Here is a 57,671-nt window from a genome sequence, read left to right on the forward strand (position 1 = left end):
GGCTGCTCGGTCTCGTTGTGGTGGCCGTGGAAATTCCAGCCCGGGGTGAGCAGGAAGTCGCCGCGACGCATAGCGACCGGGTCGCCGTTGACCACGGTCCACACGCCCTCGCCCTCGACGACGAAGCGGAAGGCGTTCTGCGAGTGCCGGTGCTCGGGAGCCGTCTCCTTCGGGCCGAGGTACTGGATTGCCGCCCACAGCGTGGGGGTGACGTACGGGACGCCGCCGAGGCCCGGGTTCGCGAGCGCGATGGCGCGACGCTCTCCGCCGCGGCCGACCGGGACGAGGTCGCCGGCGCGCTGCGCCAACGGATAGAGCGTCGACCACTTCCAGACGAAGGGGACGGCCTTGGACGTCGGGACCATCGGCATCAGGTCGCCGATCTGGGTCCACAACGGGTTGAGGTGTTCGGTCTCGAAGTCGTCGTACAGCTTCTGGAGCTCGGGATCGACAGGCTCGGTGGCAGTCATGAAATCTCCTTGTCCGGCGTTACCTCCAAACTAGGGGCGCCTGAACCGGCGAAGCCATCTATTTCTGCACCGTGGAATTCAAGGCGTCCGGTCCGGCAATATCGGCGACGTCGACCTCGATGCCACGCACCGCCGCCTGCATCTGGGAGACCAGCTTGCCGCGCAGGTGCTGGCGGTAACGGGTGACCGGCACGGCCACCGTGAGGGCACCGATCGCGGTGCCCCGACCGTTGCGGATCGCCACCCCGAGCGCCGCGACGCCCTCCTCCGTCTGTTCGACGTTGACCGCGAAACCCAGCTTGCGTGCCGCTTCGAGTTCGTGCGCGAACTCCTCGAACTCCCCGATCGCCATGCGGCGGTCGGTCTCGTAGGCGGGGCTGGGTCCGTGGCTGATGTGGGGCTCGTCCGCCGGCCGCAGATAGAGCTGTTCGAGCACCGCGCGGGGCAGCTCGGCCAGGAGGATGCGGCCACCCGCCGTGAGCTCGGCGGGTAGCACCTGACCTCGGCGATCACCCACACGCAGGATCGATGCCGTCTCCGCCGTCCACAGGAATCGCGCCTGCGATCCGACCCGGATCACGAGGTTGACGGTCTCGTCGGCGAGCGTCGCGAGCGCTTCCATGTGAGGACGGCAGATGTCGGTGAAGTCTCGCGTCCAGCCCTGCCGGGCCGGGCCGACGCCGAGCGCCGGCCCCGGATGGTACATCCGTTTCTCGTCCTGCACGGCGAAGCCCCGGTAGACGAGCATCGCCAGCAGACGGTGCGCGGTGGACGGCGCGGTCCCGAGTTCTGCAGCCGCATCCTTGAGCCGGAGCGCACCGGCATCGCGGAGCAGCTGGAGCAACCGCAACGCGTTGTCGACCGACTCGAGCATGTACGTCGGCTTACGAATCGTGCCCATCGGCTTGTTCTGCATAGCAGAACTTTATTGCATCGGAGGGTGGCACGCGCCCACCGTTGAGGAATGCATCCCCCCAACGAGACTTCACCGACGCGGGCCGGAGGCAGCATCACCCTCCCCCGGGCCCACGTCATCGCGGTGATCGTCTGCTGGCTCTTCGTCGTGTTCGACGGCTACGACCTCATCGTCTACGGCAACGTGATCTCGAGCCTGCAGGACGAATGGGGCATCAGTTCCTCCACTGCAGGCACACTGGGAAGCCTCGCGTTCGTGGGCATGATGATCGGCGCGGTGCTCGCGGGTCGGCTCTCCGACGCGATCGGCCGCAAGAACGCCGTCATCGGTTGCGTCGTCGTCCTCTCCGTCTTCACGGCGCTGTGCGCGGTGGCTCCCGGACCAGCGATCTTCGGAGCGCTACGTCTCGTCGCCGGCATCGGCCTCGGCGGACTCGTGCCGACTTCGAACGCCCTGGCCGCAGAACTCGTGCCCGACAAGTGGCGCGCCGCGGTCGCGACGATGATGATGTCGGGCGTCCCGATCGGCGGCTCGATCGCCGCGCTCGTGGGAATCCCCGTGATCCCCAACTGGGGCTGGCGGCCCATGTTCGCGTTCGCTCTGATTCCCTTGTTCGTTCTGGTACCGCTCGCGATCAAGGTCCTGCCGAAACACGCCGTACCCAGCACTCATCCGGACAGCTCCGAGGGTGGGTTCAAGGAACTGCTCGGCTCCCGCTTCCGCGCCATCAGCATCATGTTCGCGGCCGTCACCGTCGTGACACTGCTCGCCTGGTACGGCCTCGGCACCTGGTTGCCCAAGCTCATGCAGGGCGAGGGCACCGACCTCGGCAACGCCCTCACGTTCTCCCTCGCCCTGAATCTCGGCGCGGTCGCCGGTTCCTTCATCACCGCTTGGGGCGGCGTGCGATGGGGCTCGGTGCCGACCAGCATCATCGCCGCGCTCATCGCCGGTGTCGCACTGCTGACCCTGCTGCTCGACCCGCCGGTCGCCGCGGTGTATCTGATCTTCGTGCTCGCCGGTGTGGGCACCCACGGCACGCAGGCCCTGATCATCGCCGCGGTCGCGTCCTACTATCCCGATCACCTGCGCGGTACCGCGCTCGGGTGGGCACTCGGCGTCGGACGCATCGGTGCCGTCGCCGCCCCGCAGATCGGTGGCTGGTTGCTCGCCGCCGGCCTCGGTGCCAACTCCAACTTCGTGCTCTTCGGTGTCAGCGCCCTGATCTCGTCGCTGCTGCTGACGGTGATCTGGAAGAAGTTCCCCGCACGTCACGATTCGCTTCGCCCGATCTCCATGCACTGATCGCGGACCCCGTCTCCCCTGCTTCACACCACCCGAAGGAGTGTCATGTCCGACCTGAAGGACGCACGAGTTCTCATTGCCGGCGGCGGCATCGGCGGCGTCGCCAACGCCCTCGCTCTCGCGCAGAAGGGCGCCCAGGTCACGCTGTTCGAGCGCGCTCCCGAGTTCGGCGAGGTGGGCGCGGGCCTTCAGATCGGCCCGCACGGTTCGCGCATCCTGCAGTCACTCGGTGTGTACGACGAGGTCATCGCGAAGGGCGTGCTGCCCAAGAACCTCGTCTTCCGTGATGCCGTGACCGCGGAGATCCTCACCAAGATCGACCTCGGACACGACTACCAGCAGCACTACGGCGGCGTGTACTTCGTAGTACACCGCTCCGATCTGCACTCCGTGCTCGTCGAGGCGGCCCGCAAGGCCGGCGCCGATCTGCGGACGAACTCCACGGTCACCGACGTGGTCACCGAGGGTGACACCGTGCGGGTCGTGCTCGAGAACGGCGAGGAGCACGTCGGCGACGTCGCGCTCGGCATGGACGGGCTGCACTCGCGTCTGCGCCCGAAGCTCTCCGACGACAAGCCCGTCGGCTCGGGTTACGTCGCATTCCGCGGCACCTTCCCGATGAACGAGGTTCCGCTCGAGGAGGAGATCGAGGACGTCGTCGGTTACATCGGCCCTCGCTGCCACTTCATCCAGTACCCGCTGCGTCAGGGCGAGATGCTCAACCAGGTCGCGGTGTTCCAGTCCCCTGCTTTCCTCCGCGGTGAGGAGATGTGGGGCAGCCCCGAGGAACTCGCCCACGCTTACGATCACTGCCACGAGAGCGTGCAGGCCGCACTGAAGTATCTGTGGACCGATCGCTGGTGGCCGATGTTCGACCGCAATCCCATCGACAACTGGGTCGACGGCCGGATGATCCTGCTCGGCGACGCCGCGCATCCGCCGCTGCAGTATCTCGCCTCCGGTGCCGTCATGGCACTCGAGGACGCACGATGCCTCGCCGACTACGCCGCCGAGGATCTGCAGGGCGACACGAAGAACTGGCCGAAGATCCTCCAGGACGTCAACGCCGAACGCGCACCGCGCTGCAACCGCATCCTCACCACCGGACGCATGTGGGGCGATCTGTGGCATCTCGACGGTGCCGGTCGCGAGGCCCGCAACGAGCTGTTCCGCATCCGCGACACCTCGAGCTACAAGTACACCGACTGGCTCTGGGGATACAGTTCGGCCCGCACCCGCTGAGCAGTTCGTCCCGTTCCCTCCGAATGCCGTCTCCGATCCCACCGATCGGGGACGGCATTCGCCGTATATGCGGAGTTCCTACCGCGTCGAGGGGTATCGAGAGAGCCGTGACCAGCACATACTGAGAATATGGCCGCGGCACGGCAGGCAGGGGCGCTTCGTGACGAGGTGCGGGACGTCGCGCTCGGAACCGCTGAACCCACCGAGTTCCGGCGCGCCGCCCTCGACGCCATCCGCCGGCGCATCCCCTTCGACATCGGCTGCATCGCCCTCGTCGATCCGGCGAGCATGATGTTCACGGGCGTAACCATGCTCGATGCCGACGACCCCTCCGGTCGCGCTGCCGAGACGGTGGCGCACATCGAATACGGCACGTCGTGTTTCGCGAACACCTACGGCAGGCTCGCCCGGACACGAACCGGTGTCCAGACGATCCGCGAGGCCCTCGACTGCGACATCCGCGATGCCCTGCCCTACAACGAAATCCTCGAACCTCAGGGAATGGACGACGAAGTGCGACTCGTCTTCCGGGGTCGCGACGGCCGCGTCTGGGGCGGAGGCACTCTCATGCGCGGTCCCGGCCGTCGCTTCGACGCCGAGGAGGTGGCGACGCTCGCGGGATGCGTGAGCGAGATCGGTGACGGACTCCGGTTGTCGCTGTTGCGCGGATCCCCTCTACTCGCATCCGACGAATCACTTGCCGGTTCCGGACCGGCGGTCGTGGTCGTGGGAGCGGACAACGAGATCGAATCGGCCACTCCCCAGGCGACGGAGTATCTCGAGCGTCTCGGCTACGAAGGTTCCTTCATGCTCCCCGCCGTGGTGATCGCTGTTCGATTCCGATACGAGGGCACCGCAGCGCGTGCTGTACGTGCCCGCACGCAGGACGGTCAGTGGCTCGTCCTCCGGGCCGGGTCGCTGGACGGCCGAGGAGAATCGGCCCGGATCGTCGTCGCCATCGAACCCGCACAACCTGCTCAGCTCGTGGCCCTCACGGCCGCGCTCCACGGCCTCACCGAGCGGGAGACCGATGTCCTCGCGCGCGTTCTCGCGGGAGAGTCACGCACCGAGATCGCACGTGGACTGTTCATCAGTCCGTACACCGTGCAGGACCATCTGAAGAGCATCTATGCGAAGACCGGTGTGGGCAGCCGTCAGGAACTCGTCGCACGGTTGTTCTTCACCCACTGCCTGCCCCGGATCGGTACGACGGTCGGACCGGATGGGTGGTTCGTCGAGAAGCCGGCCCCCGAGGACGTCCGGGTCGGTGCGCAGCGGAAGAGGTGAAAACGTGGCACGCATCCTGATCGTCACGTTGGAGGGTGGCGGGAACTACCCGCCCGAAGCAGCGCTCGGACGCGAGTTGCATCGCCGCGGCCACCACGTGCGGGTTCTCGGCCACGAGTCGCAGCGGAAAGTCGCGGAGGACGCCGGTCTCGTCTTCTGCAGCTATCGTCACTCACCGCCCTGGACCCCGCACGTCGAGCTGAGCACTGCGAAGGTGCTGACCATGGCCCTCGCCATGACGACGGACGCCGCGGTCGCCCGGGACGTGCACGACGAGATCACCAGGGAACCGACCGATCTGGTGATCGTCGACTGCATGTTGTTCAACGCCCAGGACGCGGCGGCGCGCACCGGAGTGCCGCACGTAGTGCTGTTCCACACCTTCTTCTCCGCATTCGACGGTTCGTTCCGTCACGGGCCGTTCGGGATCGGCGCGCGTCTGCGCGGCCTGGGTCCGAAGCGGCTGTGGGAGCAGGCCGACATGCGGTTGGTGTGCTCGGATCGGGTGCTCGACCCGGCCGGGCGACGGCACACGAACGGTTCGCTGATCTGGACGGGTGCGATCCACGACGCGAAGGCCGCCGCGGTCGGACGAACACCGCCGCGAGTACTCGTCAGCCTGAGCACGGCGGGTTTCCCGGGCCAGCGCCGTACCTACCAGAGCATCTTCGATGCGGCGGCCGAGATGGACGCCGAGTTCGTCGTCACCACCGGACCTGCGATCGATCCCACCGGATTGCGCGTACCGCCCAATGCGGCCGTCCGCCGGTACGTTCCGCACCACGAGTTGATGCCGACCTGCTCGGTGGTCGTGGGGCACGGCGGGCATGCGACGGCCTTCCGGGCACTGGCCCACGGTCTTCCGATGCTGATCATGCCCATGTCCGCAGTGACGGATCAGGCGATGATCGGTCGCGAGGTGGCGAAGGCCGGTGCGGGCATCCGCCTCCGGAAGACCGCGTCGCCCGAGCAGGTGCGCGCTGCCTTGAACAGTCTGCTGACCGAGGACGGGTATCGCACGGCGGCAGGGGAACTCGGTGTTCGGCTCCGGGGTGTCGACGGGGCATCGGCAGCGGCCGATCGAGTTCTGACGCTCGTCGACCACCGACGAACAGACCACTGACGAGTGCACGCGAAGCGACCGGCACCCCCCCTGACAGGTGCCGGTCGGGACTTCACGTCACCCTTCGTCCGCATCCCCCTCCTCCAGGAGCTGTTTCGCGTGTTCGAGGTTGTTCCGCACATCGCGTGCGTACAGTTTCTCCACCACGGGCTGAGTGAATTTGCCGAAGAAGCTCCCGACGTCCTCGGTGTCCTGGTGGAAGGTGACGCGGGTTCCCGTCTCCACCGGATCGAAGCGATAGACGGTCTCGTACCGGATCGGACTCTTCACGCTGCGGCGGTGCTGGGCTCTGCCGGGCTCGACCCGAGCCAGTTCCTCGGTGAGTTCGATTTTCCGTCCGGCGACCTTGACGATGGCACGCGCGAGCGATCCCTCCTTGCCGCCTTCACCCGAGACCAGCTCGTAGTCCATCACATTCGCCATGTACACCGGAGCGCTCTCCGGGTCGGCGAAGAAGGCGAAGACCTCGTCGACAGGTTTGTCGATGACGACGGATTCCTCGGTTACGGGCATGACATTCCTCCGTTCGGATTGATTTCGCACTGAACGATTCCTGTGTCTCCGCAGGATTTCTCACGGGCATCGCGATCAGGACGCCTGACGCGGAACCATCCCTTCGAGGGCGATGTCGTATTCCTGTGCCTGCTCGTCGAATCCGACGCTGTAGACGGTGGGATAGTAGGCCGAGTGCTGATAGGCGGCCGGCAACTTGATCTGTTCGCGGATCGCCGGACGTGTGAGCAGCCACTCCCGTGTCATCATCGGTTCCATGAATGTGTAGTCGCCGTCCCACGATCCGTTGATGAAGGTCTCGGTGAAGTTGTAGACGCCGGGGACCATTCCCTCCGTGACGTCGAGCCAGTGCACACCCATGAGCGGCACCGCCAACTGGGAGGCAAGCATGCCCGGCGGGGTCACGTAATCGACAGGCATGTACTTCGGGTCCGGAAGCCGTGCCGCGCGGTCGGCGTAATCGGGTGCGGCAGGGTCGATCCGTTCGATCGACGCCATGTCGGTCATGTAGAAGTGCACGTCGAAATGCGGCTTGCCGAACAGCACGGTCGGGTCGTGTCCACGCGGATTCCAGTTCAACATGACGTGGTCGAACACCGTGTCGGACGCCTGAACGGGCAGGTGCAGCATGTACATCCCGTCGGCATCGGGCAGTCCGTCGAGGACAGTCGGCGAGAGACGGATGCCGACGGCAGTCGGAGCGCCGTTCGCGTCGAGGGTGGCATACGCACGCGCAGTTCCGTCGCCGACACTCACGGCCCGACCGAAATGCAGGTGGGCAGGAGCTGGCACCGCCGAGGCCACGCCCGCCATCGCCACGGCGAGGCAGGTCGCCACGAGCAGAGCAATGGAACGACGTGATCGATATTTCTTCATGGTGATATCCGATCGACGAGGGTTCTCGATGAACCCCTCTCTTCCGTGAATTCAGTGTCGGCCGGGGTCGGGTGCCTCGACCATCCCTCACTCGGGGGATTTCGCGAGTGTTCCGGTCAGAACTGCTTCGAACAGTGCCGGTTCCCCTACCCGGATCGTGCTTGTCGGCGAGCCGTCGCGGCATATACTCGCCGAACTGCAGACGGACACCACGATCCGCGGAGAACGGGGAGCGGCCCTTGAGTATTCGCAACCTTCGCGTCGCGGTGGTCGGTGGGGGCATCATCGGTGCCGCGACCGCTCGGCAACTCGCCCTCTCGGACGCCGACGTCACTCTGTTCGAGAAGGAGGACCGGCTCGCCGCGCATCAGACGGGGCACAACAGCGGCGTCGTGCACGCCGGCCTCTACTACACGCCCGGAAGCCTCAAGGCCCGGTTGTGCAGGCGCGGAGTGGAGTTGTTACAGACGTTCACCACGGACAAGGGTCTGCCCTACGACGAGTGCGGCAAACTCGTCGTCGCCCTCGACGAATCGGAACTCGGCCGACTCGACGCGATCTTCTCGCGGGCCACGGCGAACGGGGTCCCCGGCATCAGACGTATCGGCGACGACGAGATCACGGCGATCGAACCGCACGCCGTCGGGATCGCAGCCCTGCACTCCCCACACACGGCGATCATCGATTTCGTCGCCGTCACCCGCGCGCTCGCGGACGACGTCGCGGCCGCAGGGGGCACGGTGCGGACCGGCACCACCGTGACGGCGATCCGCGAGACGGGTGAGCAGGTCGTCGTCGACATCCCGGACGATCAACTGGCCTTCGACCTGGTGATCACGTGCGCGGGACTGCAGTCCGACCGCCTCGCCCACACCTCCGGTGACACCCGCGACCCGCGGATCGTCCCATTCCTCGGCGACTATCTGTTGCTCGAGCCCGACGCGGCGGCGAAGGTGCGCGGGTTGATCTATCCGGTGCCCGATCCTCGCTATCCGTTCCTCGGAGTACACCTCACCCGCCGGATCGACGGCGAGGTGATGGTGGGGCCGAACGCCTTCCTCTCCCCCGGTCGCGAGGCCTATCGCGGCGAGCGCGGATCGTGGCGGGATCTGCGCGATGCCGTCGCTTGGCCCGGTTTCTGGCGGTTCGCTGCTCACAATCTCCCCGCAGCGGGTCGTGAACTACGCACGGCGAGCAGCACTCGGCGGTTCGTCGCCGACGCGGCCGCATACATGCCCGGGTTGACCGTCGACGACGTGCGGCCGGGACCGCGCGGCATCCGCGCCCAAGCGATGAACTCCGACGGCGGCCTCGAGGACGACTTCGTCGTCACCGGCCACGGCCGGGTCGTGCACCTGCGCAACGCTCCGTCGCCCGGTGCCACCTCGTCGATGGCGATCGCCGAGTATCTCGTCGACCGCGCGCTCGAACGTATCGGCTGATCACGCGGTTCACGGAGTACGTCACGGTTCGCGGTGGCCGGTTCGGGGCATGCTGCACGGGAACCACGTCATCGTCAGGAGGTCTCCATGGCACGAATCGCACTCTTCGGAGGACACGGCAAGGTCGCACTCCATCTCGAGCGACTGCTGGCCGATGCCGGTCACGAGACCAGTGCGTTCATCCGCAATCCCGATCACGCCGACGATGTGCGGGCTGCCGGTGGCACACCGGTCGTGGCCGACGTCGAGAAGATGGACATCGCCGAGATCACCGAACTGCTGCGCGGTCACGACGCAGTGGTCTGGTCTGCGGGCGCGGGCGGCGGGAATCCCGAACGCACCTACGCGGTGGACCGGGACGCAGCGATCGCATCGATGACCGCCGCGCAGGAGGCCGGGGTGCGCCGGTACGTGATGGTGTCGTATTTCGGAGCCCGCCCGGACCACGGCGTCCCCGAGGACAACAGCTTCTACGCCTATGCCGAGGCCAAGTCGGCCGCGGACACGCATCTGCGGGGCACCGACCTCGACTGGACGATTCTCGGCCCGAGCGCGCTGACCCTCGATCCGCCTACGGGACGCATCGAGATCGAAGGGCACGGGGCGAGCGACAAGGGGCAGGTCTCGCGCGCCGACGTCGCGGCCGTCGCCGCAGCCGTGCTCGAACGGCCGGAGACGGCGGGCCGCACCATCGAGTTCAACAACGGTGACGTCCCGATCGACGAGGCACTCGACGCGCTGCGGTAGTCCCCCCGTGACAGCAGTCCGCCCCCGGTAGCAGGGGACAACCGGGGGCGGACGCTCGAGCGAGATAACCGCTCAGACCTGCGGAGCCAGTTCTTCCACGCGCAGCGGCGAGGTGTCCGCGGCGGCCGCGATGGCCTCCTCGAACTGCCGGCGGTCGACCTGCGAGCCGAGGACCAGCGCGAGTCGCACCAGGAAGCCCTCGCGGTCGTCCTCGGCGGCCTGGTCCAGAGCCGTCGACAGACCGAGCCACACGTTCTCACGACGCTGGTCGTCCTCGGTGACCTGCTCGGCGGGGCGGGCCGGGAGTTCGGCGCCGGCCGGCGCGACTCCGGAGCTCAGGGACGCCGCGACACCGCCCAGGTCCGCGACCTGCACGCGGCACAGCAGCAGTCCGTCGGGACGGATCACGAAGGCCTCGCCGACCGTCGCACCGAGTGCGTCGACGAGCTCGGGTGCGTCGAGGAGCGTCACGCCGTCCACCGCAGCGCTCTCGATGGCCAGGGCACGGACGCTCTCGGGTGCGAGCGCGTGCGCCAGTTCGCTCGTGGCGGTGGCGAGAGCGGCCGCGCCTGCTTCGTCGAGGCCCACACCGAGCACGGCGAATCCGGTTCCGCGCGCCTTGTTCAGCGACGTCTCCTCGCCCGCGATGCGGATCCGGCGGTCCTCGACGGGATCGCCCGGCAGCACGCCCTCGGTTCCGGGAGCGACCGACCAGGTCAGCGGCGACAGACGGGCGTGGGTGGCGCTGGACTGACGGGGGTTGATCAGGTGCCCGAACTCGGGGCGCCCCACCGCGAGCGCGAGGATCGCGTCGCGTGTGGTGCGGTAGCCGTGACTGCCGGGGCTCATGATGAGCGTGGACTTGCCGGCATTGGCGACGTTCTGCTCCCACGCGTTGTGACGTTCGAACGAGTAGGCCTGCAGCAGTGCGGGTTCGGCGTTGCCGTTCACGACTGCGGCGAGCTGCCACGCGAGGGTCTCGGCGTCCTCCATGCCCGAGTTGAGGCCGCGCACACCGAAGATCGGCACGAGATGCGCTGCGTCACCGGCGAAGAGCAGGCGGTCGTGGGTGAACTCGTCGAGGGCGAGCGCGCGGGCGCTGTAGAAGCCCTTCCACTCCAGGGTCCACGGCAGGTCGTTCTGCAGCCAGTCGAGATGCTTGGCGATCCGGGCGCGGATCGCGTCCTCCTGCGTCTCGATCTCGGCGTCCTCGGAGGGATCGAGCTGGTAGTCGATGCGCCAGATGTTGCCGGGCTGCTTGTGCATGATGATCGTCGAGCCGGGGTTGCTCGGCGGGTCGAACCAGACCATGCGCTCCGCGGGGAGATCGGACTCCCAGTGGATGTCGGCGATGACGTAGCGACCCTCGTAGCTGGTGCCCTGCAACCGCAGTCCCGCGAGTTCGCGCATGCGGCTACGGCCGCCGTCGGCGGCGACGACCCACCGCGCCCGCAGGTGGCGCTTGCCGGCAACGGTGTCGACCTCCAGGGTGACCTCGTCCTCGCCGCGCAGGATCCCGGCGATCGGCGCCTTCCAGTGCAGCGTGATGAGGGGGTTCTGCTCGATGGTGTCGACCATGATCTGCTCGAACTCCGACTGGGAGACGTTGATCATGGGTGGGCGGACGTCGAAATCACGCTGCGGCATCTGGAAGTGCAGAACCTGCCGGTCGCGGTAGAAGCTGCGGCCACCGACCCACGGCAGCACGATCTTCTCGAGTTCCTCACCGAAGCCGAGTCGTGCGGCGGCCTCGAGGCTGTGTCGGGAGATGCAGATGGCACGCGAGCCGAAGGACACCTGGTCGGCGGCTTCGAGGATCGTGACGGGCACACCGCGCTGGGCCAGGCCGAGGGCGACGGCCATGCCGACCGGACCAGCACCGACCACGACGACGGGCAGCGTCTCGTCGGCCGGGGTCATCGAGTCGAACTCCGACGCGGAGTACTTGGGCGGCTGGTAGTAGGTCGACATGGTCAGACACCTTCCTCGGAAGAACGACGGGAGTCGGTGAAGTCCGCGTGCCCGGCGGAGGGCACTCGGAGCAGCAGGATGCTCATGAGGCTGATGAGCGCGATCAGCACGAAGTAGCCGGTGATGGACAGAGAGGTGCCGGTCGCGGCGAACAGGGAGGTCGCGACCATCGGTGCGAGACCGCCGCCGAGGATCGCGCCGACCTGGTAGCCCAGGGACGCACCGCTGTAGCGGATCTTGGCCGGGAACAGTTCGGCGAACAGGGCCGACTGCGGGCCGGCACAGCAGCCGAGGGTGAACCCGAGGCCGACCATCGCGACGAGCATGACCGGCAGGATCGCGGTGTCCATCAGGGGGAAGAACAGGGCGGCCGCAACGACCAGTGCCGCAGACGACTTGATGTAGATGTTGCGGCGTCCTACGAGATCGGAACGCCACGCGGCAAAGGCCATGCCGGCCATCCAGAACGGGCACGAGGCGATCAGCAGCGTGAGCATCGTGGTCTTGCTGAAACCGAGCGTGGCCTCGCCGTACTTGAGGACGTAGACCATGTAGGCGTAGGCGATGCCGTTGGTGGCGATGAAGGTGCCGCCGGCGAGCAGCACGGTCTTCCAGTGCTGGGTCAGCACCTCGAGGATCGGCAGTTTCTCCTCGGTCGCGGGTGCGTCCTTGGCGGCCTTGAACTCCGCGCTCTCCTCGAGACCCAGGCGGATCCACATGGCGACGAAGACGAGTACCGCCGAGGCGAGGAACGGGACGCGCCAGCCCCAGGCGTTGAACGTCTCCTCGCTGAGGAAGGCGGTCAGCGGCAGGTAGACGAGGTTCGCGAGCAGCACACCGGCCGGCACACCGATCTGCGGCGCCGCACCGTAGAGGCCGCGCTTTCCGGCCGGGGCGTTCTCGGTGGCGACGAGCACCGCTCCGCCCCACTCACCGCCGACACCGAGACCCTGGATGAAACGCAGGGCGACGAGCAGGATCGGTGCCGCCACGCCGATAGCCGCGTAGTTCGGGAGCAGACCGATCGCCACGGTCGCGAAGCCCATCAGCAGCAGCGAGACGACGAGCATGGACTTACGGCCGATGCGGTCACCGAAGTGACCCATCACGACGCCGCCGATGGGGCGTGCGATGAACCCGACCGCGAGCGTGGCGAAGGCCGCCAGCGTTCCGGCCACGTCGGACGAACCGGGGAAGAACTGCGGGCCGAGCACGAGTGCCGCTGCCGTGCCGTAGATGAAGAAGTCGTACCACTCGATGGCAGTGCCGACGAAACTGCCGAGCGCGGCTTTGCGTGCGGCTCTTGTCGACGACTGCGGCGTCGAGTCAAGGACGGTCATGTTCGTGCCCTCTCCGGCGGTCGATCCGAGGCATCCGATTAACGAGCGTTCGGATGTAATGGACCAATGATGAGAGCGGTCACATCGTTTGCAAAGCGCACAAAGTCGGTGAATATTCACGGAAATTCCGCGAATGCGGACGTTCGACCATGTCAGAGGGCTTACGCAGTCCTCGCGGCATCGACGACGAAGTCGGTGAAAGTTTGGGCAACACGGCTCGGGAGGGCGTCCTTGCGCCAGGCGAGCACGACCGGAACGGGTTCCGGAGTCGGGTCGACTATGGGCAGCAGGACGAGTGCCCGGCCCTCGTAGGTGACGTCGACGGCAGGCCGCTGCACGAGCAGAGTCCACCCCAGTCCGCGGCCGACGAACGATCGCGCCGTCTCGAAGGTCTGGGTCCGGTACGCGATGGACGGGGTGAAGCCCGCCTCGGCGCACACCCGCAGGGCGTGCCCCGAACTCGGCGGAGCGTCGAGGAGCACCATCGGTTCGTCGGCGAGGTCGCGCAGGCGTACCCGCGAGGCGCCGGCGAGGGGGTGATCGGCCGAGACGAGCACCATGGGCTCACGCACGTCGAGGGTGACCGTCTCGAGTCCCGGTTCGAGATCCAGGTCGTAGAGGAAGGCCACGTCGAGTTCGTGTGAGTCGAGCAGCATCCGCAGACGAGTCTGGGTGTCCTCGCGGAAATCGACGTCGGCCCGGGGATGGGCGCGGGTGAACTCGGCGATGAGAGCGGGCAACAACGTCGGGGCGAGTGAGAGGTAGCACCCCACCGCCACAGGCCCGACGACGTCGCCCGCCTCCGAACGCGCATCGCTCTCGAGTTCGCTCGCGTGGTGCAGCAGCATCTTCGCCCGTTCGAGCACCGCGTGACCGGTCGGCGTCAGCTTGACTCCGCGCGCGCGTTGCCGGACGAGGAGCTTCACCGCGAGGGCCTTCTCCAGATCGGTGATCGCGGAGGACACCGCCGAGTGCGACATGTGCATCGCGTCGGCGGCCGCGGTGATGGTGCCCCACTCGGCAACGGCGACGAAGGCCGCGAGTTGCCTGATCGTGTAGTTGGGCACCGCGTCCGTCCTGGGCATGCTCCTACCGTAGCCCCGGGCCGGGGACGCTCAGACGAACCGGAACAGCGGTGGAATCACGACGACCGCCAGCGCCGCCCACCCGAAGTAGACGGGCAGATACCGCATCTGCCACCGCTCGACGGCTGCGAAACCGGCGCGTCCCCGCAGAAACGACACACCGAGCCGGGCCGCCCACACCAGATTCACCATGAGGACGAGGTTCAGGCCGAGCGCGGTGACCTTGTTCGCGGTGAAGCCGAACTCGGCGATGCGCGAGGCCATCGCGGTGAGCATCAGCAGATCGACAGCGAGCGCCGCGGCGATCAGCACGACCTGCAACAGATCGAAGACGTCCGGTGCGGCATGCGGGTCGCGGGCCGAGATGGAATACAGCAGGAGCCCGAGTACGAGCACGAGGATCAGGTCCATGAGGATCAGCAGGCCCCGGTCGACGTCGACGACGCTGTGGGAGGCGACCACCGCGACGAACAGCGCGACCAGCATGAGGATCGTGACGGGTGTGAACACCCGGGTGAGTACGGGTGCGATGTTCTCCACGACCTGCTGTTTCGCTTCGACGAGCCACGCCGCGACGACGATCGCTCCGGCCGGTGCGAACGGGACGATCCACTGTTCGAAGAACGGTTCGAGGTCGATCCCCAGGGCGCTGAAGGCACCGGCGGTCAGCCCCATGAGCACGCCGCCTCCCAGCGCGAGCAGCGCCAGGTACACAGCCCATTCCCCGGTGAAGCGCACGAAGTCCATGCGTCGGCGATGGGAACGCCATTGCCCTGCGACGTAGGCCGCGCCCACCACGAACCACAGGACGACCGGGGCGTGGATCGCCGCGATGACCTCGGTGGCACCACCCGGCTCGAAGGGGAACACGTTGAGCACGACCGCCGAGAGGACGAACGGAACGGCAAGAAGCGCACTGCTCTTCGGGCTCATCTCCCGTTTCCACGCGAAGTACAACGCGAGGAACGGCAGGACGAGCACGGCGGCGTTGCGCAGGAGCGCGGTCTCCGGGAGCCACTCGAGCCCGGCCCGCACGGCCAGTCCGGCGCCGAGCGCGCAGGCGAGGACGACCGCGAGTTCTCTGCGGCGACGCGGGGTTCCGGCTTCCTCTCCGCCGTGGCGGGTGAGGACGAGTTGCTTCCACAGGCGGTCGGAGTGCTCCTGGGCGAACTCGTGGGAGATCTCGTCGAGACCTCCCATCCTGCCGACCGCGACCAGGAACGCCTCGTCGGCCGTCAATCCGACCGACACGAACTCCGAGATCTGTTCGCGGAGATGGTCTTCCATTTCGTCGATGTCGGAGGGCGAGATCACCCGGCGGTCGGCGACGTAACTGCGCCAGCCGGCGATCCGGGATTCGAGGTGCGCATCGAGTGTCATCACGACCACCCCGGTGCGGCCGCGGGAGGCAATTGGGCCGACTGCCACACCTGGTGCAGCGCGTCGGCGACGACCGTCCACTGCGCCGCCCGTTCGGCGAGGACCTCACGACCCGCGTCGGTGATGGCGTAATGCTTGCGGCGGCGCCCGTTGTCGGCGACGCGCCAGGTGGCGGACACGTGCCCCGCCCGCTCGAGGCGGTGCAGGAGGGGATAGAGCATCCCGTCGGTCCATTGCATCCGGCCTTGCGACAGCTCGTTGACGCGTTTGATGATCGCGTACCCGTACGACTCGCCCTCGGCGAGGATGCCGAGCACGAGCGGGGTGGCGGAGGCGGCCACCAGATCCTTCTCGATGAACATGTCGCCCTCATACCTAGAAGTTCTATGGATAGCGGTGACCCTAGCAGAGCTAGGTATGCGAACCGTGCGTTCTCACATCTTCGGTACCGGAACTCCTATTGCTCGTCGCCGGTCTCGGCAGCGGGCGCGGACTCGTCGGAGCGATTCCACGTCTCCGTCACCCGAGCCCGGCCGCGTTCGAACACGTCGCCGAGGACTCCCCCGACCGCCTTGAGCGGACTGCTCATCGAGTCGAGAGCCTCGGCCACCACAGGGTCCTCGTCGTCGAGCCAGCCGGCCTCGTCGGCACGGCACGCCCACCGGAAGTCGTCGAAGTCCTGACGCAGACCCGCGAGCACCTTCGTGGTCCGTCCCGACGACAGACGACGGACGACCTCGATCGGAGTTCCCTCCGCGAATCGGGCCAGTGCGGCGCGGGCGCGGCGGAGCAACGCCGCATCCTGCGTGAAGTGGTCGGACAGAACCTGCCGTGCGGACGCCAGCGCGTCGCGCAACTCCTCGTCACGCGTGCGCGCCAGGTGCACGCGATGCCACAGGAACAGGCAGTCCTCGACGATCACGAGCAGCTGGAGCGTCTCCCCCAGCGCTCCTTCCGCCGCCACCTTCTGCAGCAGTTCGATGTGCTCGCCCACCGTCGCGTCGAGCCCGAGATCGTCGAGCGACGACGAGACGTGACCGCGCAGACGGATCACGGTCTCGGCGAAGACGGGGCCCACCTCGGCGATGGCCGACCAGTCCCTGTCGGACAGACCGCCGGTGTGGTCGACGATCGATGCCGCTCTGGTCAGGGTGTTGTGAGTGGCGACGATGTCGCCGGCCGGGGGTGCCCCGGCCAGGTCGAGCACACGGTCGACGGTTCCGGGTGCCGCATCCTCGCCTTCGAGCCGCACGACGGCGGCCTCCACCGACGCGATGGCTCCGCGCAACGCCTCGAGGACCGCGTCGGGAGCGGTGGGGACTGCGGCGGCAGGTTTCGACGTGTCGGCCATTCCTCAATCGTGCTACGTCCGAGGTCCGGATGCATCACGTCTCCCGATCAGTTCGCGACGCGCACCCAGGCCTGCTCGAGCAGCGCGACCACCTCCGTCTCCCGGCGGGCGCGGTAGGCCGACAGGATCCGCCGCGGACGCGACTCCCCGTCGAGGCCGAGGGCCGAGGCAAGTGCCGCCGCGATCCGCTCCTCGGGGACGGTCTCCGGTTCGGTGTGGCCGATGAGCGAGAGCGCCTTGCGCAACGGTTCGGCGTTGTCGGCGACGGTGCGCAGCGGCAGGACGTCGAACCGGCCGTCGGTACGGATCTCGAGCAGCAGCTCGTTGTCCTCCTCCACGCCGACGTCCTCGAGGAACCGGCGGATCGAGGACAGGAGCGGCGCCGGTCCCGTCCAGCGCAGGGTCTGCCCTCCCAGGCGGGACGGCAGCACCACATGCCCACCCGGCGCACAGCCGGCGATCGTCGCGACGGCGGACGGAACCGTGAACTCGGCTCCCCGCAGGTGGTCGCGCGTCGCGGGGATCCGCAGCCGCCAGGCGTCGCCCAGCCGGTACAGGCGACGCGTGCGCTCGGGCACGGCGATCGGGACGTGCGAACGGTGACGACGCCGGACGCGACCGTCGACGACCTCGAAATCTCCTCCGCCTGTAAATGTTCGGGCGGAGTCCTCGGAGATACCGAACCGGTCGACGAGCGCGGCGACCACCATGTCGCGATCAGCGCTTCCCCCGCGGGCGTCCACCAGTCGCGCGATGCGGTTGCGGATGGCGATGACCACGTCGACGTCCCACTCGGCCAGCGCCCAGCGTTCGCCGTCGGACGCGAAGCGCTCGTCGTCGGCGAGTTCGGAGACGAGCGTGTGGACGTCGGCGTTGACACCCATACGCGCGACGAGCGTGTCGGCGGTCAGCGGATCGCCGAGCACCTCGAGGACCTGGGCGGCACGACCCGCGAGTCCGGCGGGCGGAGACAGCAGTCGGCCTTCGAAGGTCGTCGTGCCGCAGTACTGCGTCCACGCCTCGAACTCACCGTCGGGAAGTGACCACACCGCCTTCACCGCGGCCGGCTCGACCACACCGTTCGGCGATTCGAACTCCGAGAGCAGTCCCCGTGTCTGCTTCTCGGCGTCCGGCAGATCCGGCACGGCGATCCACCCGTCCGCGACCTCGAAACGATCGTCGAGCCGGTGCAGCACTCGCCACAGGGGCACGTCGAAACCCGGCACGGTCCGGTTCAGCACCGGGTGGGCCCGCACCATGCGGTCGAACGACGCCACCGGTCGCACGTCGACGCGCAACGCCGCCAGCAGGTCGCCCACCGCCGTGCCGAACGGGAAGGTGGACGGCCCCGCCGGATCGTCGACGTCGTCGTGGACGCGGCGCCGCAACGCGGCACGCTCCGCGTCGGGCAGTCCCTGCAGGTACTCGGTGAGCTCGGCGATCGGATCGGACGGCGCCGTCACCGGAAGGTCTCGGGCGGTGAGCGCCCGCAGACGGGCCGCGGCGTCCTGGATCTCCTCCGGCGCTCCGTCGTCGATCACGGCCTGCAGGAGGGGTGAGTCGTCCCGACCGCACACCCGGCGCCACCGTGCCAGCGCGGCCAGGTCGTCGAGGAGCAACACCGCAGCGGGCACCCGCGCGGCACGCGGATCGGTCTCGAGGGTGGACGGCTCGCCGAGCACCGTCGCGACGAGCGCGGCACAGACGATCTCCTCCACTGCCTCGCGGTCGGCGCCGCGGACCCCGAGCAGATCGGCCGGACTGCGGCTGAACAACTCGGCCGTGGTGGGTGCGTGCGGAAGGCGCGCCACGAGCGTCGCGGCGGCCGGACCGAGATCGAGTGCGGCCACGGGAACTTCGTCCTCACGCAGCAGAGCGTCCGCGAACCGCAGCTCAGGATGGTCGGTGACGTAGATGTGGGCGAGTTCGGCGCACAGTTCGGGGATCTCGGTGTGCTCGGAGGTCGTGGCGGGCGACTCGTTCTCCCACCATCGGGAGGACGACACGAGCGCGCCGAGCGCAGCGGTGCGGGCCGAACCGTAGCGGTCGAGCCACGGCATCAGATCCACCCAGCGACGGCTGTCGAGTTCGCCCACCGACATCGCACGAGACCACAGCGACACTGACCGTTGCTCCTCTTCCACGCCCGGCGGAGGCCGCGGGCCCCCTCTCCGGCGTCGACGCCGCACTCGTGCAGCGCGTCTGCGCGAGGCGCCCTCGACCCGGGCGCCGTTCCTCACCCTACATTCCGACAGTCCCGTTTCCCGTCAGGCGACGCCAGTGTCGGAGACCTCGCGCGAGGGGATGCCGGAGGCTGTCAGGTGACGGCGATATCGGAGTCCGAGTCGTCGCGCGCCTCCGGGCGGAGGCGCAGCAGGACGAGTCCCGTCACCGAGGCCACGATGAGAGAGGCCACGAGTCCGTTGACGTGGAGCGCCCGGACGGCGACCACCGCCCCGGCCAGTCCCCCCACCAGAGCGATCCAGAGCAACACTTTTCCCAGGACCGAAGCCATGTCCCCGCACCTTCCGGCAAGTCACGATCAGAACGGTGAGGATAGTGTCATCTGTCACAGACCTTGCGAAAGTCCTCCGGTGTGTCGACGAAGCGTGCCCGCGCGGTGACCGGGGCATACTGGCGGTTCGACACGGTGGGGTCGGGCAGGAACACGACGGGGAGGCGGAGCAGTGGCGGGACCGACGAGTGACCGAGCACGCACGGACGTGATCCTGCGCGACGTGACCCTGCGCGACGGCCTCCAGCTGACCGGCAAGCTGCTGCCCACCGAACGCAAGGTGGAGATCGTGCGGGCGTTGCTCGCGGCGGGAGTCCCCGAACTCGAGATCGGCTCCCTGGCCCGCGCCGACCTCGTGCCGCCGATGGCGAACACCCTCGATCTCGTCGCGGCACTGACCGAGGAGGAACTCGACCGCTGCTGGATCTGGGTCGCCACGCCGCGTCACGTCGAGAAGGCGATCGCGGCGGGGGCCCGCCGGTTCCAGTACTGCTTCTCGGTATCCGACGCCCACAACCGCGCCAACATCGGCCGCGACACCGAGGACAGCATCGCCGCGATGCCGGCGGCGATCGAGCGGGCCCACGCCGCCGGCGGCAGCATCCAGTTGTGCCTGGCCACCTCGTTCACGTGCCCGTTCGACGGGCCGGTCGACCCCGACCGGGTCGTCGAGATCGCGTGCGACCCACGCACCGACGGAGCCGCCGACATCGTCGTCGCCGACACCCTGGGGCAGGCCGTGCCCGGGCAGGTGTCGTCGCTGGTCGCGCGACTGGCCGCCGAATCCCCCGACCGACGGATCGTCTACCACGGACACGACACCTGGGGCCTGGGTGTCGCCGACAGCCTCGCCGCGATCGACGCCGGCGCGACCGTCGTCGACGGTGCGCTCGCCGGCCTCGGGGGGTGTCCGTTCGCGCCGGGTGCGAGCGGCAACACCGCGAGCGAGGACCTGCTGTTCGCGACGCGTCCGTCGTGGCTGGACCCGGAGGTCTTCGGCGCCCTGGTCCGCCTCGGTGAGGACATCGTCGCCGAACTGGACGAACCGAACCGGTCGCGTGCCCGGCAGGGCGCCCGCTCGGAGGCCGAGGCATTCGACTGGGTGCTGCGGTGACGCGCATCCTGATCGCCCCCGACAGTTTCAAGGGCACCTACACCGCCGTCGAGGTCGCCGATGCGATCGCGGCCGGAGTGGAGAGTGCCGGGCACACTGCGATCCGGATGCCTGTCGCGGACGGCGGCGAGGGCACACTCGACGCGCTCGCCGAACCACTCGGTCTCACCCGGACGGACGTCGAGGCCGTGAACCCGTGGCACGCACCGTGCCGCGGGCTGCTGGGAATGTCGCCGGACGGGACGGCGGTCGTCGAACTCGCCACGGCGAGCGGCATCACCACCCCGCACGACGGTCCGCGTGACGCCGTCACCGCCGACACCTACGGCACCGGCATGGTCATGGCGGACGCCGTCCGACGCGGGGCGCGGCACATCGTCGTCGCTGCCGGTGGATCGGCGACGACCGACGGTGGTGCGGGCGCGATCGCCGCGATCGACGAGCGGGGTGGGCTCGGCGACGCACGCGTGACCGTGCTCTCCGACGTCACGACCCGCTACACCGACGCTGCACGGATCTTCGGGCCGCAGAAGGGTGCCGATCCGGCCGCCGTCGCACTGCTCACGCGCCGCCTCGAGGAGACAGCGCTGACGCTCCCGCGCGATCCGCGGGAGGTGGACGGCACGGGTGCGGCCGGTGGCTTCTCCGGCGGCATGTGGTCGCGGTTCGGTGCCGAACTGCGCTCGGGCGCCGACTTCGTGCTCGACGCAGTGGGTTTCGACGACGCAGTGCGCACCGCCGATCTCGTGGTCGTCGGCGAAGGACGGCTCGACGGCCAGTCGCGGGCGGGCAAGATCGTCTCGGCGATCCTCGCACGCTGCGGCAAGGTGCCGGTAGTCGCGGTGGTCGGTTCCGTCGGCGACGATCTCGGCGACTATCGTGCCCGGTTCGAGGAGGTCGTCGTGGCGTCCGATGCCGCGGCGCTCACACGCGCGGGTCGCGCACTGCGCCCCTGAGCGGCACAGACGAGCGACCTGCGAACGATCACGGCGCAGTGGGTCGTGCGCTGCCGCACGGGTTTTCGGTGGCCGTCGTCTCCGGCGACGGCGTCGGGTCGACGTCCGGATCGGAGGCGCGGGCCGGCCATGAAGCCGGTCGTGCCACGGAACACGGGTCGGCGACGGGTGTGCGATCGGGCGACGGCACCGGCGACGGTGGTGGTGCGACCGCGGTCTGCAGTCCGGGGGCGGAGCGCTCCGCTTGCACACCGCTGCTCACCGCGACCGCCAGTCCCCCACCCAGCAGGGCGACGAGCGCGACGAGTGTGGCCAGCAGGACGGTGCCGCGACGACGATTCGTGGACGTGGCAACGACCGTCGGGGCACGCCGGGCCGCCGCGACCAGCGCCGCGCCGGTCGCGCGATGCCAGGGCACCCCGTGGGGCGTCACGAAGGGAACACCGAGAACGGTGGCGAGTTCCCGGGCCGGACGGGCGTCGCCAGGACGCAGATCGAGGAATACCACGGCGTGGGGCGAGGTTCCGGCGCGGGCGACCGCTTCGTCCATGGCCTCGGGCAGGGACTGCGTGTAGGGACCGAACTCGTCGCCGTCGGGGCTGACCGTGGACAGCACCGTGCCCGAGGGGACGTCGACCATCGACGCCGACTCGACGCCGTAGGTACGGGTGTGCAGGGCCAGGACGGGCAGCTCCGCCAACTCGGGCGCACCGGCGAGGAACGCCAACCGCGCATCGTCGAGCAGAACCGTGTCGACGTCGACGTCGAGCACGGCCCGGACGGCCTCGGTGACCGGTTCGGCATCCTCGTCGTTCTCGGGACCCATCACCACCGCGGCGGCGGACAGGGTCAGCGACGCCGCGGACGCGCGTTCCGCCATCGCGGAGGCCGCAGCGGCGGCGGCCTCGGCCGGTGTGTCCCCGGGTGCACCGAAACCTCGCTGGGAGTCGAACGGACCGAGACTCGGCACGTCGGCGTCGACGAGGACCGCACACACTTCACCGTCGTCGACGGAGATGCCGAGCATCGGGCGCATCTGTTCGTCCCTCCACGGCTGCCAGCACGAATCACGACGAGCCGAGCGGCCGTCGCTCGGACGAGCCTAACCGACACCGGGGCCTACTTCCGGTAACAACCGACGGTGAGTCCGACGCTCGCGGCGACGTAACTTCCGAAGGTGATGTAGGAGCCGTCGGCCGCGAACATCCGGACGGCGAAGCCGGTGTCCGGGGGAAGTATGTGCCGGCCGTGGAAGCCGGCCCGCGCCGCCGTGTGCTCGAAGACCCTGGCGGCACGGTCGAGTTCGTCCACCGGCACCGGTCGCCCCGATCCGTGGATCGGAAGGTGCACCGTGACACCCGAGGCGCCGTCGGGCAGCGTGCATCCGGCGGTGGTACTCGCGTACTTCGGTTCGAATCGGACCCCGGGGAACTCGGCGGACAGCGCCGTGAGGACGTCGCGCTGCACAGCGGTGTAGAACTCGACCGCGCCCGCGCTGGTCGCGGCTACCGGCTCGGGCATCGCGACCGGCGTCACCGTGGTGGTGCACGCGGTCACGAGCGGTGCCAGCAGGGCGACGCACAGCCCGGCGCGGATTCTCGGCATGGCGGTCACGGTGTACTCCGTTCTGCGGTGCCCGCGACGACACCGGCGATGTGGTGGGAACTCGACGTTCCAGGGGCGAGATACGAGCTGTGGCCGGTGATGCCCGCGAGCGGGGCACCGGCCGAGGTGATGCCGGGGCCCGCGGGAAGATGGGTGAGACCGTCGAGGAAGCTCGGGTCGCCACCGAAGGTGCCCACGTCGGCGACGATGTCGCAGTCGGCTTCGACGAGATAGGCCGATCCGGGTGGGATACGCAGGTCGCCCACGTCGCCGGTCCCGATTCCCGGAGCGCCGGCGAACACCGCCGCATCGGCCACACCGGTGTCCTTCAGCGCCAGGCCGGAGACGACCGCTCCGTACGAGTGCCCGACCGTCGTGATGCGCGGGTCGTCGTTGCGCGACGCCGTGATGCCGTCGAGGAAGCCGGCGAGCCGAGGAGCGGCGATCCGGGCGGCGAGGTCGGAGGCGGGACTGCGTTCGGTGAATGCGAGACCCCAGCCCCATTGGGGAGCTTGGTAATTCAACCAGGTGACGGCCGCGACCGCGGGTTCGCTGCCGGAGTCGTCGGTGAGGCGGAGCCGAGCGGAGTCGCGCAGGGCCGCGACCTGGGCGTCGTAACCCTCCAGATTGCCCTGCACGGTCGAACCCGCGCCGGGGACGAAGACGGCCACGTGCTCGGCGGTGTCGACGTCCCCGACGGCGACGGCCGCCATCGCCTCACGTCCGGACAGGTCGAGGGCGAGGAGTTGCCGGTCGCCGTGGGCGAGGGTCGCGTCGATCGCGTCGAGGGCCTCGAGCTTCCGCAGCGTCTGCTCCAACCCCGCGTCTGCGTCGGTGAACAATCCCGTGACGCCGAGGCTCGCGACCGCAGTGCCGCCGAGGAACATCGCGTCGAGTTCGGCCTGCAACCGCGCCGCGACCGATTCGAGTCGGCGGCGTTCGCCGTCGAGCAGAGCGCGATTGGCGAGATCGCGAGCCGCAGCCGGGATTCCGTCGAGCGCACCGATCCGCTCGGGATGCTCGGCGACCAGCGCGGTGCGTGCCGCCCCGTCGAGCCCGTTCCACCATCGCGCGACCTCGAGGGGGTCGGCGCCCGGATCCGGCAGGGCCGGCACCGGTCCGGATCGTGGGAACGCGGTATGGATGCCTTCACCGCCTCCGGGAGCGGTGTCCGCCGAGTCGGATCCGTCGCGCAACCGAGCGGCGGCCTCCCGGTCCAGAGCATCGGCGCGGACGAGCAGGGCGCGCACCGGCGCCGCGAGCAGTTCGTCGTCGTCGAGGACGCGACCCCGCGCCGCGGCCCGGGACCGCAGTTCGCCCAGTTCCGCGTGCAGTGCCCGCAGTCGCGGTACGACGAACCGCGCGCACCCGGCCGCCTGTCGATACGACTCGGCCTGCGCCGCGAGCTCCCTGCTGCGCGAGGACGATACGGACCACGCCCTGTCGTGCGCCGCACCCCGCCAGGTGCCTCCGAAGGACGCCCACCGCAGGACGTCGCCGGACACGGCGTCGACCGCGTCGGCGCACAGCGCGAGTTCGGCCGCCAATCGGTCGAGCGCATCCGGGTCCCAGCCCGCCAGATCGTCCACCCGCACACCACCACCCCCTGCCGAGGAACCGTAGGGGGCGCCGACGACGACCGGCCCGCGGAATGCTCCGCGGGCCGGTCACTGTGGACAACTCCACTGCTTGTGGACAACTCGTGTCCGCAAGGCACTTCTCGTGTCTACATGTCGCTGCTGTCTACATATCGCTGATCGCGTCGAGTGGCGGGGTCTTCGCCGCCCGCTGCCCGGGCCACAGCGCCGCGAGCACACCGATGATGCCGGACGCGACGAGCATGCCCACGACCTGCGACCACGGCACCGAGATGATGTCGAGCCCCTGATCGGCGAGCGTGCGCACGAAGGCCCAGCCGAACGCGAGACCGAGCACGACACCCACGACCGCACCGAACACCGCGATGAGCAGCGACTCGAGATAGATCGTGCGGCGCACCTGGGCGCGTTGCATGCCGACTGCGCGGAGCATGCCGATCTCCCGCCGTCGCTCCACCACCGACAGCGCCAAGGTGTTGACGATGCCGAGGATCGCGATCACCACGGCGAGGGCGAGCAGGCCGTAGAGGATCGCGAGAAGCGTGTCGATCTGCTGTGCCTGCTGCCCCTTGAACTGTTCGCGGTCGAGGACCTGCACGATCACGTAGTCCTTGACGGAGTCCTCGATCGCCGTGCGCACCTGCTCCGACTCGTCGACGGTGTTCATGAGAACCACGAGCGCCGAGCGGTTGGTCGGCGGCGTGAACTGCTCGAACAGTTGCTGCGAGATCACCCACGGACCGATGAGCTGGTTGTCGGTGAAAATGCCGGCGACGGTGGTGTCGACGGTGTCGCCGTCACGGCTGGTGAGCGGGACGACGGACCCCACCTGCCAGCCACGATCGCTCGCCGCGGTCCGGGACACCAGGATCTCGTTGCCGGTCACGTCGACGGTGCCCGCGGTGATCTGCAGGTCGAGGACGTCTTCGAGCGGCCCACCTGCGGCGGCGCCGAACTCGAAATCCTGGTCGATCTTCGCCTGGACTCCGTAGACGGGCACGACCTCCTCGACGCCGTCGACGGTGCGTACGGCATCCGCGGCGGGCGTCGGAACGCCGAACATCTGAGGTCCGGTGAGCATGAAGTCCGCCTCGACGCCGTTGTCGACGAGCGAGTCGACACTCGCCTTCGCCGACGAACCGAACACGCCGATGACGGAAACGAGCATCAGGCCCAGGGTGAGGGCGAAGGCCGTCGCGGCGGTGCGCCGGGGGTTGCGGGTCGCATTGGTGCGCGCGAGCCGGCCGATCGATCCGAAGGGTCGGGCGAAGACGGCACCGAGCGCGTTCACGACGGGCCGGGACAGCGCCGGCGCCGCGAACAGGACCGACAGGATCAGCAGGAAGGCGCCGATGCCGACGGTCGCGGCCGCGCCACCGCCGACCTGCTGGGCGCCCACCACGACCAGAGCCGCACCAACGATTGCGCAGAGCACACCGATGATCGTGCGGAGTCGCAGCGATTCGACCGTCGCCGTGGATTCCTCCCGCATCGCGGCCACGGGCGGAACGTGGGTGGCGCGCCGGGCCGGGGCGTATGCACTGATCATGGTCACGACCACGCCGACGAGCAGCGCGACGATCACGGTGCGCGGGGACAGCTGCAGCGGGCCGGACGGCAGTCCGAGATCCGCGGCGTTCAGTGCCGCGCGCAGGCCGTAGGCGAGGGCGACACCAGCGGCGATGCCGATGACGCTGCCGATCAGGCCGACGACGAAGGCTTCGAGGGTGACGGACCGGCCGACCTGCTTGCGGCTCGCGCCGATCGCGCGGAGCAAGGCGAGTTCGCGCAGTCGCTGGGCGACGATCATCGAGAAGGTGTTGTAGATGATGAACGTGCCGACGAGCAGTGCGATCGCGCCGAACGCGAGCAGGAAGTAGTTGAGGAAGTTCAGTGCCTCGGAGACCTGCGACTTGGTCTCCTCGGTGACTTCGGCACCGGTCTGGACCTTCAGATCGGGCAGCGCCGCCGCAACCTCGTCGCGCAATTGGTCGGGTGAGAGCGACCCGTCGCCCGCGACGTCGAAGAAGCCCACGTGCCGGCCGTCGGTGAACAGCTGGGACGCCTGCTGCTCGGTGAACAACGCACCGAGATAACCACCCGTATCGGTGTCGAGCTGGTAGATGCCGCTGATGGTCACCGGCACCATCCCCTGGGAGATGGTGAGCACCGTCGTGCTGTCACCGACCGAGAGATCGCCGCGTTCCGCCGCGCTCTCGTTGAGCGCGATCTGCCCGTTCTCCGCGGGCGGTGCACCGGCGACGAAGACCTCCGGTTCGCCGACGAGACGGTCGGGCGGGATGTAGGCGTAGCCCTCGGCGGGCGCACCTCCGGTCTGGATCGCGGCGCCCTCGGAGTCGAGGACGATGATGCCGCCACCGATCGACGGGGAGACCCGATCGACGCCGGGGAGCGCGGCGACCTCGTCGACGGCCTCGATCGGGACGCCGCTGGTGCCGTATTCCTCCGTGCTGACCCGAACGTCGACGCCCTGGGCGACGTCGCCGAAAATGTTGTCGAAGGTGCGCTGCAGCGTGTCGGTGAAGACGAACGAGCCGGTGATGAAGGCCGTGCCGAGCACCACGGAGAGCACGGTCAGAGCGAGCCGCACCTTGTGGGCGGCGAGGTTGCGCAGGGCAACTCTGCGGATGGGATTCCCACTCATCGCGGTATCTCCTATTCCGCCACGGGTGCCGCGGAGGCGGGATCGAACTGCTTCATCCGGTCGAGCACACGTTCGGCCGTGGGTTCGCGCATCTCGTCGACGATGCGTCCGTCGCCGAGGAACACCACGCGGTCGGCGTAGCCGGCCGCACGCGGGTCGTGGGTGACGATCACGACGGTCTGGTCGAACTCGTCGACGGCGGCCCGGAGGATGGAGAGCACCTCGCCGGACGAGCGGGAGTCGAGATTGCCGGTCGGCTCGTCGCCGAAGATGATCTCGGGCCGGCCGGCGAGGGCACGCGCACACGCGACGCGCTGCTGCTGACCACCGGACAGCTCCCCGGGGCGGTGTCCGAGGCGGTCGGTGAGACCGAGACGGGTGACGACGGTGTCGAGCCATTCCTGATCGACCTTGCGGCCCGCGATGTCCACCGGCAGGGTGATGTTCTCGAGCGCGGTGAGGGTGGGAACGAGGTTGAAGGCCTGGAAGACGAACCCGATGCGGTCGCGCCGCAACTGGGTCATCCCCTTGTCGGACAGGGTCGTCAGATCGGTGTCGCCGATGAAGACCGCTCCGGAGGTGGCGCTGTCGAGACCTGCGAGGCAGTGCATGAGGGTCGACTTGCCCGATCCGGAGGGACCCATGATCGCGGTGAACTCACCGGCGGCGAAGTCGGCGGTCACGCCGTCGAGGGCGTGTACCGAGGTTTCTCCGCTGCCGTAGATCTTCTTCAGGTCCTGGGCGCGGGCTGCTGGGGCCGAGTGCAGTGGCATGCACCCATCTTCCCGGTGCCGGGACTTCGGCACCATCGGGGAGGACCCCGATCTTCGATTCGGGGATACGGGCGTATGCCGGGGCGAGTGCCTCAGGCCCAGCGTGCCTGGCCTCCGTCCAACGGGATCGTCGCGCCGGTGAGGTAGCGTGCGTCGTCGCTCACAATCCACACCACGGCGCGGCCGATGTCCTGTTCGGGGTCGCCGATGCGGCGGAGCGGGATGGAGTTCACGAACTCGGCGGCCTCGTCCGGATTCGTCTCGGTCCACCATTTCAGGCCCGGCGACAGGGCGTGCGGGGCGACGGCGTTGACGCGGATGCCGTCGACGCCCCATTCGGAGGCCGCAGTGCGGGTCAACGATCGCAGTGCTTCCTTGGTCGAGGCGTAGCCGCCGTAACCGCTCGCGTCCCAGCGCACCGCGGCGGAGGTGACCATGTTGACGATCGAACCGCCGCCGCGTTCCTTCATGATCGGATGGACGAGTTGCATGGCGTGCAGCGCGGCGAGCGGACCGGTCCGGTACGCCTTGTCCAGCACGGCCGGCTTCAGGTCGAGCAGCGGCCCGAGCGGGTTGAAGCTCGCGTTGTTGACGAGGATGTCGATGCCACCGAGCAGGTCGACCGTCCGGTCCACCGCCACGGTGATCTCGTCCGGATCGGCGATGTCGCACACGACCGGCACCGCAGTGCCCCCGAGAGCGCGGATCTGCTCGACAGTGTCCACCAGTTTCGCTTCGGTCCGGCCGGTGACCGCGATCGCCGCGCCTTCGCGGGCCAGCGCGAACGCCACTCCCTGACCGATCCCCTGCCCCGCCCCGGTGATCAGCGCGACCTTGCCGTCGAGTGTGCCCATGCGTCGTCTGTTTCCCGTCGTTCGTCGTGTCGTCGAATGCAACGAGTCGACCAGATTCCGGGTAGGTCCGGGTGTTGTGGTCCCGGTCGCCGGGACATCCCCCTACCCTGTGGGGCATGCGGATAGGTGCGCACGTCCGGCAGGACGACGATCCCATCGGTCAGGGCGAACATCTCGGCGCCGATCTGGTGCAGGTGTTCCTGTCGGACCCGCAGAAGTGGACGAAGCCCGGTGTGCATCCGCGCACCGAGCAGATCCTCGCGTCGGATGTCGACGTGGTGGTGCACTCGCCGTACGTCATCAACGTGGCGAGCCTGAACAACAGGGTGCGGATGCCGTCACGCAAGGCCGTCGCCGATCATGCCGAGGCGGCCGCGCGGATCGGCGCGCTCGGGCTGGTCGTCCACGGTGGGCACGTGCGCGCGGGTGAGGACGTCGCCGCCGGAGTGGAGAACTGGCGCAAGCTGTTCGAACGTCAGGAGGACAAGGGCGGGTTCGGGGTGCCGATCCTCGTCGAGAACACCGCGGGCGGCGACTTCGCGATGGCACGCTACCTCGACGCGATCGGACGGCTGTGGGACGCCGTCGGCGACTATGGTCCCGGCTTCTGCCTCGACACCTGCCATGCCTGGGCCGCTGGGAGGATCTCGTCGGTATCGTCGAACGGGTGCGCGCGGTCACCGGCCGGATCGACCTGGTGCACCTGAACAATTCGCGTGACGAGTTCGACTCGGCCCGCGACCGGCACGCCAATCTCGCCGACGGGCAGATCGATCCGCAGTTGCTCGCGGAGATCGCCGTGCAGGCCGACGCACCGATCGTGCTCGAGACCCCGGCGGAGGGGCTCGCCGACGACATCGCCTTCCTCCGCGAACACTCCTGACGACGCACTCCGTTCCGCAGGTGCACCGTGCGCGGACGGATGCACCCGGTCGACAGCGCGCCTCTGTCTCCGGACGGAGCATACGTTCCGCGAAGGCTGCGGTCATGCCTCGGGCAGCTCACCCGTGAGATACCGCTGGATCGTGGGGGCGACGATCTCGACGAGCTGCTCCGACGGCATCGAGGCGAGTGGTTCGAGTCCGATGATGTAGCGCACCAACATGATTCCGGTCATCTGGGTGGCCACCAGCTCCGCGCGCAATCTGCCGGTGCCGACGGGACGATCGATGCGCTCGAGCAGCGGCGCGAGCGCGACCTCCAGTAGGAACGAGCGGATCAGACCGCTGTCGCCGCCGGTGATCTGCGCACGGAACATCGCGACGGCAGCGTCGCGGTGCGGGGAATCCCACACGCCGAGAAGGGCGGTCGCGAGAGTCCGGCCGAGTTCCCGGGACGGGGCCGCGTAGACGGGGGCGAGGACGTCCCGCGGATCGACGGGCAGCGCGATGGACGCCGTGAACAACTGCAGTTTGGTGCCGAAGTAGTGGTGCACGAGCGCCGGGTCCACGCCGGCACGGGCCGCGATCGCACGTACCGTCGTCTTGTCGAATCCCTCGGCGGCGAACAGTTCCCGTGCACTCGCGAGGATCTCGTCGCGAGCGCCCGAGTTTCCGGGGCGGCGGCCGGGGCGCCGGGGCCCGGCGACGTCGGTCACGGGGTGCGGCGGCGCAGTGTCGCCGCACCGAGCGCGAGAGCCGCGGCAGCGAACGCCGCGACGACGACCAGATCCCGCACCATGACGCCGGTGACACCGGGGTTCACGGTGATCTCCTGCAGGGCCTCCACGGCGTAGCTCAACGGCAGCGCGTTGCTGATCCAGCGCAGCCAGTCGGGCAGAGCTTCCCGGGGGACGAGCAATCCGCACAACAGGAACTGCGGGATGACGATCACCGGCATGAACTGCACGGCCTGGAACTCGGTACGGGCGAATGCACTGCACAACAACCCCAGGGAAACACCCAGTACCGCGACGAGCACCGCGACGACCAGCACCCACAGCACCGAACCGGCGCTGGTGACGTCGAGCAACCAGAAGGTCACCACGCACGCGAGGCCGGCCTGGACGGCCGCCGCGACCGAGAAGGCGCTGCCGTAACCGGCGAGCAGATCGAGTTTCGTCAGCGGCGTGCTGAGCAGTCGTTCGAGAGTGCCCGAACTGCGTTCGCGTTGCATCGCGATCGAGGTGACCAGGAACATCACGACGAACGGGAGGATCCCGAGCATCGTGACGGCGATCCGGTCGAACAGCGAGACTCCGCCCGGCCCGGTGGGCACGTTCTGGTACATGAAGTACAGCAACGTCATCAGCAGGCTCGGGACGAGCACGATCATCGCGACGGTGCGATGGTCCGTCCGCAGCTGACGCAGGATGCGCGTGGTCGTGGTGGCGTAGATGACGGCGCTCACGGTCGTGCTCCCGTCCGGTTCCGGATGAGTCGGAGAAAGGCGTTCTCGAGGCCCGTCTCCCCTGTCTGCTCACGCAGTTCGGCCGGGGTCAGCCGGGCGACCAGCCGGCCCTCGCGCAGCAGGACGAGCTCGTCGCAGTGGTCGGCCTCGTCCATGACGTGGCTCGACACGAGCAGTGTGGTTCCGCGGTCGGCGAGCGCACGGAAGTGTTCCCACAGCTCGGCCCGCAGGAGCGGGTCGAGCCCGACGGTGGGTTCGTCGAGGACGAGAAGTTCGGGATCGCCCACCAGCGCGCATGCGAGCGACACCCGTCCCAGTTGGCCGCCGGAGAGGGCCGACGTCCGGTCGCGGGCGTGGTCGGTGAGCCCGACCGCCGCGACGGTGTCGGCGACCGCGGTTCCCTTCCGTCCGTAGAGGGAGGCGAAATAGGAGACGTTCTCGGCGACGGTCAGGTCGGGGTAGACGCTCGGCGCCTGGGTGACGTAGCCGATGCGGCGGCGCAGTGCGGCGTTGCCCGCGGGCAGACCCAGCACGGTGACCGTGCCGGATTCGACGATCTGGGTGCCGACGATCGTGCGCATCAGGGTGGTCTTCCCGCAACCCGAAGGCCCGAGCAGGCCGGTGATCGAGCCGCGCGGGACCCGCACGCTCACGTCTTCGAGGGCTCGGTGGATGCCGCGCCGGACATGCAGGTCGCGGATGTCGACGGCGTCGGAGGTGTGGTCGACGTTCATGATCCACTCAATTCATCGAGTGTTGAAATCATCTTCGGATGAAGTGTGCGCCGCATGTCTCGATCCGGTCAACCCCCGCGAGCGTCGGCAGGGCCGTCCTGCACCCCGACGTACCATGAGCCCCATGAAGCACACGCGTCTCGCCCTGGCCGTCACCGCCACCGCTCTGGTCCTGGCGGGATGCTCCGCCGGCGCCGACCAGCCCGCGCCCTCCCCCGCCGTCTCGGTCGACACCCCGACGTCCTCGGCTCCCGAGACCACCTCCGCCGACGTCCCGCGCGACGCGCGCGACAAGGTCTCCCCGGCCGGCGAGGACGCGAAACTCACCGTCGTGGACATCCGCACCGGACGGCACGAGGGCTTCGACCGCGTGGTCTACGAACTCGGTGGAGAGGGCGCGCCGGGATGGCGGGTCGGCTACGTCGACGAGGCGATCCAGGACGGCAGCGGCAACGAGGTCGCCGTCGCCGGCGATGCCGTGCTGCAGGTGCTCATCGACGGCTCCGCCTATCCGTTCGACAGCGGGGTCGAACAGTACGACGGCCCGAATCCCGTGCTCGCCGAACCCGGCGGATCGGTGGTCGAGGTCAACGGGGCCGGGGTCTTCGAGGGCGTCACCCAGTCGTTCATCGGCGTCGCCGCACACGGCACCCCGTTCTCGGTGTATTCCCTCACCGGGCCGACCCGTGTGGTGATCGACGTGGCGCGCTGACGTCTCTCCCTGTCGTGGCTTCCGCCTAGGCTTGACCTCGAGCGCACTCGAGGTCCTAATCTCGGCTGCGACCAGAGGAGGCCGGCCCCATGAGCATGGAAGTCACCGCGTGGAACGCGATGTACAACGCGATGCACGCCGAGAGCGATCGACGACCGTTCTCCCGAGCGAGCCTGCGGCGGATCGCCGCATTCGCGCAACCGCACCGACGCAACATCGCCTTCTATCTCGTCCTGAGCGTGCTCATCGCCGCGCTCGGTGTCGCCACACCCGTGCTCGCCGGGCGGGTGATCGATGCGATCGTCGACCGTGCCGCGGTGTCGGTGGTGGTGATGCTCGCGGTGATCATCGCCGCGATCGCGCTGATCGAGGCCGGCCTGGCGATCGCCAATCGCTGGCTCTCGGCGAGTATCGGTGAGGATCTCATCCTCGACCTGCGCACCACGGTCTTCGATCACGTCCAGCGCATGCCGGTCGCCTTCTTCACGAGGACCCGCACGGGCGCTCTCGTCTCACGCCTGAACAATGACGTGATCGGTGCGCAGCGCGCATTCAGCGACACCCTGTCCGGCGTGGTCGGCAACATCGTCACCCTCGCGATCACCTTGGTGGTGATGATCGGGATCTCCTGGCAGATCACACTTCTCGCGCTGTTGCTGCTACCGATCTTCGTGATCCCCGCCCGGCACATGGGCGCCCGGCTCGCACAGCTCAGCCGGGAAGCGGCCAACCACAATTCGATGATGAACACGCAGATGACCGAACGGTTCTCGGCGCCGGGCGCCACCCTGGTCAAGCTGTTCGGCCGTCCGGCGCAGGAGTCGAAGGAGTTCGCCGTCCGGGCGAAGCGGGTCCGCGACATCGGGGTGCGCACCGCGATGCTGCAGAGCGTGTTCGTCACCGCTCTGACGCTCGTGTCCGCTCTGGCGCTCGCACTGGTCTACGGTCTCGGCGGCTTCTACGCGCTGCGCGATCAGCTCGATCCCGGTTCGGTGGTGGCGATGGCGATGCTCCTGACGCGGCTGTACTCGCCGCTGACCGCGCTGGCCAGCGCCCGCATGGACGTCATGAGCGCGATGGTGAGTTTCGAGCGGGTCTTCGAGATCCTCGATCTGAAGCCGCTGATCGAGCAGTCGCCGGATGCCCGTCCGGTTCCGGACGGTCCGGTCTCCGTGGAATTCCGCGGTGTCGGTTTCGCATATCCGTCCGCGGACAAGGTCTCGCTCGCTTCCCTCGAGGAGGTAGCGGTACTGGATTCCCGAGGCGGCAACGAGGTGCTGCACGACGTGTCGTTCCGCGTCGAGCCCGGGCGGATGGTCGCGCTGGTTGGATCGTCCGGTGCCGGGAAATCGACCATCGCCCAACTGATCCCGCGCCTGTACGACGTCGATTCGGGCGCCGTGCTGCTCGGCGGAGCAGACGTACGCGAACTGACCACCGATTCGATCCGCGCGACGGTCGGTCTCGTCACCCAGGACGGGCACCTCTTCCACGAGACCGTCCGCGCCAATCTGCTGCTCGCCCGCCCGGAGGCCGGCGAGGACGAACTGTGGCACGCTTTGCGGCGTGCCCGCCTCGACAGGCTGATCGAGTCGCTCCCGAACGGACTCGACACCGTGGTCGGAGAGCGCGGCTACCGACTTTCGGGTGGGGAACGTCAGCGGCTCACCATCGCCCGGCTGCTGCTCGCCCATCCGCGCGTGGTGATCCTGGACGAGGCCACGGCGCACCTCGATTCGACCTCGGAGGCCGCCGTGCAGGAGGCGTTGACCGAGGCGCTCGAAGGTCGCACGTCGGTGGTCATCGCGCACCGTCTGTCGACCATCCGCGCCGCCGACGAGATCCTGGTCGTCGAGGCCGGGCGCATCATCGAGCGCGGCAGCCACGAGGATCTGCTGTCGGCCGGTGGCCGCTACGCGGAGCTGTACCGCACGCAGTTCGCCGATTCGGGGTCGAAGTTGTCGGAAGCCACGCCGATATTCGACGCATGAGTGCCCGAGAACACGACCTGTTGCTGAAGCTGCTCTCCCATCAGTGCGACGCCGTGCGCAACGCGCCGGCGGGCCTGTCCGACGAACAGGCCCGCAGCGTGCCGAGCGCGTCGTCGATGAGCCTGGCGTCGTTACCGAACCACCTCGTCGACGGCCTGATGAAGCGACGGACCGAGCGGGCTCAGTCGCGGTAACCGCCGCGACCACCACGGTCGTTGCGGTCGCTGCGATGTGTGAAGTCGCCGGAGCGGCCCCGGCCCTCCCCGTATTCACGCCGGCCCTCGCCGTACTCGCGCTTGCCCCCACGATCGCGCTTGCCGTGATCGCGACGGTCTCCGCCACGTCGGTCGTCGCTGCGCCGGTCGTCGCGTCCGCGATACGAGCTCGGACGTCCGGACGGCGCACCGGAATCGGGCTGCAGCTGGATGAGCACGCCCGAGATGCGGGTGGAGCGCAGGGCATCGAGGGTCTGCGGCGACAGATCCTTCGGCAGCTCGACGAGGCTGTGATCGGCACGGATGCTGATGTGCCCGAAATCGCCGCGGCGCAGTCCGCCCTCGTTGGCGATGGCACCGACGATCGCACCGGGCTGCACGCGGTGACGCTTGCCCACGGCGATGCGGTAGGTGGTCATCTCCTGGCCGTCGCGACCGACCTTCGGCCCCTCGTCGAAACGCCGCGGCGGACGCTCGCGCGGTTCGCGATCACGGCGCGGCGCCGCGACCGGCTCGGGCTCGGCCTCCATGAGGAACGACTCGCCGTCGCGCGACAGGACCGCCAGGGCGGCGGCGATGTCGGCGAGCGGCACGTCGTGCTCACGCTCGTAGTCCTCGACGAACGTGCGGAACAACTGCAGGTGATCGGAGGCGAGCGCCTCGGTGATCGAGTCGTTGAACTTCGACACGCGCTGGGCGTTGACGTCCTCGACCGTGGGCAGCTGCATCTCGGCGAGCGGCTGACGGGTGGCCCGCTCGATCGCCTTGAGCAGGTGCCGCTCGCGCGGAGCCACGAACAGCAGCGCGTCGCCGGAGCGGCCGGCGCGGCCCGTACGGCCGATACGGTGCACGTACGACTCGGTGTCGTGGGGGATGTCGTAGTTGACGACGTGGCTGATGCGCTCGACGTCGAGACCACGGGCGGCGACGTCGGTGGCGACGAGGATGTCGAGCGTGCCGTTCTTGAGTTGGTTGATCGTGCGCTCGCGCTGGGCCTGCACGATGTCGCCGTTGATCGCGGCCGCGGAGAAGCCGCGTGCCCGCAACCGCTCGGCCAGATCCTCGGTGGCCTGCTTCGTGCGGACGAAGATGATCATCGCCTCGAAGGTCTCGACCTCGAGGACACGGGTCAGCGCGTCGAGCTTGCGCTGATGGGAGACGAGCACCCACCGCTGGGAGATGTTCGCCGACGTCGTCGTCTTCGACTTGACGGTGATCTCCTGCGGATCCTTGAGGTACTGCTTCGACAGCCGGCGGATCGCGCCCGGCATGGTCGCGGAGAACAGCGCGACCTGCTTGGTGTCGGGGGTGTCGGCGAGGATGCGCTCGACGTCCTCCTGGAAGCCCATGGTGAGCATCTCGTCGGCCTCGTCGAGGACGAGGAACTCGAGTTCGGAGATGTCGAGGGTGCCCTTGGCGAGGTGATCGATCACACGTCCGGGAGTACCGACGATGACCTGGGCGCCGCGGCGGAGGCCGGACAGCTGTACACCGTAGGCCTGGCCGCCGTAGATGGGCAGAACGGACAGGCCCGGGATATGGACGGAATACTTACCGAAAGCCTCCGCGACCTGCAGCGCGAGCTCTCGGGTGGGCGCCAGCACCAGCGCCTGGGGCCGCTTCACGGAGGTGTCGATACGCGAGAGGATCGGCACCGCGAAGGCGGCGGTCTTGCCGGTGCCGGTCTGAGCGAGACCGACGACGTCCCGTCCCTCCAGCAGCGGTGGGATGGTCGCCGCCTGGATCGGCGACGGGGACTCGTAACCCACATCCGAAAGAGCTTGCAGCACACGGGCGTCGATGTCGAGATCGGCAAACGTGAGAGCTGCGGTCTCCTGGTCGGGGGCGTCTTGAATTTCACTCATTTGACCAGCAGTTTATCGGATGAATCCACCTCTTCGCGCCCGGACCCGACTGCGACCTGGACTCGAGCGCCCGGATCATGACACACCCCACGCCGTCCCGGGCCTCCGGGGCACGTCACACTGAGCATGTCATCGGCCCCGACCCGAAGGATTCCACAGTGACGGCCTCCCCCTCCGCGCACGCCTCCACGACGCCTCCGTCCGTCGCCGATTCCGGCATTCCGACGCACTGGTACAACATCGTCGGCGATCTCGAGGTGGCCTCGCCGCCGCATCTGCACCCCGGCACCCGCGAGCCCATCACCGCCGACGATCTCGCGCCGCTGTTCGCCTCGGGACTGATCGAGCAGGAGCTGTCGACCGAAACCGAGATCGAGATCCCGGAGGCCGTGCGCGAGGTCTACGCCGGCTACCGCACCACTCCCCTGTTCCGTGCCCGCTCGTTCGAGAAGGCGCTCGGCACCCCGGCCCGCATCTACGTCAAGTACGAGGGGGTGAGCCCGGTCGGTAGCCACAAGGTGAACTCCGCGGTCGCCCAGGCGTACTACAACTCGCTCGACGGCGTCACCCGACTCACGACGGAAACCGGTGCGGGACAGTGGGGCTCGGCCCTGTCGTTCGCGTGCGCGAAGTTCGGTATCGATCTCGAGGTGTGGCAGGTCCGCGCCTCCTACGATTCGAAGCCGTATCGTCGCTTCCTCATCGAGACGTACGGTGGCACAGTCCATCCCAGCCCGTCCGACCTGACGGACGCCGGTCGCGCAGTCCTCGCCGAGCATCCGGACACGCCCGGCTCGCTCGGCATCGCAGTGTCGGAGGCCGTGGAGGTCGCGGTGAAGGACGCGGCGGCCCGCTACACACTCGGCAGTGTGCTCAACCATGTGGTGCTGCACCAGACCGTCATCGGCCTCGAGGCCGTGGAACAGCTGCGGACCGCAGGCGAGGACCAGGCCGATGTCGTCTTCGGCTGCGCGGGCGGCGGTTCGAATCTCGCCGGCCTGTCGTTCCCGTTCCTGCGCGAGGTCCTGCACGACCGGGCGAAGACGCGCATCGTCGCCGTCGAGCCCGCGGCATGCCCGTCGATCACGCGTGGCGAGTACCGCTACGACCACGGCGACATCGCGGGCCTGACGCCGCTGCTGAAGATGCACACACTCGGCCAGGACTTCATCCCGGATCCCATCCATGCCGGTGGGCTGCGGTACCACGGCATGGCACCGCTGCTCAGCCACACCGTCGAGCTGGGCTACGTGCAGGGACAATCCGTGGCACAGACCGATGCCTTCTCCGCGGCGGTGCTCTTCGCCCGGAACGAGGGCATCGTGCCGGCACCGGAGTCGTCGCACGCGATCGCGGCGGCCGCGGAGTACGCACGGGGCCTCACCGAACCCGAGGTGATCGTGATCGGTCTGTCCGGCCACGGCCAGCTCGATCTGCCCGCTTACCACTCCTACCTGTCGGGCGATCTCGACTGAGATCCGCGGTCCGTCCGGACGGTGAATGCTCGCCTGCCCGGACGGACCGTCCCATACTGGACGTGTGAGGTACGCCACGCGCGAGGAGGCAGGCCGGCGACTCGCCCGGTCGGCCGGGCACCTGCGCGACGCCGACCCGGTGGTTCTCGCACTGCCCCGCGGCGGCATTCCCGTCGCCCGTGAACTCGCTGCGGCCCTCGATGCACCCCTGGACGTCCTCGTGGTGCGCAAACTGGGCGTGCCCTGGCATCCCGAACTCGCGATGGGCGCGATCGCCGAAGGACCGGGTCCCGGAACCGCCGGAGAACCGACCGCGCACGACGCCGTCTTCCGCGTCCTCAACGACGACGTGATCCGGCACGGGCGGATAGCCCCGGAATCCGTGGCGGCCATCGAGCAGCGCGAGCTGACCGAACTTGCCCGGCGCGCCGATTTTCTGCGCGCCGGTCGTCCCCGGGTGCCGCTGGAGGGCCGCACGGCGATCATCGTCGACGACGGGATCGCCACCGGCGCGACCGCCGCCGTGGCATGCCTCGCCGCGCGCGCCTCCGGAGCGACCCGAGTCGTCCTCGCGGTGCCGGTGGCATCTCCCGACGCACTGCGCCGGGCCGGCCGGATGGCCGACGAGGTGATCTGCCCGTGGACGCCGGTGGACACCGACAGCGTCGGCGCCGCTTACGACGATTTTCATCAACTCGGCGACGACGAGGCCGTCCATCTCCTCCGAAATACTGGTACTTCCGGTACCGGAAAATCCGACGAGACTATCCGATAGTGGTAATCCTCGTTACCGACGGGTAGCATTGTTACGTAGATCACTGCTTATCGGACTGTAAAAAAGGGGCAAATCGGTCCGTGGGGTAATGCATTTACCAACGACATGTGATGCAATGCACACCGACAGTACCTAATGATGGAGGGGTCACAGTGAGTGAGATTGCCGTGCCACAGTCGTTCTCGATTCCCGAGAACACGTCGATGGCCGACAGCGTCTTCCGGCACGAGAAGGAGTCGCCGGAGTTCGTGCCGTTCGAGCGACTGGTCGACGGCAAGTGGGTTCCCGTCACCGCGCGCCAGTTCGCATCCGAGGTGCGCGCCGTGGCGAAGGGCCTGATCGCGTCGGGCATCGAGCTCGGCGACCGCGTCGCGGTGCTGTCGGCGACCCGCTACGAATGGGTCCTGCTGGACTACGCGATCTGGACCGCGGGCGGTGCCACCGTCGCGATCTACGAGACGTCGTCGGCAGACCAGGCCCAGTGGATCCTCGAGGACTCCGGGACCAAGCTGCTCATCGTCGAGAATTCGGGTCACGTCGACACCGTGCGCGAGGTCGCCGAGAATGCTCCGACCGTGCGCGAGGTCCTGCAGATCGAGCCGGCGTCGGGCGGCAAGAGCGCGGTCGACGAACTCGTCGCGCGCGGCGCGGCGGTCACCGACGAGCAGGTCGAGGAACGACGCAACCAGGTCACGGCCGAATCCGCAGCGACCCTCATCTACACCTCCGGCACCACGGGCCGGCCGAAGGGCGTCCAGCTCAAGCACCGCCACTTCGCCTCGGAGTCCGCGGCCTGCGGTCTCGCCCTGCCCGACTCCATGCACGAGGGCCAGCGCACCCTGCTGTTCATCCCGATGGCACACGTCTTCGCACGCCTGATCTCGTTCGCGGCATTCGACAGCAAGGTCACCGTCGGTCACACCTCCGACCTCACCACGCTGCTCGACCAGTTCGCGGTCTTCAAGCCGAACTTCATCCTCTCGGTACCCCGCGTGTTCGAGAAGGTCTACAACTCGGCCAAGCAGAAGGCCTACGACGGCGGCAAGGGCAAGATCTTCGAGAAGGCCTCCGACGTCGCGATCGAATACAGCAAGGCACTCGAGAACGGCGGCCCGGGCCTCGGCCTGAAGATCCAGCACTTCGTGTTCGACAAGCTGGTCTACGGCAAGCTCAAGGCCGCGCTCGGCGGCAACGTGACCAAGGCCGTGTCGGGCGGTGCTGCACTCGGCGCGCGCCTCGGCCACTTCTTCCGCGGCGTCGGCGTCACCATCTACGAGGGTTACGGCCTGACGGAGACGACCGGCGGCATCATCATGAACACCCCGGCCGAACAGAAGATCGGCACCGTCGGCAAGCCGTTCAACGGCTGCGCGGCGAAGATCGCCGAGGACGGCGAGCTGCTGCTCAAGGGCCCCCAGGTGTTCGACGGCTACTGGCAGAACGACAAGGCCACCGAGGAAGCCATCCGCGACGGCTGGTTCCACACCGGCGACATCGGCACGATCGACGAGGACGGTTTCATCTCGATCACCGGCCGCAAGAAGGAACTCATCGTCACCGCGGGCGGTAAGAACGTCGCTCCGGCGATCCTCGAGGATTCGCTGCGCGCCCACCCGCTGATCAGCCAGGTCATCGTCGTCGGCGACTCCAAGCCGTTCATCGGTGCTCTGATCACCCTCGACCCGGAGGCCCTGCCGGGCTGGCTCGAGCGCCACGGCCTGCCGGCGGGAACCACGGTCGCGGAATTGATCAAGAACCCCGACCTGATCGCCGAGATCGACGAGGCGGTCGCCGAGACCAACAAGAAGGTCTCGAAGGCCGAGTCGATCCGCAAGTACCGCATCCTCGAGACCGATTTCAGCATCGAGAGCGGCGAGCTGACCCCGACGCTCAAGCTCAAGCGGAACATCATCCACGACAAGCACGGTGCCGAGATCGCAGCAATCTACAGCTGACGCTCCACCTACGACCGGGCCCTTCGCAACCGCGGGGGGCCCGGTCGTTTCTCAGGGAATCCGGCCGGCCAGGTCGCCCACGAACGCGGCAACATCCGAGGTCACCCTGCGATGCACGGGTTCGTGCAACAGGTCGTGCCCGGCATCGGGATATTCGCGCCACTGTGCCCGGGGCACCGACGACGCCCACTCGCGTATCGGGTCGATCGGGACCAGCCGGTCGTCGACGCCGTGGACCAGCAGGACCGGCAGGTCGCTCGCTCGGAGCGCTTCGGCCGTCTGCGGCAGGGCCGCGGTGCGCGGCGTGCCGCACAGTACGACGCCCGCGAAGCGGGTACCACCAAAGGCCTCGGCACCCAGCGCCGTCAGGACCGTCGCCGCGCCGAGCGAATGGCCCATCGCCACCAGCGGCAGACCGGACTCGGCGGCGAGGCCGGCGAGCACGCCGAAGTCCTCGGCGTGGAACTCGACGTTGCCCGGTGAGCCGGGTTCTCCTTCGGAGAGTCCGTGTCCGGCGAGGTCGAGTCCCCACCACGCGATGCCGTGGGCGGCAAGACCGGAGGCGAAACGATGGTAGTGCCCGGTGTGCTGCCCGAAGCCGTGCGCGAACACGACACCGGCTCTCGCGTCGTCGACGGTCCGGCACCGCCAATGGACCCGGCCGACCGACCCGGGGAAGAACGTCAACGGCATGAACTCATTGTTGCCGGAGACGGAAGATCACCAGCAGCCGCCCTCACCGCGATAGGTGGGCACCTCGGTGCGTCCGTTCTCGTCGACGAGATACACCCGGTCGAATCTCTCGCACAGTTCCCCCGCCTTCGCGTGGCGGAACCACACCCGTCCCCCGACCGGGATCGAGGCGGCCGCGCGACCGCGCACCGGGGTCTGCACCTCTCCGGCACCCTCCGTCCCCAGCAGCGTCAGCCCCGCGGGTCGGACCGGGCGCGGCACTCGCGAGGTGCCGGGCGGGCCGGACGCGATGTACCCGCCACCGAACAACGTCGTGATCGACGGTGACGGTTTCCGTACGGCAGGCAGCGCGAAGAACATCGACGGGTTCGGGGTGAACGCCCGGTAGCCGTCGAACAGGGTGGGCACGTACAGCCCCGACCCCGCGGTGGCCTCGGTGACGACACGATCGGCGGTGGTCACCTCGAGCGAGCCGGTTCCGCCGCCGTTGACCAGTTCGAGGTCTCCCACGACCGCACGCACGGCCTCCACCACGGCTCGGCGGCGCGAGGAGAGCTCCCGCGCCGACAGTCCCTTGACGAGCCGCACCGGCAGCGACGAGTCGGGCAGGCCCGCGATCTGGGCCTCGTAGAACATCACTCCGACGACGTCGAATCCGGCGGCGGCGGCGCGACGTGCCAGGCCGGCGGCGGCTTGCGGGTCGCGCAGCGGAGAACGGCGCACACCGAGGTGGAGCGGACCCACCCGCAACGACGCATCGATGTCCAGGCACACCTTGGGCCGGAAAGCGTGTTCCCCCAGGGCCTCACGGATGATGTCGAGATGCTCGGCCGAATCGATCATGAGCGTGATCGCCTGCGCCGCGTCCGGCGACACCGCGAGCTTCCCGAGCGCCGCCCGGTCGACCGTGGGGTAACCCATCAGGATGTCGCGGGCTCCGTGCTCGACGAGCCACAGTGCCTCCCGAAGCGAGTACGCCATGATGCCGCGAAAACCGCCGCGGGTGGTCAGTTCCGGACCGAGGACCTCGGCGAGGACGGCACGACAGCGCACCGACTTGCTCGCGACCCGCACGGGCACACCGCCGGCGCGGCGGATCAGGTCGTCGGCGTTGCGCCGCAGGGTGGGCAGGTCGACGGCGGCGAACGGCGGGTCGAGGTCGGCCGTGGCCGACTGCACCCGGTCGAGGACGTCGTCGGGGGCGGAAGCAGCACGGAGCACGGGCGGTCCCTTCGGCGTGATCGGGTCGGAGCGGGCGGGTCAGGAACGTTCTACGGCACGGCTCGCGATGATGTCGGCGATGATTCCCAATTCGGCTGCCGTCGAGTCGCTGTCGCGATCCACCAGCCAGCGGAGCACGACTCCGTCGAGCAACGCCAGTGACAGTCGCGCGACCGTCGCTGTGGGCAGCGACCATTCGACGCCGCACCGCTCGGCGCAACTGTCGAGGAACAGGCGGGCCTGCTCGTCCATCAGCCGGTACTGCTGCACGGCGATGTCCCCGCTCACGGGACTGCCGTTGGTGTTGTGCCGCAGGGAGTAGGTCGTGATCTCGTAGGTGAGGGTCTGCAATCCCGGCGTGGACTCGATCGCCGACCACATCGCCCGGAGACCGGCGTGGAGCATCGAACGCAGACAGTCGACACCGCCGGTCTGCTGCGCGTCCGTCGGCACGTCGAACGCGGCCTGCATGGCCCCGGCGAGTTCGCCGATGACGGCGTTCGCCATCGCCACGACGAGGGCTTCCTTGCTGTCGAAACAGTAATGGACGACACCCAGTGACACTCCGGCCTTCTCGGCGACGGCACGGACCGTGACGGCTCCGACTCCCCCACCCTCTGCCAGTTCCAGTGCCGCGGCCACGAGTTGGGTGCGGCGCTCGTCGGCAGGCAACCGATTCGACATGCCCCGATCGTAGAGGTCGGGAACTGTTTCCGACCAGATGTTGACTTGGACGGTTGTCCAGGTCGAAGATGGGGCATGTCCACCTGGCACAACTGGGCGCGCACCGCGAGCGCGACGCCCCGCCGTTTCGAGACCCCCCGCACCGTCGACGACCTCGCGCGCATCGTCCGTCGCGCCTCCGACCAGGGCGAACACGTCAAGGCTGTGGGTGCCGGGCACTCGTTCACCGATGCGGCCGTCACCGACGGCACGCTGATCTCGCTCGACCGGATGTCGGGCCTCGTCTCGGTGGAGCGGTCACCGGCCGGCGCGGTTGTGACGGTGCGGGCGGGGACGCGACTGCGCGATCTGAGCGACCTGCTGTGGGCACAGGGCCTCGCCGTCCCCAACCTCGGCGACATCGATGTCCAGTCCGTCGCCGGCGCGATCTCCACCGGCACCCACGGCACCGGTACGGCCTTCCGCGGACTCGCGGCAGCCGTGTGCCGTGCGACGATCGTGCTCGCCGACGGCCGGATCGTCGACTGCTCCCCCGAACACGAACCCGACCTGTTCGAGGCCGCGCGCCTCGGACTCGGCGCACTCGGCGTCCTCGCGACCGTCACGCTCGACTGCGTCCCTGCCTTCCGCCTCCGGGCAGAAGAAGCACCCTCGTCGCTCCGGGCGACGCTCGACGCCCTGGACGAACTGCGTAACGACGTAGACCATTTCGAGTTCTACTGGTTTCCGCACACGGACGGCGTGCTCGTCAAACGCAACACCCGCCTCCCCGGTGCGGCACCGGTGCAGCCGCTCGGGCGGGTGCGCACCCTCCTCGACGACGAACTGCTCTCCAATGGAGCGTTCGCGCTCTTCCAGCAGATCGGAACGCGTGCTCCCGCCACCATCCCGGCCCTGAACCGGGTGGCGTCGCGGGTCCTCTCGCCGCGCACGTTCGTCGACCGCAGCTACCGGGTGTTCGCCTCCGAACGCCGGGTGCGGTTCCGGGAGATGGAGTACGCGATACCCACCGACCACCTTCCGGAGGCCCTGCGCGAGATCGATGAGTGGTTGCAGCGCAACGATGTCCGCATCGGCTTCCCGGTGGAGGTGCGGTTCTCGCGGGCCGACGATGTGTGGCTGTCCACCGCGCACGGCCGCGACACCGCGTACGTGGCCGTGCACCAGTACCACCGGCGCGACCACGGGCCCTATTTCGACGCTGTCGAGCCGATCCTGCGTGCCGCCGGGGGACGCCCGCACTGGGGCAAGCTCCATTCCCTGACCGACGGCGATCTGCGCGATCTCTACCCGCGATTCGACGACTTCCTCGTCGTGCGCGACCGCGTGGATCCGCACCGCACCTTCACGAACCCGTATCTACGTCGGGTCCTGGGCGAGTGACGACCTGCCGATCAGAGGAAGGCTGCATCCCATGAATTGCGCTGCAGCACATCCCGTTCGGCATCGGTGAGACCGAGTTGGTCTTTCAGGCCCACGAGGTTGTCGTCGACGTAACCGCCGAAATAGGCGGGATCGTCCGAGTGCACGCTCACCGAGAGACCGGCCTCGAGCATCCGGCGCAGCGGATGATCGGCGAGGGTATCCACCACGCGGAGGCGGACATTCGAGAACGGGCAGACCGTGAGCGGGATGCTCTCGTCGACCAGGCGCGCGACGAGTTCGGGATCCTCGAGCGAGCGGATACCGTGGTCGATGCGTTCGGCGCCGAGCAGGTCGAGTGCCTGCCAGACGTATTCCGGCGGTCCCTCCTCCCCCGCGTGCGCCGTGATGCGCAGCCCTTCGGCCCGAGCCCGCGCGAAGACGTCCTCGAAGAGTGACGGCGGGTGGCCCACCTCCGCCGAGTCCAGCCCGAGCCCGATGATCGGCGCGCCGAGGCGCAGCAGTTCGCCGAACACCTCGTGCGCTTCGGGCACCGGACGATCACGCACGATCGACGCGATCATCGCCGCGTCGACCCCGAACTCCCGATGAGCACCGGCGACCGCGTCGGCGAGCCCGGCCACGACCTCGGGCAGCGCGACACCGCGCGAGGTGTGGGCCTGGGGATCGAAGAAGAACTCCGCGCGGGTGACACCCGCCCGCGCCGCACGTGAGAAATAGGCGCGGGCGAGGTCGGCGAAGTCCTGCGCGGTGCGCAGGACCTCCATGTTCGCGTAGTACAGGTCGAGGAACGACTGCAGGTCGGTGAACTCGTAGCGACTGCGGAGGTCGTCGAGATCGCGATAGGGCAGAGCGACGCGGTTCCGCTCGGCGAGGGCGAGGATCAGCTCGGGTTCGAGCGTGCCCTCGATGTGTACGTGCAATTCGGCGAAACCGTCGGTCACCTGATCCTCACCCTCTCTCGTTCCCTCGCCCTCGCGTGTCCGACCGCTCAGCGACCCTTCCACACGGGAGGCCGCTTCTCGGCGAAGGCCGTGGCACCTTCACGCGCGTCCTCCGAAGTGAACACGGGCGCCATGATCTCCATCTGCTTCACGAACGCTTCTTCGCGCGACCAGTCGGCCGAGCGGACGATGATCTCCTTGGTCGCCGCCACGGCGAGCGGTCCGTTCGCCGTGATGCGCTCGGCCAGCTCGAAAGCGCCCTCGAGTGCCCCACCGGGTTCGGTGAGGCGATTGACGAAACCGTAGCCGTAGCCTTCCTCGGCGGTGAACGCATCCCCGGTGAGCGCGAGCTCGAGTGCCTTCTGGTAAGGGATGCGCGAGGGCAGGCGCAGCAGACCACCACCACCGGCGACCAGGCCGCGCTTGACCTCCGGAATGCCGAACTTCGCGTCCTTCGCCGCGACGACGAGGTCGGTGGCCAGGACGAGTTCGGTTCCTCCGGCGAGCGCGAATCCCTCGACCGCGGAGATCAGCGGCTTGCGCGGGGGCGCTTCCGTGAAGCCGAGGCCCTTGCCCGGTACGACCACGTTCTCGCCCGCGACGAACGCCTTGAGATCCATGCCTGCGCAGAAGGTACCGCCGGCGCCGGTGAGTACACCCACCGACAGGGAGTCGTCGCCGTCGAGTTCGTCGACCGCCTCGGCGAGGGCGTGACTCACCGCGGCGTTGACCGCATTGCGTGCGTCGGGCCGGTTGATGGTGATGACGAGAACGCGATCGCGTCGTTCGAGCAGGACTACGTCGGACATGGGCATACCTCTCCACTACGGAAAATGCCGGATCATCCCGGTTACAGGCTGTATACCCGACGAGAACCTGTTCCAGGGATCACGACACCCGGACGGCGAGCTGATCGACGAAGCCCTCGTCGTCGATGCGCACCTGATCCCCCGTGCGGAACCAGCCGTCCTCCCTGAACGCGTCGGCCGTCGCGCACGGTTCGCGCCAGTACCGCCGGGCCACGCTCGGCCCGCGACACAGGAGTTCACCGACGCCGTTCTCGGCGTCGGGTCCGAGCAGCGCGACCTCGATCCCGCCGAACGGCACACCGATGCTGCGGGGATGACGAGAGCGATGTTCCGAGGGCAGCAGCAGACCGATCCCTCCCGTCTCTGCGACCCCCCAGCCCCGCACACACCGCGAAGTGGGGAAGGCCGCGCGGAGGTGCCGCCACGGTGCGCGGATCACCCGCGATCCCGAGACCACCACGGTGCCCCCGAACGCGAGCGTGGGCAGCAACTGGACGCTGCATCCGACCGCCGTGGACAGCGGAGCCGTCAGCACGGTCCGGATGCCGTCGCCGCAGAGGTCCATCGCGTGCGCGACGGCTTCGATCGTCGACAGCACGTTGGTGTTGGTCAGTTCGACGCCACGTAGTCCACCACCGGCGACGCGCACGTAGTAGAGCACCGCCAGTTCGTCCGGCGACGCCCCGCCGTCGAGGAAGGCGACGCCGTCGGGGAGGTCGGAGTCCAGGGTCAGCACCGCACCGCTGTGGCCTTCGATCTCCGCTGCCTCCTCCGCGCTGCAGCTGGGGGCGGGGAGCACAGGGACGCCCCCGGCGAGGACCACTCCGAGGAAACCGACGAGCCAGCGGATACCGTTCGGCTGGTTCACCACCACACGGTCGGCGGGACCGACACCCTGGTCGAGGAGGCCACCGGCGACGCGGGCGGCGGCAGCCCACAGTTCGCGGTAGGTGAGCGCGCGACCGCAACGGTCGACCACGGCGACCCGGTTCGCGAAACGCAGCGCACTCCGGTCGAGCAACTCCGCGAGGCACGGCTCGAGGCCGTCGTACTGCAGGATGCCGCTCGCACAGCGAGTGACCCGATCGTCCCGGAGCCAACGACTGCCTGCAGGAATCTCCACTACGGCCACCGACATGCCACCTCCCACCCGGCGTGCGTGCCTGCACTATATGGCGTGGATCACAACCGTGTGAGGAAACTGCGGGTCACGGACACGCTTCAGCCGTACTGCGGACTCTCGTCAGGCCGTCGCCGGCGCCGAGCGGTCCTCCGGTGCACGCTGTTCCTTCTGACTCGCGGGGCGGTCGAAGGCCAGCACGGCCACGAGTCCGATGATCAGGACACCGGCGGGAAGCCACAGGGATTCCGCCATCGCGGCGGCGAACGGCGCGCGCAACGGTTCCGGCAGGACGGACGTCTCCGTCTCCGACGACCCACCGCCCCCGATGCCGTTCGCCGACAGCCGGGCCGCCATCATCGCGCCGAGAGCGGCACTGCCCATCACCGCGCCCACCTGACGCGTCGTGTTGTACACACCGGAGCCCGCGCCCGCGCGACTCGGCGCGAGCCCGTTCGTCGCGGTGGCCGACAGCGGAGACCAGATCCCCGCGTTCGCGATACCGATCAGGGCGATCGGCAGCAGCAACTGCCAGATCTCCGCGTCGGGGGTCATCACCAGGGCGAGCCATCCCAGCCCGACGACGAGCAGCGAGAATCCGGTGCCTGCGATCAGTCGCGGGTGGAGACGGTCGACGAGCCTGCCCACGAGCGGCGCGAGCACACCGCTGAACACCGCCATCGGCACCATGAGCAGTGCGGCACCGGTAGGACTCAGACCACGCACCGACTGGGCGTAGAACATGATGGGCAGCATGACGCCGGTGATGGCGAAGCCCATCGTCGCGATGCCGATGTTCGCGAGGCCGAAGTTACGGTCGTGGAACAGCGACAGCGGCACGAGCGGTTCTCCCCGGTTGCGTGACTGCTGCGCGACGAAGACGGCGAGCAACGCAATGCCCGCGACGATCAGCAGCCACACCCGGGTGGTCCACTCGAACGAGTTGCCCTCCTGGATCCCGAACACGAGGCAGAACAGACCGGCGCCGCTGAGCAGCATCCCGAGCACGTCGAACCGGTGAGGACTCGTCGGCAGCACGGGCACGTACCGCACGGCCAGCGCGAACCCGATGATTCCCACGGGCACGTTCACGAAGAAGATCCATTCCCAGCCGAGACCGTCGACCAGAACACCGCCGGCCAGGGGGCCGACCAGCGTCGCGACACCGGCCACCGCCCCCCATAGTCCCATCGCGGTCCCGCGCCGCTCACGCGGGAAGATCCGCGTCACCACGGCCATGGTCTGCGGCGACATGAGCGCCGCACCGAAACCTTGGAAGACCCGCGCGACGATGAGCATCTCGATCGTCGACGAGAAGCCGCACCACAACGACGCGATCGTGAACAGCACCAGCCCGGCGAGATAGACCCGTCGCTGCCCCAAGCGGTCGCCGAGGCGGCCCGTCACGAGGAGCGGCACCGCATACGCGAGCAGATAGGCGCTCGTGACCCACACGACGGCGGCGATGTCGGCACCGAAGGTCCGCATGATCGCCGGGTTGGCGACGGCGACGATGGTGCTGTCCACCAGGATCATGAAGAAGCCCAGGCACAGCGCCCCCAACGCCGCCCAGCGGGCACCGTCCGACATCTCCACCGCCACCTCGGACCCGCGTTCGCGCGTGTCCACCTCGCTGTTGTCGCTCACCGGACCTCTCCCCTCGTCGGCGGTCTACGGTAGCGGGGTGGACCCGCACATCTCGAGCATCGCCGCCCTCGCGTGGTGTCGTGCACTGGGCCTACCCGACGGTGCCCTCGCCGAACCCGGCTGCGTCACACGGGTCGACGACTCGGTCCGCGACGTGCGGGTGCTGGCGGTGGGGCGCGCCACGGCGATCGTGGGTCCCGCTACCGCGGTCTCCCGTCTCGCGGCCGAACCCGACCCCGCCGAACTCGACGCATCGAACGCCGAAGTCGTCGTCGCCGGCCACGCCGGTCGCACGGAGATCCTCGGTCTGTGTACCGACTGGATCGACGCGACGCGCGTCGACAACCCGCTCGTCTCGGACGACCCGGGCGACCTCGCGGAACTGCTGCGGTGCTGCCCGCCCGACGACGTCACCGAGGCCGAACTGTCGCCGAACGAGCCGTCGCGCGTGTTCGTGCTACTCGACGACGACCACCGTCCCCTGGCCGGCGCCGCCTACAGCGAACTCGGATCGCTGCTGGTCGACGTACGGGTGCTGACGACACCCGCCGCGCGTCGCCGGGGTCTCGCATCGACGGTCGCAACGCTGGCGACCCATGATGCGCTCGACGCCGGGCTCGTCCCGCTCGCCCGCATGCGCCGCGACAACCGCGGTGCCCGGACCGTCGCGGCGGTGTCGGGATACGACATCTGGGGAACCCTCGTGACGGTTCGGGTACCACCCGAACGGTGAGGACAGTGCGGAAGGATGCGCAGGTGACCGAGAACAAGTACGTCGAACCGGGTGCGGAGTTCACCCGCGACACCAACTACATCCCCACCCGCATCACCGCCGACGGGCGCGACGGCTACCCCGTCGAAGCCGGGCGGTACCGGCTCGTCGCTGCCCGCGCCTGCCCGTGGGCCAACCGCACCCTGATCGTGCGGCGACTGCTCGGTCTCGAGGATGCCCTGTCGCTGGGATTGTGCGGCCCGACGCACGACGAGCGCAGCTGGACGTTCGATCTCGACCCGGGCGGCCTCGATCCCGTCCTCCGCATCCCGCGACTGCAGGACGCCTATCTCGCCCGCTACCCGGAATACGACCGCGGGATCACCGTCCCGGCCGTCGTGGACGTCCCCACAGGGCAGGTCGTGACGAACGACTATCCGCAGATCACCCTCGACTTCTCCACCGAGTGGACACAGTTCCACCGTGAGGGCGCACCGGATCTGTACCCCGAGGAACTGCGGGCCGAGATCGACGAAGTGGCCGAGCTCGTCTATCGGGACGTCAACAACGGCGTGTACCGGTGCGGCTTCGCCGGCTCGCAGGAGTCCTACGACAAGGCCTTCGACCGCCTGTTCGCCCGCCTCGACTGGCTCGAGGAACGCCTCGGGGCGCGACGTTATCTCGTGAGTGAGACCATCACCGAGGCCGACGTGCGCCTGTTCACCACGCTCGTCCGGTTCGATCCCGTCTACTACGGGCACTTCAAGTGCAACCGGAACCGGCTGGCGGACTTCCCGGCGCTGTGGGCGTACGCGCGCGATCTGTTCCAGACCCCCGGCTTCGGCGACACCATCGACTTCGTGCAGATCAAGCAGCACTACTACCTCGTGCACACCGACATCAATCCGACGGGCATCGTGCCGAAGGGACCGGACCTGTCGAACTGGCTCGACCCGCACGGTCGTGAGGCACTCGGCGGGCGGCCGTTCGGGGACGGCACACCGCCGCCCCCGCCGCGCCCGAGCGAGGTGGTCCCCGAAGGGCACGGCGCGATTGCGCGCTGACCGCACGGCGCGATTGCGCGCTGACCGGGAGTCCGACGGATCCCGCTACGACCGGCGCGGTCGGTAGGTGCCGATGCTCCAGTACACACCGTGCGGGTCGCGGCAGGTGAACCCGTGCGAGCCGTAGTCCTCGTCGCGGAGTTCGACGGTCACGGTCGCCCGCACCGCCGGGTCGTCGGCCTGCGCCGAGGCGAGCACCCTCTTGTACAGGGCATCGACGGTGGCGTCGTCGGGAAGCACGAGATAGGCCGTGCCCACGTCGGCGTGCTGATCGAGCGGCGACCCGCGACCGGTCGAGCCGAGCATGACGCCGCCGCCGTAGGGCCAGTGGAGGGCCGCGTGGTCGACGCACTCGCCCTCCCCGTAGACCTCCGTCTCGACGAATCCGAGAGTGTTCACGAGGAAGCGGATCGCGCCCCGGGCGTCGGTGTAGGCGAAGCACGGCCACACCGTGTCGACGGTGGGTGTGCCGGTCGCCGACTGCCGAGTGAAGTTCGTTGTGTTCGTCATGTCTTCGAGTGTCGGCTCCGCCGCCTCACTCGTCTTGGACGAATGGGAACACTTCGTCCTCGAGCCACCGGGACGGCGGCACGCCGGCCAGATCACGCCAGTCGCGGGCGAGATGTGCCTGGTCGTAGAAGCCGCATTCGGCGGCGACGTCCGCGAGTCGCCGGCCGGGGTCCGCCCGCAACATCCTCCGAGACCGGTCGAACCGCGCCACCCGCGCGACATCCTTCGGGGACAACCCGAACTCGCCGGCGCACCGGTTCGCAAGGTGGCGTCTGCTCCATCCGAGTTCGTCCGCGACGGCGCGGACCGGACGGGCGGGATCGGACACCAGCAGGCGCCAGGCGTGCACGAGGTGCCCGTCCGGGCCCGTCGACCGCGCGGAGATCAGGCGCCGCGCGAGCACCCGATCGAGAACACGGAAACGCTCGTCCCACGACCCGGCCGCGGCGATCCGGTCGAACAATTCCCGACCGTCGGCACCGATGACGTCCTCCAGATCGACGGCCCACGAACCGAGTGCGGCGGCAGGTACACCCAGCAGTGCGCGAGCGCCCGCCGGCGTGAGCGCGAGTTGCATCCCGTGCTGGCGTCCATCGTGGACGATGGGCACCGGTCGCGTCGACAGTCCTCCGGCGAGAGCATCGAAACGCTCCGGGGGCTGCCCGTCGCCCCGGGAGAGTTCGACAGGTTCGGAGATCGTGAGGATTACGGTGACCTCCGGAGAGGGCATACCCAGGTGGGTCCCCGGCGGGAAACCGTCGAGCCGATACCCCTCGTACGAACGTACGTAGGGTGTCAGCAGGGGCGCCGGACGCCGTCTGGCGCCGTCCGATACCCCGACTGCGGACCCGGTCATGGCACCAGCGTAGTGAGAGCAGTCCGGAAGACAAGAGCACCGGAGAACAGGGGCACGATGAGCAGCAAACCAGGCATCGCAGAGGCTTTCATCGTCAAGATGCTGGACAACGGCGCGAGGCTGCAGGGTCCCGCGGTGGCGAAGTACGTCGATCTCATGCGGCGCGCGCACCCCGACGAGTCCCCGGCGCAGATCATCGAGCGTCTCGAGAAGCAGTTCCTGCTCAGCGTCACGGGCAGTGGGTCGGCGGCCGGCGCGACCGCCGCCTTCCCCGGCGTCGGAACCCTCGCGGCCATCGGCGCGGTGGGCGCCGAGACGGCCTTCTTCTTCGAGGCGTCCGCGCTGCTCACTTTGGCCATCGCATCGGTGCACGGGATCGAACCCCACAGCCACGAGCAGCGCCGCGCGCTGGTGCTCGCGGTCTCGCTCGGCGATGCCGGCCGGGAGATCGTCGCGACCGCGACGGGCGCGTCGCTGCGCAACTGGCCCAAGGCGCTGACCACCGGCGCGGGCGGCACCCAGTTGAAGACGCTGAACAATTCGCTGGTCAAGAAGTTCATCCGCCGATACTTCGCCAAGCGGAGTCCGTTGCTGATCGGCAAGCTCGTCCCCGCGGGTATCGGTGCCGCCATCGGTGGTGTGGGCAACCGCGCGCTGGGCAAGCGGACGATCCAGCACGCGCGCGACGCCTTCGGTCCTCCCCCGGCCGCATGGCCCACCGCCCGTCCCGTCATCCCGGTGAGCGGAGAGGCCCCGATCATCGACGCCGGGGTTCCGGTACCGAAGGACTGACGGTGCCCGCCGACGGGAAGGTGTACGTCCGGGAGTCCGGTGCGGGACCGCGCACCGTCGTACTGCTGCACGGCTTCTCCGACCACGGCGGTACGTGGTGCAAGGTCGCACCGGCGATCGCCGAGCGTCATCGGGTGCTCACGGTCGACCTGCCCGGTTTCGGGCGCAGCGCGCAGCATTGGGAGACACCGGTGCTCGACCATTACGTCGACGTCGTGGCCGAACTCGTCGACGACGCCCCCGAGCCGGTGTCGCTGGTCGGGAACTCCCTCGGGGCGGTGACGGCGCTGGTGTTCGCGTCCGTCCACCCGTCCCGCGTCGATCGAGTGGTGCTCGCCGACATGCCGGGTCTCACCGGGATCCCCCGGTGGTGGACGCGGGGAGCGCAGGTACCGGTCGAACTGTCGCGCGCGTTGCTGCGTCCGCTGCCCGCCGCGGTGATGCAGCAGGCCATGGGCACCCTGTACGGGCGGGCGGCGGTGCATCGACGCGGCACCTTCGACCGGGCCGTGCGCGCGGCGTTCGCGGCAAACTACGCGACGCGCGAGCAGGTCGACACGCTGCTGACTGTCGGCCGGCACGCCATCGGCGAACTCGGCCGGCTGCCGATCCCGGAGATGGTGCACGCCCTCGACATGCCGGCCCTGCTGGTGTGGGGTGCGCGCGACCGGCTGACACCTGCTCACGCGGCGCGGCGCGTGCAGGCCGGCGGCAGGCGACGGGTCGTGATCATCCCCGATGCGGGGCACTGCCCCCAGCTCGACGCCCCGCGCGAATTCCTCGACGCCGTCCTGCCCTTCCTCGGATGACCCGTAAGCTCACGGCGACCGCGGCACGAGCCGCACCCACATCTCGACGACGCGGGGGTCCGTATCCGTGACAGCACCGTCAGCGCAACCGCCGTACGGCACACCCGATCCGCGGGTGCCCTCGGGGGCGCCCGGCGCGGGGATCGCCGTCCACGGCCTGAGCAAGGCGTTCGGCGACCACACCGCCGTGTCGAATCTGTGGTTCACGGTTCCGCCGGGGTCGATCACGGGTTTCCTCGGCCCCAACGGATCGGGTAAGACCACCACACTCGGCATGATGCTCGGTCTGATCCGGCCGAGTGCCGGGAACGCCTTCGTCGACGGCGTGCCGTTCACGGCCCTGCAGCAGCCGGCGCAGGTCGTCGGCGCCGTGCTCGACGCGCGCAGCGCCCATCCCAAGCACCGGGCGCTGACGCACCTGCAGATCTACTGCGCCGCGATCGGCGTACCCGACGAGCGGGCGAAGCAGATGCTCGACCTCGTCGGCCTGGGATCGGTCGCGAGACGTCGCCTCGGTGAGTTCTCCCTCGGCATGCGGCAGCGACTCGCCCTGGCGACGGCGCTGCTCGGGCAACCGCGTTATCTGGTGCTCGACGAACCGGCGAACGGACTCGACCCGGAGGGCATGGCCTGGCTGCGTGACTTCCTCCGCGCCTTCGCCGGCAACGGCGGGACCGTGCTGATCTCGAGTCACATCCTGCGGGAGATCGAGCAGATGGCCGACCGTCTCGTGGTCATCGCGAACGGGCACCTGGTCGCGGAGACCTCGATGACGGACCTGCGCGACGCCTACCGCTCGCGGGTGTTCGTCGCGTCCTCCGACCCGGCCCGCCTCGCGACGGCGCTCGCCGCGGCGGGGCACACCGATGCGCAGGTACAGCAGGACGGACGGCTCGCGGTGGTCGGTGCCGCTCCCGACCGCATCGCCGAGATCGCCGCTACCGCGGAGGTGAAGCTGTTCGGCACGAGTGTCGAACACGTCGATCTCGAGCAGGTGTACCTGGCGATGACGGCAGGTCGCTACGCGGCCGCTCCGGTTGCGCAGTACCCGGGGCACGGACCCCACCAACCCCAGGCCCAGCAGTACCCGCAAGCCCAGCAGTATCCACAAACCCAGCAGTATCCGCAGTCGCAGTGGGGGCAGGCGAACCGACCGCCGGCCGGACAAGGAGGCCCGACCGCATGACCGCGCTTCTCACCGCCGAGTTCCGCAAGGTCCTGAGCCTGCGCTACTGGTGGATCCTCGGCATCGCACCGCTGATGGTGGGCCTGTTCTGTGGCGCACTGACGCTGCCGGTCGCGCGGCAACTCGAATACGGCTTCGGCGACGGTGTCGCCGAGGCCGTCGCCGCCGCGGTCGGCATCTCCCTCGCACTGTCGCTGGTCTTCCTGTTCGCCGCGATCTTCGGTGCGGTGGCGACCGGCAGCGAGTTCGCGCACCGCACGATCGTGACGACCTTCCTCACCACGCGGGGCCGCGATCGCGTCGTCGGCGTGAAACTCGCGACCGTCGCCGTGATCGGGTTGCTGTACTGCATCGTCACGGAACTCGCGGCGGCCGCGACGCTCGTGTTGTTCGGCGGCGGCTTCGAGGGCGCCGACCTCGGGTCGGTTGCCAAAGTGCTGTTCATCGGCCTGTTCTGCGCGCTGATGTGGTCACTCATCGGAGCCGGGCTCGGCCTGCTCACACGATCCACGACGGGCAGTGTGCTCGCGATCTGCGCATGGGTGCCGTTCGGTGAGCTGATCGTCTCGCTCGTCCTGCACGGTCTCGGTCTCGGGACGCTCGCGTCGTACCTGCCGGCGCAGGTCACGTGGTACGTGCTGTTCTCGGCGGTGTCGCTGCCCGAGGACGTGACGCTGGAGATGACGTGGCCGCTGGCACCGTTGCTCCTGGTCTTCTGGACCGTGGTGCTGGGCGGTCTCGGCTGGTGGCGGACCCGAAACGCCGACATCGTCTGACGCAGCTCCCTGCGCCCCGGCGTTCTCCGACGGGCTCCGACCCGGTCTGTCGTCACGCGGCGCTAATGTCGGTTCGATGGCACACGACCCGATTCCGCGCTCGCCGGGATGGATTTCCCGGCTCGTCGCCGAATGCCTGAAACACCGCAGAACGGCTCTCGGGGCGCTGGCCGTCACCGTCGTCGCCGCCCTGATCGACATCACCTTCCCGCTGCTGACGAAAGTCGCGGTCGACAGTGCGACCGGGCAGGGCGATGTGCCCGCCGACGACCTGCGTCTGATCGGTCTCGCCGCAGGGGCGATCGCTGGCGGGGCAGTGATCCGGTTCGGCTGCCAGTACGGGCGGCGCATGCTCGCCGGACGTCTGTCGCTCGACGTGCAGCACGACCTGCGGTTGCGTCTGCTCGGCTCGCTCCAGCGTCTCGACGGTCACGGTCAGGACCGCATCCGCACCGGTCAGGTGGTCTCGCGGTCCATCACCGATCTGCAGCTCGTCCAGGGTCTGCTCGCGATGGTGCCGATGTCGGCGGGCGCGCTGTTGCAGTTCGTGCTCGCGCTGGTGATCATGATGTCGCTCTCACCACTGCTCACGCTGGTCGCGGTGGTCACGGTCCCGATCATCGGCGGCCTCGTCCGGGTGGTGCGCCCGAAGCTGTTCGCCGCGACGTGGTCGGCGCAGCAGCGCGCGGCCGATCTCGCCCAGCACGTCGAGGAGACCGTCACCGGGGTGCGGGTCGTGAAGGGATTCGGTCAGGAGTCCCGCGCCGTCGACCAGCTCGAGGAGCACGGTCGCCGGTTGTACGCGGAGCGTCTGCGCGCGGCCCGGATCAATGCGTGGTTCTCGGCCCCGCTGGGTGCGATCCCGCAGTTCGGGCTCGTCGCCACGATCGCGCTCGGCGGCTGGCTCGCCCTCGAAGGCGGGATCACCGTGGGTACCTTCGTGGCGTTCACCGCCTATGTGGCGACGATGACGGCGACGACCCGCACGCTGTCGCAGGTCGTGATCATGGCGCAACTGTCCCGCGCCGCCGTGGAGCGGGTGTACGAGGTGATCGACACCGAACCCGACGTCGCCGATCCTCCGCATCCCGTCGCGCTGCCCGACGGTCCGCTCGGGGTGCACCTGAAGGATGTGACGTTCGGCTTCGACGACGACCGGGACGTGCTGCGCGGACTCGACCTGGAGATCGCACCCGGCGAGACCGTCGCGATCGTCGGTCCGGCGGGCTCGGGCAAGACCGTGCTCTCGCTGCTGCTCCCCCGGTT

General features: G+C 68.8%; 53 protein-coding genes and 1 pseudogene (2 of these 54 only partly in view). 23 read left to right on the plus strand and 31 right to left on the minus strand.

The window, feature by feature from the left end; all coding sequences use genetic code 11:
• Both GON09_RS10790 and GON09_RS10795 read right to left on the minus strand, forming a co-directional pair.
• A protein-coding gene (locus GON09_RS10790) for a cupin domain-containing protein (RefSeq protein WP_213931793.1) crosses the window boundary here: on the minus strand, positions 1 to 470 show its start. 601 nt of this gene lie to the left of the window's left edge; 470 of the gene's 1,071 nt are visible here — the first part of the coding sequence; the start codon lies at positions 468 to 470; its stop codon lies beyond the left edge, outside the window.
• 58 nt (positions 471 to 528) lie between these two features.
• A complete protein-coding gene (locus GON09_RS10795; protein WP_213931794.1) occupies positions 529 to 1,386 on the minus strand; it encodes an IclR family transcriptional regulator in 858 nt (285 codons plus the stop codon).
• Positions 1,387 to 1,434: 48 nt separating this feature from the next.
• Between GON09_RS10795 and GON09_RS10800 the strand changes: the two genes are divergently transcribed.
• From GON09_RS10800 to GON09_RS10815, 4 genes are all read left to right on the plus strand, one after another.
• Positions 1,435 to 2,691: an MFS transporter gene (locus GON09_RS10800; RefSeq protein WP_244865484.1), complete on the plus strand. Its 1,257-nt coding sequence runs from the start codon at positions 1,435 to 1,437 to the stop codon at positions 2,689 to 2,691.
• Positions 2,692 to 2,736: 45 nt separating this feature from the next.
• Positions 2,737 to 3,933: an FAD-dependent monooxygenase gene (locus GON09_RS10805; RefSeq protein WP_213931795.1), complete on the plus strand. Its 1,197-nt coding sequence runs from the start codon at positions 2,737 to 2,739 to the stop codon at positions 3,931 to 3,933.
• Between the two features lie 129 nt (positions 3,934 to 4,062).
• Positions 4,063 to 5,220, plus strand: coding sequence for a helix-turn-helix transcriptional regulator (locus GON09_RS10810; RefSeq protein ID WP_213931796.1), 1,158 nt, complete (start codon positions 4,063 to 4,065; stop codon positions 5,218 to 5,220).
• A gap of 4 nt (positions 5,221 to 5,224) precedes the next feature.
• A complete protein-coding gene (locus tag GON09_RS10815; protein WP_213931797.1) occupies positions 5,225 to 6,343 on the plus strand; it encodes a glycosyltransferase in 1,119 nt (372 codons plus the stop codon).
• A gap of 57 nt (positions 6,344 to 6,400) precedes the next feature.
• Here GON09_RS10815 and GON09_RS10820 read toward each other — a convergent pair whose 3' ends face one another.
• Both GON09_RS10820 and GON09_RS10825 read right to left on the minus strand, forming a co-directional pair.
• Entirely contained in the window at positions 6,401 to 6,856 is a 456-nt protein-coding gene (locus tag GON09_RS10820) for an SRPBCC family protein (protein WP_213931798.1), read from the minus strand.
• Positions 6,857 to 6,931: 75 nt separating this feature from the next.
• The gene (locus GON09_RS10825; RefSeq protein ID WP_213931799.1) at positions 6,932 to 7,732 is read right to left on the minus strand and encodes a DUF5602 domain-containing protein; all 801 of its coding nucleotides are present in this window, start codon (positions 7,730 to 7,732) and stop codon (positions 6,932 to 6,934) included.
• Between the two features lie 245 nt (positions 7,733 to 7,977).
• On the opposite strand from GON09_RS10825, the gene lhgO reads away from it, so the two are divergent.
• Both lhgO and GON09_RS10835 read left to right on the plus strand, forming a co-directional pair.
• Complete coding sequence (gene lhgO, locus GON09_RS10830; protein ID WP_213934402.1) at positions 7,978 to 9,174, plus strand: L-2-hydroxyglutarate oxidase; 1,197 nt, start codon at positions 7,978 to 7,980, stop codon at positions 9,172 to 9,174.
• An 87-nt stretch (positions 9,175 to 9,261) separates the two neighbouring features.
• Positions 9,262 to 9,921 carry an SDR family oxidoreductase gene (locus tag GON09_RS10835; protein ID WP_213931800.1) on the plus strand — a complete coding sequence of 220 codons (660 nt, stop codon included), beginning with the start codon at positions 9,262 to 9,264 and terminating at the stop codon, positions 9,919 to 9,921.
• Positions 9,922 to 9,993: 72 nt separating this feature from the next.
• Here GON09_RS10835 and GON09_RS10840 read toward each other — a convergent pair whose 3' ends face one another.
• From GON09_RS10840 to GON09_RS10875, 8 genes are all read right to left on the minus strand, one after another.
• Entirely contained in the window at positions 9,994 to 11,892 is a 1,899-nt protein-coding gene (locus GON09_RS10840) for an FAD-dependent monooxygenase (RefSeq protein WP_213931801.1), read from the minus strand.
• Between the two features lie 2 nt (positions 11,893 to 11,894).
• On the minus strand, positions 11,895 to 13,232 hold the full coding sequence (locus GON09_RS10845; protein ID WP_213931802.1) for an MFS transporter: 1,338 nt from the start codon (positions 13,230 to 13,232) through the stop codon (positions 11,895 to 11,897).
• 161 nt (positions 13,233 to 13,393) lie between these two features.
• Entirely contained in the window at positions 13,394 to 14,317 is a 924-nt protein-coding gene (locus tag GON09_RS10850; protein WP_213931803.1) for a LysR family transcriptional regulator, read from the minus strand.
• A 30-nt stretch (positions 14,318 to 14,347) separates the two neighbouring features.
• Positions 14,348 to 15,697, minus strand: coding sequence for a permease prefix domain 1-containing protein (locus GON09_RS10855; RefSeq protein WP_213931804.1), 1,350 nt, complete (start codon positions 15,695 to 15,697; stop codon positions 14,348 to 14,350).
• Complete coding sequence (locus GON09_RS10860; protein WP_064065106.1) at positions 15,697 to 16,059, minus strand: PadR family transcriptional regulator; 363 nt, start codon at positions 16,057 to 16,059, stop codon at positions 15,697 to 15,699. The genes GON09_RS10855 and GON09_RS10860 overlap by 1 nt, the downstream gene beginning before the upstream one ends.
• 95 nt (positions 16,060 to 16,154) lie before the next feature.
• Positions 16,155 to 17,048, minus strand: coding sequence for a hypothetical protein (locus tag GON09_RS10865; protein WP_213931805.1), 894 nt, complete (start codon positions 17,046 to 17,048; stop codon positions 16,155 to 16,157).
• Between the two features lie 47 nt (positions 17,049 to 17,095).
• Entirely contained in the window at positions 17,096 to 19,171 is a 2,076-nt protein-coding gene (locus tag GON09_RS10870; protein ID WP_213931806.1) for a hypothetical protein, read from the minus strand.
• 194 nt (positions 19,172 to 19,365) lie between these two features.
• Complete coding sequence (locus GON09_RS10875; protein WP_213931807.1) at positions 19,366 to 19,563, minus strand: hypothetical protein; 198 nt, start codon at positions 19,561 to 19,563, stop codon at positions 19,366 to 19,368.
• A 208-nt stretch (positions 19,564 to 19,771) separates the two neighbouring features.
• On the opposite strand from GON09_RS10875, the gene GON09_RS10880 reads away from it, so the two are divergent.
• Both GON09_RS10880 and GON09_RS10885 read left to right on the plus strand, forming a co-directional pair.
• Positions 19,772 to 20,677, plus strand: a complete 906-nt coding sequence (locus tag GON09_RS10880) for a hydroxymethylglutaryl-CoA lyase (RefSeq protein ID WP_213934403.1) — start codon at positions 19,772 to 19,774, stop codon at positions 20,675 to 20,677.
• Positions 20,674 to 21,633 (plus strand): glycerate kinase, encoded by a 960-nt coding sequence (locus tag GON09_RS10885; RefSeq protein ID WP_213931808.1) that lies wholly within the window; start codon positions 20,674 to 20,676, stop codon positions 21,631 to 21,633. The genes GON09_RS10880 and GON09_RS10885 overlap by 4 nt, the downstream gene beginning before the upstream one ends.
• 28 nt (positions 21,634 to 21,661) lie before the next feature.
• On the opposite strand, the gene GON09_RS10890 is transcribed toward GON09_RS10885, so the two are convergent.
• The 6 genes from GON09_RS10890 to GON09_RS10915 form a co-directional block, all read right to left on the minus strand.
• Entirely contained in the window at positions 21,662 to 22,669 is a 1,008-nt protein-coding gene (locus GON09_RS10890; RefSeq protein WP_213931809.1) for a hypothetical protein, read from the minus strand.
• A gap of 83 nt (positions 22,670 to 22,752) precedes the next feature.
• Entirely contained in the window at positions 22,753 to 23,238 is a 486-nt protein-coding gene (locus GON09_RS10895; RefSeq protein WP_213931810.1) for an LppA family lipoprotein, read from the minus strand.
• A 5-nt stretch (positions 23,239 to 23,243) separates the two neighbouring features.
• Positions 23,244 to 24,827 carry an alpha/beta hydrolase gene (locus tag GON09_RS10900; RefSeq protein WP_307854354.1) on the minus strand — a complete coding sequence of 528 codons (1,584 nt, stop codon included), beginning with the start codon at positions 24,825 to 24,827 and terminating at the stop codon, positions 23,244 to 23,246.
• A gap of 154 nt (positions 24,828 to 24,981) precedes the next feature.
• Positions 24,982 to 27,501 (minus strand): ABC transporter permease, encoded by a 2,520-nt coding sequence (locus GON09_RS10905; RefSeq protein ID WP_213931812.1) that lies wholly within the window; start codon positions 27,499 to 27,501, stop codon positions 24,982 to 24,984.
• Between the two features lie 11 nt (positions 27,502 to 27,512).
• Positions 27,513 to 28,274 carry an ABC transporter ATP-binding protein gene (locus GON09_RS10910; RefSeq protein WP_213931813.1) on the minus strand — a complete coding sequence of 254 codons (762 nt, stop codon included), beginning with the start codon at positions 28,272 to 28,274 and terminating at the stop codon, positions 27,513 to 27,515.
• Between the two features lie 92 nt (positions 28,275 to 28,366).
• Complete coding sequence (locus GON09_RS10915) at positions 28,367 to 29,128, minus strand: SDR family NAD(P)-dependent oxidoreductase (protein ID WP_213931814.1); 762 nt, start codon at positions 29,126 to 29,128, stop codon at positions 28,367 to 28,369.
• A gap of 116 nt (positions 29,129 to 29,244) precedes the next feature.
• Here GON09_RS10915 and GON09_RS10920 point away from each other — a divergent pair.
• A pseudogene (locus GON09_RS10920) lies at positions 29,245 to 30,011 on the plus strand (deoxyribonuclease IV).
• 102 nt (positions 30,012 to 30,113) lie between these two features.
• Here GON09_RS10920 and GON09_RS10925 read toward each other — a convergent pair.
• Genes GON09_RS10925 through GON09_RS10935 form a run of 3 tightly spaced genes read right to left on the minus strand, consistent with a single transcriptional unit; the run spans position 30,114 to position 32,211 of the window.
• Positions 30,114 to 30,725 carry a TetR/AcrR family transcriptional regulator gene (locus GON09_RS10925; RefSeq protein ID WP_213931815.1) on the minus strand — a complete coding sequence of 204 codons (612 nt, stop codon included), beginning with the start codon at positions 30,723 to 30,725 and terminating at the stop codon, positions 30,114 to 30,116.
• Complete coding sequence (locus GON09_RS10930) at positions 30,722 to 31,477, minus strand: ABC transporter permease (protein WP_213931816.1); 756 nt, start codon at positions 31,475 to 31,477, stop codon at positions 30,722 to 30,724. The genes GON09_RS10925 and GON09_RS10930 overlap by 4 nt, the downstream gene beginning before the upstream one ends.
• Positions 31,474 to 32,211, minus strand: coding sequence for an ABC transporter ATP-binding protein (locus GON09_RS10935; protein WP_213931817.1), 738 nt, complete (start codon positions 32,209 to 32,211; stop codon positions 31,474 to 31,476). The genes GON09_RS10930 and GON09_RS10935 overlap by 4 nt, the downstream gene beginning before the upstream one ends.
• A gap of 124 nt (positions 32,212 to 32,335) precedes the next feature.
• Here GON09_RS10935 and GON09_RS10940 point away from each other — a divergent pair, with 124 nt between their 5' ends.
• The 3 genes from GON09_RS10940 to GON09_RS10950 all read left to right on the plus strand — a co-directional run bounded on the left by GON09_RS10940 (position 32,336) and on the right by GON09_RS10950 (position 35,108).
• Positions 32,336 to 32,923, plus strand: coding sequence for an AMIN-like domain-containing (lipo)protein (locus GON09_RS10940; protein ID WP_213931818.1), 588 nt, complete (start codon positions 32,336 to 32,338; stop codon positions 32,921 to 32,923).
• 89 nt (positions 32,924 to 33,012) lie between these two features.
• The gene (locus GON09_RS10945) at positions 33,013 to 34,914 is read left to right on the plus strand and encodes an ABC transporter ATP-binding protein (protein ID WP_213931819.1); all 1,902 of its coding nucleotides are present in this window, start codon (positions 33,013 to 33,015) and stop codon (positions 34,912 to 34,914) included.
• Positions 34,911 to 35,108, plus strand: a complete 198-nt coding sequence (locus GON09_RS10950) for a DUF664 domain-containing protein (RefSeq protein ID WP_213931820.1) — start codon at positions 34,911 to 34,913, stop codon at positions 35,106 to 35,108. The genes GON09_RS10945 and GON09_RS10950 overlap by 4 nt, the downstream gene beginning before the upstream one ends.
• On the opposite strand, the gene GON09_RS10955 is transcribed toward GON09_RS10950, so the two are convergent.
• Entirely contained in the window at positions 35,096 to 36,994 is a 1,899-nt protein-coding gene (locus tag GON09_RS10955) for a DEAD/DEAH box helicase (RefSeq protein WP_213931821.1), read from the minus strand. The two genes, GON09_RS10950 and GON09_RS10955, sit on opposite strands and share 13 nt — an antisense overlap.
• A gap of 158 nt (positions 36,995 to 37,152) precedes the next feature.
• On the opposite strand from GON09_RS10955, the gene GON09_RS10960 reads away from it, so the two are divergent.
• The 3 genes from GON09_RS10960 to GON09_RS10970 all read left to right on the plus strand — a co-directional run bounded on the left by GON09_RS10960 (position 37,153) and on the right by GON09_RS10970 (position 41,199).
• The gene (locus GON09_RS10960; protein WP_213931822.1) at positions 37,153 to 38,469 is read left to right on the plus strand and encodes a TrpB-like pyridoxal phosphate-dependent enzyme; all 1,317 of its coding nucleotides are present in this window, start codon (positions 37,153 to 37,155) and stop codon (positions 38,467 to 38,469) included.
• A 64-nt stretch (positions 38,470 to 38,533) separates the two neighbouring features.
• Positions 38,534 to 39,244 carry a phosphoribosyltransferase gene (locus GON09_RS10965; RefSeq protein ID WP_213931823.1) on the plus strand — a complete coding sequence of 237 codons (711 nt, stop codon included), beginning with the start codon at positions 38,534 to 38,536 and terminating at the stop codon, positions 39,242 to 39,244.
• 152 nt (positions 39,245 to 39,396) lie between these two features.
• Positions 39,397 to 41,199, plus strand: coding sequence for an AMP-dependent synthetase/ligase (locus tag GON09_RS10970; protein ID WP_213931824.1), 1,803 nt, complete (start codon positions 39,397 to 39,399; stop codon positions 41,197 to 41,199).
• Positions 41,200 to 41,250: 51 nt separating this feature from the next.
• Here GON09_RS10970 and GON09_RS10975 read toward each other — a convergent pair whose 3' ends face one another.
• The 3 genes from GON09_RS10975 to GON09_RS10985 are packed head-to-tail and all read right to left on the minus strand — an operon-like array spanning position 41,251 to position 43,797.
• Entirely contained in the window at positions 41,251 to 41,892 is a 642-nt protein-coding gene (locus GON09_RS10975; protein ID WP_213931825.1) for an alpha/beta hydrolase, read from the minus strand.
• A gap of 27 nt (positions 41,893 to 41,919) precedes the next feature.
• A complete protein-coding gene (locus tag GON09_RS10980; protein WP_213931826.1) occupies positions 41,920 to 43,113 on the minus strand; it encodes an alanine racemase in 1,194 nt (397 codons plus the stop codon).
• Positions 43,114 to 43,152: 39 nt separating this feature from the next.
• Positions 43,153 to 43,797, minus strand: a complete 645-nt coding sequence (locus tag GON09_RS10985; RefSeq protein WP_213931827.1) for a TetR/AcrR family transcriptional regulator — start codon at positions 43,795 to 43,797, stop codon at positions 43,153 to 43,155.
• A 75-nt stretch (positions 43,798 to 43,872) separates the two neighbouring features.
• Between GON09_RS10985 and GON09_RS10990 the strand changes: the two genes are divergently transcribed.
• Positions 43,873 to 45,180 carry a D-arabinono-1,4-lactone oxidase gene (locus GON09_RS10990; RefSeq protein WP_213931828.1) on the plus strand — a complete coding sequence of 436 codons (1,308 nt, stop codon included), beginning with the start codon at positions 43,873 to 43,875 and terminating at the stop codon, positions 45,178 to 45,180.
• 11 nt (positions 45,181 to 45,191) lie between these two features.
• Here GON09_RS10990 and GON09_RS10995 read toward each other — a convergent pair whose 3' ends face one another.
• From GON09_RS10995 to GON09_RS11010, 4 genes are all read right to left on the minus strand, one after another.
• The gene (locus tag GON09_RS10995; protein WP_213931829.1) at positions 45,192 to 46,124 is read right to left on the minus strand and encodes an adenosine deaminase; all 933 of its coding nucleotides are present in this window, start codon (positions 46,122 to 46,124) and stop codon (positions 45,192 to 45,194) included.
• Positions 46,125 to 46,171: 47 nt separating this feature from the next.
• The gene (locus tag GON09_RS11000; protein WP_213931830.1) at positions 46,172 to 46,933 is read right to left on the minus strand and encodes a crotonase/enoyl-CoA hydratase family protein; all 762 of its coding nucleotides are present in this window, start codon (positions 46,931 to 46,933) and stop codon (positions 46,172 to 46,174) included.
• A gap of 79 nt (positions 46,934 to 47,012) precedes the next feature.
• Positions 47,013 to 48,056 carry a class I adenylate-forming enzyme family protein gene (locus tag GON09_RS11005; protein WP_213934404.1) on the minus strand — a complete coding sequence of 348 codons (1,044 nt, stop codon included), beginning with the start codon at positions 48,054 to 48,056 and terminating at the stop codon, positions 47,013 to 47,015.
• Positions 48,057 to 48,176: 120 nt separating this feature from the next.
• Positions 48,177 to 49,643, minus strand: coding sequence for a DHA2 family efflux MFS transporter permease subunit (locus GON09_RS11010; RefSeq protein WP_213934405.1), 1,467 nt, complete (start codon positions 49,641 to 49,643; stop codon positions 48,177 to 48,179).
• Positions 49,644 to 49,737: 94 nt separating this feature from the next.
• Between GON09_RS11010 and GON09_RS11015 the strand changes: the two genes are divergently transcribed.
• Positions 49,738 to 50,433, plus strand: a complete 696-nt coding sequence (locus GON09_RS11015) for a GNAT family N-acetyltransferase (protein ID WP_213934406.1) — start codon at positions 49,738 to 49,740, stop codon at positions 50,431 to 50,433.
• A gap of 23 nt (positions 50,434 to 50,456) precedes the next feature.
• Positions 50,457 to 51,476 carry a glutathione S-transferase family protein gene (locus GON09_RS11020; protein WP_213931831.1) on the plus strand — a complete coding sequence of 340 codons (1,020 nt, stop codon included), beginning with the start codon at positions 50,457 to 50,459 and terminating at the stop codon, positions 51,474 to 51,476.
• A 45-nt stretch (positions 51,477 to 51,521) separates the two neighbouring features.
• Here the strand turns inward: GON09_RS11020 and GON09_RS11025 are convergent, their stop codons facing one another.
• Complete coding sequence (locus tag GON09_RS11025; RefSeq protein WP_213931832.1) at positions 51,522 to 51,986, minus strand: VOC family protein; 465 nt, start codon at positions 51,984 to 51,986, stop codon at positions 51,522 to 51,524.
• Between the two features lie 25 nt (positions 51,987 to 52,011).
• Positions 52,012 to 52,842, minus strand: coding sequence for an AraC family transcriptional regulator (locus tag GON09_RS11030; protein ID WP_213931833.1), 831 nt, complete (start codon positions 52,840 to 52,842; stop codon positions 52,012 to 52,014).
• Between the two features lie 57 nt (positions 52,843 to 52,899).
• On the opposite strand from GON09_RS11030, the gene GON09_RS11035 reads away from it, so the two are divergent.
• The 5 genes from GON09_RS11035 to GON09_RS11055 form a co-directional block, all read left to right on the plus strand.
• Complete coding sequence (locus tag GON09_RS11035) at positions 52,900 to 53,634, plus strand: hypothetical protein (protein WP_213931834.1); 735 nt, start codon at positions 52,900 to 52,902, stop codon at positions 53,632 to 53,634.
• Positions 53,635 to 53,636: 2 nt separating this feature from the next.
• Positions 53,637 to 54,443 carry an alpha/beta fold hydrolase gene (locus GON09_RS11040; RefSeq protein WP_213931835.1) on the plus strand — a complete coding sequence of 269 codons (807 nt, stop codon included), beginning with the start codon at positions 53,637 to 53,639 and terminating at the stop codon, positions 54,441 to 54,443.
• Between the two features lie 115 nt (positions 54,444 to 54,558).
• Positions 54,559 to 55,629 carry an ABC transporter ATP-binding protein gene (locus GON09_RS11045; protein ID WP_213934407.1) on the plus strand — a complete coding sequence of 357 codons (1,071 nt, stop codon included), beginning with the start codon at positions 54,559 to 54,561 and terminating at the stop codon, positions 55,627 to 55,629.
• Positions 55,626 to 56,405, plus strand: coding sequence for an ABC transporter permease (locus tag GON09_RS11050; RefSeq protein WP_213931836.1), 780 nt, complete (start codon positions 55,626 to 55,628; stop codon positions 56,403 to 56,405). Before GON09_RS11045 ends, GON09_RS11050 begins: the two co-directional genes overlap by 4 nt.
• 76 nt (positions 56,406 to 56,481) lie before the next feature.
• Positions 56,482 to 57,671, plus strand: partial view of an ABC transporter ATP-binding protein gene (locus tag GON09_RS11055; RefSeq protein ID WP_213931837.1) — the beginning only. It continues 2,650 nt past the right edge of the window; only the first 1,190 of its 3,840 coding nucleotides appear in the window; its start codon is at positions 56,482 to 56,484; the stop codon falls past the right edge of the window.

It is taken from the genome of Rhodococcus sp. B50, assembly GCF_013602415.1.
GTDB lineage: Bacteria > Actinomycetota > Actinomycetes > Mycobacteriales > Mycobacteriaceae > Rhodococcus.

Bases quoted from the DNA above. Each gene is read 5' to 3' on its own strand.
- GON09_RS10945 (WP_213931819.1), top strand. From the start codon at position 33,013: ATGAGCATGGAAGTCACCGCGTGGAACGCGATGTACAACGCGATGCAC.
- GON09_RS10940 (WP_213931818.1), top strand. From the start codon at position 32,336: ATGAAGCACACGCGTCTCGCCCTGGCCGTCACCGCCACCGCTCTGGTC.
- GON09_RS10845 (WP_213931802.1), bottom strand. From the start codon at position 13,232: ATGACCGTCCTTGACTCGACGCCGCAGTCGTCGACAAGAGCCGCACGC.
- GON09_RS10910 (WP_213931813.1), bottom strand. From the start codon at position 28,274: ATGCCACTGCACTCGGCCCCAGCAGCCCGCGCCCAGGACCTGAAGAAG.
- GON09_RS10935 (WP_213931817.1), bottom strand. From the start codon at position 32,211: ATGAACGTCGACCACACCTCCGACGCCGTCGACATCCGCGACCTGCAT.
- GON09_RS11035 (WP_213931834.1), top strand. From the start codon at position 52,900: ATGAGCAGCAAACCAGGCATCGCAGAGGCTTTCATCGTCAAGATGCTG.
- GON09_RS10860 (WP_064065106.1), bottom strand. From the start codon at position 16,059: ATGTTCATCGAGAAGGATCTGGTGGCCGCCTCCGCCACCCCGCTCGTG.
- GON09_RS10840 (WP_213931801.1), bottom strand. From the start codon at position 11,892: ATGTCGACCTACTACCAGCCGCCCAAGTACTCCGCGTCGGAGTTCGAC.
- GON09_RS10985 (WP_213931827.1), bottom strand. From the start codon at position 43,797: ATGTCGAATCGGTTGCCTGCCGACGAGCGCCGCACCCAACTCGTGGCC.
- GON09_RS11010 (WP_213934405.1), bottom strand. From the start codon at position 49,643: ATGTCGGACGGTGCCCGCTGGGCGGCGTTGGGGGCGCTGTGCCTGGGC.
- GON09_RS10875 (WP_213931807.1), bottom strand. From the start codon at position 19,563: ATGGCTTCGGTCCTGGGAAAAGTGTTGCTCTGGATCGCTCTGGTGGGG.
- GON09_RS10855 (WP_213931804.1), bottom strand. From the start codon at position 15,697: ATGACACTCGATGCGCACCTCGAATCCCGGATCGCCGGCTGGCGCAGT.
- GON09_RS10990 (WP_213931828.1), top strand. From the start codon at position 43,873: ATGTCCACCTGGCACAACTGGGCGCGCACCGCGAGCGCGACGCCCCGC.
- GON09_RS10795 (WP_213931794.1), bottom strand. From the start codon at position 1,386: ATGCAGAACAAGCCGATGGGCACGATTCGTAAGCCGACGTACATGCTC.
- GON09_RS11050 (WP_213931836.1), top strand. From the start codon at position 55,626: ATGACCGCGCTTCTCACCGCCGAGTTCCGCAAGGTCCTGAGCCTGCGC.
- GON09_RS10805 (WP_213931795.1), top strand. From the start codon at position 2,737: ATGTCCGACCTGAAGGACGCACGAGTTCTCATTGCCGGCGGCGGCATC.
- GON09_RS10835 (WP_213931800.1), top strand. From the start codon at position 9,262: ATGGCACGAATCGCACTCTTCGGAGGACACGGCAAGGTCGCACTCCAT.
- GON09_RS11030 (WP_213931833.1), bottom strand. From the start codon at position 52,842: ATGACCGGGTCCGCAGTCGGGGTATCGGACGGCGCCAGACGGCGTCCG.
- GON09_RS10890 (WP_213931809.1), bottom strand. From the start codon at position 22,669: ATGCGCCCGATGCTCGGCATCTCCGTCGACGACGGTGAAGTGTGTGCG.
- GON09_RS10800 (WP_244865484.1), top strand. From the start codon at position 1,435: ATGCATCCCCCCAACGAGACTTCACCGACGCGGGCCGGAGGCAGCATC.
- GON09_RS10865 (WP_213931805.1), bottom strand. From the start codon at position 17,048: ATGGCCGACACGTCGAAACCTGCCGCCGCAGTCCCCACCGCTCCCGAC.
- GON09_RS10825 (WP_213931799.1), bottom strand. From the start codon at position 7,732: ATGAAGAAATATCGATCACGTCGTTCCATTGCTCTGCTCGTGGCGACC.
- GON09_RS10820 (WP_213931798.1), bottom strand. From the start codon at position 6,856: ATGCCCGTAACCGAGGAATCCGTCGTCATCGACAAACCTGTCGACGAG.
- GON09_RS10955 (WP_213931821.1), bottom strand. From the start codon at position 36,994: ATGAGTGAAATTCAAGACGCCCCCGACCAGGAGACCGCAGCTCTCACG.
- GON09_RS10895 (WP_213931810.1), bottom strand. From the start codon at position 23,238: ATGCCGAGAATCCGCGCCGGGCTGTGCGTCGCCCTGCTGGCACCGCTC.
- GON09_RS11000 (WP_213931830.1), bottom strand. From the start codon at position 46,933: ATGTCCGACGTAGTCCTGCTCGAACGACGCGATCGCGTTCTCGTCATC.
- GON09_RS10850 (WP_213931803.1), bottom strand. From the start codon at position 14,317: ATGCCCAGGACGGACGCGGTGCCCAACTACACGATCAGGCAACTCGCG.
- GON09_RS10950 (WP_213931820.1), top strand. From the start codon at position 34,911: ATGAGTGCCCGAGAACACGACCTGTTGCTGAAGCTGCTCTCCCATCAG.
- GON09_RS10810 (WP_213931796.1), top strand. From the start codon at position 4,063: ATGGCCGCGGCACGGCAGGCAGGGGCGCTTCGTGACGAGGTGCGGGAC.
- GON09_RS10975 (WP_213931825.1), bottom strand. From the start codon at position 41,892: ATGCCGTTGACGTTCTTCCCCGGGTCGGTCGGCCGGGTCCATTGGCGG.
- GON09_RS10915 (WP_213931814.1), bottom strand. From the start codon at position 29,128: ATGGGCACACTCGACGGCAAGGTCGCGCTGATCACCGGGGCGGGGCAG.
- GON09_RS11025 (WP_213931832.1), bottom strand. From the start codon at position 51,986: ATGACGAACACAACGAACTTCACTCGGCAGTCGGCGACCGGCACACCC.
- GON09_RS10905 (WP_213931812.1), bottom strand. From the start codon at position 27,501: ATGAGTGGGAATCCCATCCGCAGAGTTGCCCTGCGCAACCTCGCCGCC.